50 protein-coding genes, 2 pseudogenes and 1 riboswitch are annotated in these 49,243 nt (G+C 70.9%); of the genes and pseudogenes, 28 read left to right on the top strand and 24 right to left on the bottom strand.

Going from position 1 to position 49,243, the window contains the following annotated elements; genetic code table 11:
* On the top strand, positions 1–229 hold a 229-nt coding region (locus M878_RS48510; RefSeq protein ID WP_031225494.1), incomplete at its 5' end, for a WYL domain-containing protein.
* Positions 230–291: 62 nt separating this feature from the next.
* A complete protein-coding gene (locus M878_RS72105; RefSeq protein ID WP_023549359.1) occupies positions 292–1,935 on the top strand; it encodes a DNA repair helicase XPB in 1,644 nt (547 codons plus the stop codon).
* 24 nt (positions 1,936–1,959) lie between these two features.
* Here M878_RS72105 and M878_RS72100 read toward each other — a convergent pair whose 3' ends face one another.
* Positions 1,960–2,142: a hypothetical protein gene (locus tag M878_RS72100; RefSeq protein WP_023549358.1), complete on the bottom strand. Its 183-nt coding sequence runs from the start codon at positions 2,140–2,142 to the stop codon at positions 1,960–1,962.
* Positions 2,143–2,298: 156 nt separating this feature from the next.
* On the opposite strand from M878_RS72100, the gene M878_RS72095 reads away from it, so the two are divergent.
* The 3 genes from M878_RS72095 to M878_RS98950 all read left to right on the top strand — a co-directional run bounded on the left by M878_RS72095 (position 2,299) and on the right by M878_RS98950 (position 5,639).
* On the top strand, positions 2,299–2,682 hold the full coding sequence (locus tag M878_RS72095; RefSeq protein WP_031225493.1) for a hypothetical protein: 384 nt from the start codon (positions 2,299–2,301) through the stop codon (positions 2,680–2,682).
* Positions 2,683–2,833: 151 nt separating this feature from the next.
* Positions 2,834–4,894 carry a HelD family protein gene (locus M878_RS72090; protein ID WP_023549356.1) on the top strand — a complete coding sequence of 687 codons (2,061 nt, stop codon included), beginning with the start codon at positions 2,834–2,836 and terminating at the stop codon, positions 4,892–4,894.
* A 49-nt stretch (positions 4,895–4,943) separates the two neighbouring features.
* Complete coding sequence (locus M878_RS98950) at positions 4,944–5,639, top strand: hypothetical protein (RefSeq protein WP_023549355.1); 696 nt, start codon at positions 4,944–4,946, stop codon at positions 5,637–5,639.
* Positions 5,640–5,740: 101 nt separating this feature from the next.
* Here M878_RS98950 and M878_RS72085 read toward each other — a convergent pair whose 3' ends face one another.
* Positions 5,741–6,433 (bottom strand): copper homeostasis protein CutC, encoded by a 693-nt coding sequence (locus tag M878_RS72085; RefSeq protein ID WP_023549354.1) that lies wholly within the window; start codon positions 6,431–6,433, stop codon positions 5,741–5,743.
* 224 nt (positions 6,434–6,657) lie between these two features.
* Here M878_RS72085 and M878_RS72080 point away from each other — a divergent pair, with 224 nt between their 5' ends.
* Positions 6,658–7,305, top strand: a complete 648-nt coding sequence (locus M878_RS72080) for an HD domain-containing protein (RefSeq protein WP_031225491.1) — start codon at positions 6,658–6,660, stop codon at positions 7,303–7,305.
* 52 nt (positions 7,306–7,357) lie between these two features.
* Positions 7,358–8,434 carry a GNAT family N-acetyltransferase gene (locus M878_RS72075; RefSeq protein ID WP_023549352.1) on the top strand — a complete coding sequence of 359 codons (1,077 nt, stop codon included), beginning with the start codon at positions 7,358–7,360 and terminating at the stop codon, positions 8,432–8,434.
* 26 nt (positions 8,435–8,460) lie between these two features.
* Here the strand turns inward: M878_RS72075 and M878_RS72070 are convergent, their stop codons facing one another.
* Together M878_RS72070 and M878_RS72065 are read right to left on the bottom strand one after the other, a co-directional pair.
* Positions 8,461–8,730 (bottom strand): DUF4031 domain-containing protein, encoded by a 270-nt coding sequence (locus M878_RS72070; RefSeq protein WP_023549351.1) that lies wholly within the window; start codon positions 8,728–8,730, stop codon positions 8,461–8,463.
* Positions 8,727–9,110: a hypothetical protein gene (locus M878_RS72065; protein ID WP_031225489.1), complete on the bottom strand. Its 384-nt coding sequence runs from the start codon at positions 9,108–9,110 to the stop codon at positions 8,727–8,729. Before M878_RS72065 ends, M878_RS72070 begins: the two co-directional genes overlap by 4 nt.
* Before the next feature lie 56 nt (positions 9,111–9,166).
* Between M878_RS72065 and M878_RS72060 the strand changes: the two genes are divergently transcribed.
* From M878_RS72060 to M878_RS72045, 4 genes are read left to right on the top strand one after another with little or no spacing between them, the layout of a single operon-like run.
* The gene (locus M878_RS72060) at positions 9,167–10,072 is read left to right on the top strand and encodes a MurR/RpiR family transcriptional regulator (RefSeq protein ID WP_023549349.1); all 906 of its coding nucleotides are present in this window, start codon (positions 9,167–9,169) and stop codon (positions 10,070–10,072) included.
* A 46-nt stretch (positions 10,073–10,118) separates the two neighbouring features.
* Positions 10,119–11,042, top strand: coding sequence for an N-acetylmuramic acid 6-phosphate etherase (gene murQ / locus M878_RS72055; RefSeq protein WP_023549348.1), 924 nt, complete (start codon positions 10,119–10,121; stop codon positions 11,040–11,042).
* Between the two features lie 16 nt (positions 11,043–11,058).
* On the top strand, positions 11,059–12,540 hold the full coding sequence (locus M878_RS72050) for a PTS transporter subunit EIIC (protein WP_051430282.1): 1,482 nt from the start codon (positions 11,059–11,061) through the stop codon (positions 12,538–12,540).
* Positions 12,541–12,570: 30 nt separating this feature from the next.
* Positions 12,571–12,801: a hypothetical protein gene (locus M878_RS72045; RefSeq protein ID WP_023549346.1), complete on the top strand. Its 231-nt coding sequence runs from the start codon at positions 12,571–12,573 to the stop codon at positions 12,799–12,801.
* Positions 12,802–12,819: 18 nt separating this feature from the next.
* Here the strand turns inward: M878_RS72045 and M878_RS72040 are convergent, their stop codons facing one another.
* Entirely contained in the window at positions 12,820–13,497 is a 678-nt protein-coding gene (locus M878_RS72040; protein WP_023549345.1) for a class I SAM-dependent methyltransferase, read from the bottom strand.
* A 105-nt stretch (positions 13,498–13,602) separates the two neighbouring features.
* On the opposite strand from M878_RS72040, the gene M878_RS72035 reads away from it, so the two are divergent.
* Positions 13,603–14,190, top strand: a complete 588-nt coding sequence (locus tag M878_RS72035; RefSeq protein WP_023549344.1) for a hypothetical protein — start codon at positions 13,603–13,605, stop codon at positions 14,188–14,190.
* A 42-nt stretch (positions 14,191–14,232) separates the two neighbouring features.
* On the opposite strand, the gene M878_RS72030 is transcribed toward M878_RS72035, so the two are convergent.
* The 3 genes from M878_RS72030 to M878_RS72020 form a co-directional block, all read right to left on the bottom strand.
* Complete coding sequence (locus M878_RS72030) at positions 14,233–15,789, bottom strand: carboxylesterase/lipase family protein (protein ID WP_023549343.1); 1,557 nt, start codon at positions 15,787–15,789, stop codon at positions 14,233–14,235.
* 101 nt (positions 15,790–15,890) lie between these two features.
* Positions 15,891–17,015 (bottom strand): NADH:flavin oxidoreductase, encoded by a 1,125-nt coding sequence (locus M878_RS72025; protein ID WP_023549342.1) that lies wholly within the window; start codon positions 17,013–17,015, stop codon positions 15,891–15,893.
* A 121-nt stretch (positions 17,016–17,136) separates the two neighbouring features.
* Complete coding sequence (locus M878_RS72020; protein WP_245238174.1) at positions 17,137–17,487, bottom strand: hypothetical protein; 351 nt, start codon at positions 17,485–17,487, stop codon at positions 17,137–17,139.
* A gap of 79 nt (positions 17,488–17,566) precedes the next feature.
* Here M878_RS72020 and M878_RS72015 point away from each other — a divergent pair, with 79 nt between their 5' ends.
* The 4 genes from M878_RS72015 (at position 17,567) to M878_RS72000 (ending at position 20,410) form a co-directional block, all read left to right on the top strand.
* Positions 17,567–18,406, top strand: a complete 840-nt coding sequence (locus M878_RS72015; RefSeq protein WP_023549340.1) for a helix-turn-helix domain-containing protein — start codon at positions 17,567–17,569, stop codon at positions 18,404–18,406.
* Positions 18,390–18,602 carry a DUF397 domain-containing protein gene (locus tag M878_RS72010; protein ID WP_023549339.1) on the top strand — a complete coding sequence of 71 codons (213 nt, stop codon included), beginning with the start codon at positions 18,390–18,392 and terminating at the stop codon, positions 18,600–18,602. The genes M878_RS72015 and M878_RS72010 overlap by 17 nt, the downstream gene beginning before the upstream one ends.
* Before the next feature lie 258 nt (positions 18,603–18,860).
* Positions 18,861–19,679 (top strand): hypothetical protein, encoded by an 819-nt coding sequence (locus tag M878_RS72005; protein ID WP_023549338.1) that lies wholly within the window; start codon positions 18,861–18,863, stop codon positions 19,677–19,679.
* A gap of 59 nt (positions 19,680–19,738) precedes the next feature.
* A complete protein-coding gene (locus tag M878_RS72000) occupies positions 19,739–20,410 on the top strand; it encodes a Uma2 family endonuclease (RefSeq protein ID WP_023549337.1) in 672 nt (223 codons plus the stop codon).
* A 91-nt stretch (positions 20,411–20,501) separates the two neighbouring features.
* Here the strand turns inward: M878_RS72000 and groL are convergent, their stop codons facing one another.
* From groL to thrC, 4 genes are all read right to left on the bottom strand, one after another.
* Complete coding sequence (groL, locus tag M878_RS71995) at positions 20,502–22,124, bottom strand: chaperonin GroEL (protein WP_023549336.1); 1,623 nt, start codon at positions 22,122–22,124, stop codon at positions 20,502–20,504.
* A gap of 360 nt (positions 22,125–22,484) precedes the next feature.
* Positions 22,485–22,691 carry a cold-shock protein gene (locus M878_RS71990; protein WP_023549335.1) on the bottom strand — a complete coding sequence of 69 codons (207 nt, stop codon included), beginning with the start codon at positions 22,689–22,691 and terminating at the stop codon, positions 22,485–22,487.
* A 432-nt stretch (positions 22,692–23,123) separates the two neighbouring features.
* Positions 23,124–23,399, bottom strand: coding sequence for a MoaD/ThiS family protein (locus tag M878_RS71985; protein WP_023549334.1), 276 nt, complete (start codon positions 23,397–23,399; stop codon positions 23,124–23,126).
* A gap of 109 nt (positions 23,400–23,508) precedes the next feature.
* Entirely contained in the window at positions 23,509–24,792 is a 1,284-nt protein-coding gene (gene thrC, locus M878_RS71980; protein ID WP_031225484.1) for a threonine synthase, read from the bottom strand.
* A gap of 17 nt (positions 24,793–24,809) precedes the next feature.
* Positions 24,810–24,974: riboswitch (SAM riboswitch) on the bottom strand.
* Between the two features lie 161 nt (positions 24,975–25,135).
* Between thrC and M878_RS71975 the strand changes: the two genes are divergently transcribed.
* Both M878_RS71975 and M878_RS71970 read left to right on the top strand, forming a co-directional pair.
* Positions 25,136–26,080, top strand: a complete 945-nt coding sequence (locus M878_RS71975; protein WP_031225483.1) for a glucosyl-3-phosphoglycerate synthase — start codon at positions 25,136–25,138, stop codon at positions 26,078–26,080.
* A 98-nt stretch (positions 26,081–26,178) separates the two neighbouring features.
* Positions 26,179–27,621, top strand: a complete 1,443-nt coding sequence (locus M878_RS71970; RefSeq protein ID WP_023549331.1) for an alpha,alpha-trehalose-phosphate synthase (UDP-forming) — start codon at positions 26,179–26,181, stop codon at positions 27,619–27,621.
* On the opposite strand, the gene otsB is transcribed toward M878_RS71970, so the two are convergent.
* The 3 genes from otsB to M878_RS71955 all read right to left on the bottom strand — a co-directional run bounded on the left by otsB (position 27,609) and on the right by M878_RS71955 (position 30,024).
* The gene (gene otsB / locus M878_RS71965; RefSeq protein WP_023549330.1) at positions 27,609–28,442 is read right to left on the bottom strand and encodes a trehalose-phosphatase; all 834 of its coding nucleotides are present in this window, start codon (positions 28,440–28,442) and stop codon (positions 27,609–27,611) included. The two genes, M878_RS71970 and otsB, sit on opposite strands and share 13 nt — an antisense overlap.
* 84 nt (positions 28,443–28,526) lie before the next feature.
* Positions 28,527–28,751 carry a DUF3263 domain-containing protein gene (locus M878_RS71960; RefSeq protein ID WP_023549329.1) on the bottom strand — a complete coding sequence of 75 codons (225 nt, stop codon included), beginning with the start codon at positions 28,749–28,751 and terminating at the stop codon, positions 28,527–28,529.
* 34 nt (positions 28,752–28,785) lie between these two features.
* A complete protein-coding gene (locus tag M878_RS71955; protein ID WP_209445651.1) occupies positions 28,786–30,024 on the bottom strand; it encodes an extracellular solute-binding protein in 1,239 nt (412 codons plus the stop codon).
* A 159-nt stretch (positions 30,025–30,183) separates the two neighbouring features.
* On the opposite strand from M878_RS71955, the gene M878_RS71950 reads away from it, so the two are divergent.
* The 3 genes from M878_RS71950 (at position 30,184) to M878_RS71940 (ending at position 33,465) form a co-directional block, all read left to right on the top strand.
* Complete coding sequence (locus M878_RS71950; RefSeq protein WP_209445650.1) at positions 30,184–31,140, top strand: ROK family protein; 957 nt, start codon at positions 30,184–30,186, stop codon at positions 31,138–31,140.
* Between the two features lie 82 nt (positions 31,141–31,222).
* Complete coding sequence (gene nagA / locus M878_RS71945) at positions 31,223–32,350, top strand: N-acetylglucosamine-6-phosphate deacetylase (protein WP_023549326.1); 1,128 nt, start codon at positions 31,223–31,225, stop codon at positions 32,348–32,350.
* Between the two features lie 185 nt (positions 32,351–32,535).
* Positions 32,536–33,465 (top strand): 1-phosphofructokinase family hexose kinase, encoded by a 930-nt coding sequence (locus M878_RS71940; protein WP_023549325.1) that lies wholly within the window; start codon positions 32,536–32,538, stop codon positions 33,463–33,465.
* 979 nt (positions 33,466–34,444) lie between these two features.
* Here the strand turns inward: M878_RS71940 and M878_RS71935 are convergent.
* Positions 34,445–35,368 carry a carbohydrate-binding protein gene (locus tag M878_RS71935; RefSeq protein WP_023549324.1) on the bottom strand — a complete coding sequence of 308 codons (924 nt, stop codon included), beginning with the start codon at positions 35,366–35,368 and terminating at the stop codon, positions 34,445–34,447.
* Positions 35,369–35,485: 117 nt separating this feature from the next.
* Positions 35,486–37,141: a diguanylate cyclase CdgB gene (cdgB, locus tag M878_RS71930; RefSeq protein ID WP_023549323.1), complete on the bottom strand. Its 1,656-nt coding sequence runs from the start codon at positions 37,139–37,141 to the stop codon at positions 35,486–35,488.
* Positions 37,142–37,477: 336 nt separating this feature from the next.
* On the opposite strand from cdgB, the gene M878_RS71925 reads away from it, so the two are divergent.
* Both M878_RS71925 and M878_RS000000100080 read left to right on the top strand, forming a co-directional pair.
* Positions 37,478–38,050, top strand: coding sequence for a flavin reductase family protein (locus tag M878_RS71925; RefSeq protein ID WP_031225482.1), 573 nt, complete (start codon positions 37,478–37,480; stop codon positions 38,048–38,050).
* 153 nt (positions 38,051–38,203) lie between these two features.
* A pseudogene (locus tag M878_RS000000100080) lies at positions 38,204–38,568 on the top strand (hypothetical protein); the annotation flags it as partial.
* Between the two features lie 155 nt (positions 38,569–38,723).
* On the opposite strand, the gene M878_RS71920 reads toward M878_RS000000100080, so the two are convergent.
* Complete coding sequence (locus tag M878_RS71920) at positions 38,724–39,608, bottom strand: sigma-70 family RNA polymerase sigma factor (RefSeq protein ID WP_023549321.1); 885 nt, start codon at positions 39,606–39,608, stop codon at positions 38,724–38,726.
* Between the two features lie 180 nt (positions 39,609–39,788).
* The gene (gene arfB / locus M878_RS71915; protein WP_063750625.1) at positions 39,789–40,226 is read right to left on the bottom strand and encodes an alternative ribosome rescue aminoacyl-tRNA hydrolase ArfB; all 438 of its coding nucleotides are present in this window, start codon (positions 40,224–40,226) and stop codon (positions 39,789–39,791) included.
* A 150-nt stretch (positions 40,227–40,376) separates the two neighbouring features.
* Here arfB and M878_RS71910 point away from each other — a divergent pair, with 150 nt between their 5' ends.
* Positions 40,377–40,952, top strand: coding sequence for a TerD family protein (locus M878_RS71910; protein ID WP_023549319.1), 576 nt, complete (start codon positions 40,377–40,379; stop codon positions 40,950–40,952).
* 141 nt (positions 40,953–41,093) lie between these two features.
* Here M878_RS71910 and M878_RS71905 read toward each other — a convergent pair whose 3' ends face one another.
* Positions 41,094–42,497, bottom strand: a complete 1,404-nt coding sequence (locus M878_RS71905) for a M1 family metallopeptidase (protein ID WP_023549318.1) — start codon at positions 42,495–42,497, stop codon at positions 41,094–41,096.
* A 53-nt stretch (positions 42,498–42,550) separates the two neighbouring features.
* Between M878_RS71905 and M878_RS71900 the strand changes: the two genes are divergently transcribed.
* On the top strand, positions 42,551–43,051 hold the full coding sequence (locus M878_RS71900) for a hypothetical protein (protein ID WP_031225480.1): 501 nt from the start codon (positions 42,551–42,553) through the stop codon (positions 43,049–43,051).
* Positions 43,052–43,242: 191 nt separating this feature from the next.
* On the opposite strand, the gene M878_RS71895 is transcribed toward M878_RS71900, so the two are convergent.
* Positions 43,243–43,935 carry a pentapeptide repeat-containing protein gene (locus M878_RS71895; protein WP_031225479.1) on the bottom strand — a complete coding sequence of 231 codons (693 nt, stop codon included), beginning with the start codon at positions 43,933–43,935 and terminating at the stop codon, positions 43,243–43,245.
* A gap of 178 nt (positions 43,936–44,113) precedes the next feature.
* On the opposite strand from M878_RS71895, the gene M878_RS71890 reads away from it, so the two are divergent.
* Together M878_RS71890 and M878_RS71885 are read left to right on the top strand one after the other, a co-directional pair.
* Positions 44,114–45,274 (top strand): NAD(P)-binding protein, encoded by a 1,161-nt coding sequence (locus tag M878_RS71890; protein WP_023549315.1) that lies wholly within the window; start codon positions 44,114–44,116, stop codon positions 45,272–45,274.
* Between the two features lie 49 nt (positions 45,275–45,323).
* Positions 45,324–45,488: pseudogene (locus M878_RS71885) on the top strand (oxidoreductase); the annotation flags it as partial.
* Between the two features lie 79 nt (positions 45,489–45,567).
* On the opposite strand, the gene M878_RS71880 reads toward M878_RS71885, so the two are convergent.
* The 3 genes from M878_RS71880 to M878_RS71870 are packed head-to-tail and all read right to left on the bottom strand — an operon-like array spanning position 45,568 to position 48,174.
* Positions 45,568–46,047 carry a GNAT family N-acetyltransferase gene (locus M878_RS71880; RefSeq protein WP_023549313.1) on the bottom strand — a complete coding sequence of 160 codons (480 nt, stop codon included), beginning with the start codon at positions 46,045–46,047 and terminating at the stop codon, positions 45,568–45,570.
* Positions 46,048–46,103: 56 nt separating this feature from the next.
* Positions 46,104–47,510 carry an NAD(P)/FAD-dependent oxidoreductase gene (locus tag M878_RS71875; RefSeq protein WP_023549312.1) on the bottom strand — a complete coding sequence of 469 codons (1,407 nt, stop codon included), beginning with the start codon at positions 47,508–47,510 and terminating at the stop codon, positions 46,104–46,106.
* A gap of 10 nt (positions 47,511–47,520) precedes the next feature.
* On the bottom strand, positions 47,521–48,174 hold the full coding sequence (locus tag M878_RS71870) for a rhomboid-like protein (RefSeq protein WP_209445649.1): 654 nt from the start codon (positions 48,172–48,174) through the stop codon (positions 47,521–47,523).
* On the opposite strand from M878_RS71870, the gene M878_RS71865 reads away from it, so the two are divergent.
* Positions 48,173–49,084, top strand: a complete 912-nt coding sequence (locus M878_RS71865) for an aminoglycoside phosphotransferase family protein (RefSeq protein WP_031225478.1) — start codon at positions 48,173–48,175, stop codon at positions 49,082–49,084. The genes M878_RS71870 and M878_RS71865 overlap by 2 nt on opposite strands.
* Positions 49,085–49,243 lie beyond the last annotated feature (159 nt).

The following is a 49,243-nucleotide window of genomic DNA, read 5'->3' as shown; positions in this document are numbered from 1 at the left end:
GCCCCGCACCTCCTCCGCCGAGACCCTGGCCACCATGCAGGCTGCCGTCCTGACCGGCGAGTCCCTCTGGATCGGCTACGTCAACGCCGAGGGCACCGCCAGCCAGCGCGTCATCGCCCCGGTCCGCGTCGAGGGCGGCTTCGTCACGGCCTACGACCACACGGCGGACGAGGTCCGCACCTATCCCCTGCACCGGATCACGGGGGTGGCGGAGCTGGCGGAGGACTGACCCTGATCATCGGCCAATAGGGCACACTGGACGTTTGGCCGTATGGAAAGGGTGTACCGCGCGTGAATGGTCCACTGATCGTCCAGTCCGACAAGACCCTGCTCCTGGAAGTCGACCACGAGCGGGCCGACGACTGTCGTCGGGCCATCGCGCCGTTCGCCGAGCTGGAGCGGGCGCCCGAGCACATTCACACCTACCGGGTCACGCCGCTCGGGCTGTGGAACGCGCGCGCCGCCGGGCATGACGCCGAGCAGGTGGTGGACGCGCTGGTGCAGTACAGCCGGTATCCGGTGCCGCACGCGCTGCTGGTCGACATCGCCGAGACCATGGACCGCTACGGCCGCCTGACCCTGTCCAAGCACCCCGCGCACGGGCTCGTGCTCACCACCACGGACCGGCCGGTGCTGGAGGAGGTGCTGAAGTCCAAGCGGATCGCCCCGCTGGTGGGGGCGCGGATCGACCCGGACTCGGTCGTCGTGCATCCGTCCGAGCGCGGGCAGATCAAGCAGGTGCTGCTGAAACTGGGCTGGCCGGCCGAGGATCTCGCCGGGTACGTCGACGGTGAGGCGCATCCGATCGAGCTGCTGGAGGAGGGCTGGGCGCTCAGGCCGTACCAGAAGCAGGCCGTGGAGAACTTCTGGCACGGCGGCAGCGGGGTGGTAGTGCTCCCGTGCGGCGCCGGGAAGACGCTGGTCGGCGCCGGTTCGATGGCCCAGGCGAAGTCCACCACCCTCATCCTCGTCACCAACACCGTCTCCGCCCGGCAGTGGAAGCACGAGCTGGTGAAGCGGACCTCGCTGACCGAGGACGAGATCGGTGAGTACAGCGGGACGAAGAAGGAGATCCGCCCGGTCACCATCGCCACCTACCAGGTGCTGACGACCAAGCGGAAGGGTGTCTACCCGCACCTGGAGCTGTTCGACTCCCGGGACTGGGGGCTGATCCTCTACGACGAGGTGCATCTGCTGCCGGCTCCCGTCTTCAAGTTCACCGCCGATCTGCAGGCACGGCGCAGGCTCGGTCTGACAGCCACCCTCGTCCGTGAGGACGGCCGCGAGTCGGACGTGTTCTCCCTCATCGGGCCGAAGCGGTTCGACGCGCCGTGGAAGGAGATCGAGGCGCAGGGGTACATCGCGCCGGCGGACTGTGTCGAGGTCCGGGTGAACCTCACCGACTCCGAGCGGCTGGCGTACGCGACCGCCGAGACGGAGGAGAAGTACCGCTTCTGTGCGACGACGGACACGAAGCGGAAGGTGACGGAGGCGATCGTGCGCCGGTTCGCCGGGCAGCAGATCCTCGTCATCGGCCAGTACATCGACCAACTCGACGAACTGGGCGAGCACTTGAACGCCCCCGTCATCAAGGGCGAGACGTCCAACGCCCAGCGCGAGAAGCTCTTCGACGCCTTCAGGGAAGGCGAGATCAGTGTGCTCGTCGTCTCCAAGGTCGCCAACTTCTCCATCGATCTGCCGGAGGCCACCGTCGCCATCCAGGTGTCCGGAACCTTCGGCTCCCGCCAGGAGGAGGCCCAGCGGCTCGGCCGGGTCCTGCGTCCGAAGGCCGACGGCCACCAGGCGCACTTCTACTCGGTCGTCGCCCGCGACACCATCGACCAGGACTTCGCCGCCCACCGCCAGCGCTTCCTGGCCGAACAGGGCTACGCCTACCGGATCGTGGACGCCGACGAGATCCTTGCGGAGAGCTGAGCCGACGGCCGGCCGAGGGAGCGGTCACCGACGGCGTATGCCCGCTTCCTCGCCGTACTCGCCGAGGATGATCACGTTGAACGCGGCCTCCGCGAACACCTTGATCGCGCGCAGGGCGTTGCCGAGCGGGTGATGGTGGGGCCCGTCGGCCGCCGTGGCACCGGACGGGGGTCGGGCGGGGGCCGGAGAGATGGTTGCTGCGCTCATGTCTCCATGGTGGATCGCCGGGCATGAGACCCGCATCGGTCTCCGGAGCCACTTCAGGACGCCTCGGACTAGGCCTCCGGGTCGACCCCGGCCCCTACTTCGGGGGGTCTGTGTCCCCTAGGGGCCAGGGCGCGGTGATCGTTCTAGAGTGCCGCCATGGGGAGCAGGCGCAGGGTCCGTCGCGTGGTGCTGGGCGGCACGGTGTACGGCTGGTGCTTCTGGCACCGGCACGATCGGGTGCGAGGCTACCCCGGGTGCAGCAGCACGGTGACGCTGTGGCGTCCCGGAAGCCGGGCCCGGCTGCGTCTGGTGTTCCGGCCGGCGTCCGACCGGATCATCGCCGACGGCTGCCACGACGAGGGCGCGGCGATACGTCTGCCGGACCGGGAGTACCTGAATCTCCACGAGCCGGGCAGCGTGCGGGCGTTGCTGGACGAGGCCCTGGCCCGTGGGCTGTTTCCGGCAGCGGGGCCGGTGGAGGCGGAGGTGGACGGCTGGCCCCTGTTCGACGCGGTCAGACCGCAGGGCACCGGGAGCTGAGACGCCGGGCGGGAAATTCATTGGCGCCGCCTGTGCGCCCTGACTAAAATCCTCTCTCTTGCCCGCCTCCCCCCTAGCGGAGTGCCGTCGCCCGGTCGGAAACCGTGCGGCATCGTCGTAGCCACCCAGCAGGCCCACCGGAGGCACCCCCTTGTCCGCGCCCGCCCACGAACCCCTCGAAGGCCCTGCCGACCCCCTCTCCCGAGAGCGTTCCCACCTCGCCTCCTCCCGTGCCGCGCTGCGTGCCATGCGTGAGGACGTGGAGTCGCTGGACATCCGGTACGCCACCGCGAACTGGGTCGACGCCCAGGTGCTGTCCCGCCAGATCGACGAGCGGATCAAGGCGCTGGCCGACCTCAGCGACACCCCGCTGTTCTTCGGCCGGCTGGATTACCTGCACGCACCGGGTGCGGATCAGGCCGAGGGTGCGGACGGCGAGCAGTTCTACATCGGGCGGCGGCATGTGCACGACGCCGGCGGCGACCCCATGGTCATCGACTGGCGTGCCCCGGTCTCGCAGCCGTTCTACCGGGCGTCCAAGAAGGACCCGATGGACATCGGGCTGCGCCGCCGCTTCGGCTACACCGGCGGCGATCTCACGGCCTACGAGGACGAGTATCTGTCCGACCCGGAGGAGACCGCGAAGGCCAGCAAGCTGCTCCAGCAGGAGATCGAGCGGCCGCGCGTCGGCCCCATGCGGGACATCGTCGCCACCATCCAGCCCGAGCAGGACGACATCGTCCGCAGCGGGCTGGACGGGACCGTGTGCGTACAGGGAGGCCCGGGGACCGGGAAGACCGCAGTCGGCCTGCACCGGGTCGCCTATCTCCTCTACGCCCACCGGGAGCGGCTCGCCCGCACCGGCACGCTCGTCATCGGACCGAACCGCTCCTTCCTGCACTACATCGAGCAAGTCCTGCCGGCCCTGGGCGAGTTGGCCGTGCAGCAGGCCACCGTGGACGACCTGGTGGCGCACGTGGAGGTGCGCGGCGCGGACGACGCGGCCGCGGCCGTGATCAAGGGTGACGCCCGGATGGCCGAGGTGCTGCGGCGGGCCCTGTACTCCCATGTGACCCTGCCGACGGAGGCGGTCGTGGTGGTGCGCGGCTCGCGCCGCTGGCGGGTGCCGTCGTACGAACTGGAGGAGATCGTCCGGGAGTTGCTGCAGCGGGACATCCGTTACGGCGCCGCCCGCGAGGCCCTGCCGCAGCGGATCGCGCACGCGGTGCTGGTGCAGATGGAGCGGGCCGGGGAGGCCCCGGACGACCGGGTGCAGGACGCCGTCGCCCGCAACAGCGCGGTGAAGGCGGTCGTGAAGGAGAGCTGGCCGGTGGTGGACCCGGCGAAGCTGGTCCTGCGGCTGCTGACGGACGCCGGCTTCCTCGCCGAGCACGCCGCGGGGGTCCTGGACGAGGACGAGCAGCGGACGATCCTGTGGGCCAAGCCGGTGCGCGGCGTGAAGTCGGCCAAGTGGTCGCCCGCGGACGCGGTGCTGATCGACGAGGCGGCGGATCTGATCCAGCGCACGCACTCGCTGGGCCATGTCGTCCTCGACGAGGCGCAGGACCTCTCCCCCATGCAGTACCGGGCCGTGGGGCGCCGCTGCACCACCGGCAGCGCGACCGTCCTCGGCGACCTGGCGCAGGGTACGACGCCCTGGGCGACCCGCAGCTGGGGCGAGGCGCTGGCCCATCTCGGCAAGCGCGAGGGCGTGATCGAGGAGCTGACGGCCGGTTTCCGCGTCCCCGCGGACGTCATCACGTACGCCTCCCGGCTCCTCCCGCACATCGCGCCCGGCCTCACACCGGTGGCCTCCGTCCGTGAGAACCCCGGTTTCTTCGAGGTCCGTACGACCGCGGGGACCGCCGAAGTCGTCGCCGCGTGCGAGGAGTTGCTGGCCAACGAGGGCTCGACGGGGCTGATCGCCGCCGACGCCCGTATCCCGGCCCTGTCCGAGGCCCTGACGGCGGCGGGGATCACCTGTCTCGCCCCCGGCGAGGAGACCACCCGTGAGACCCGCCTCACCCTGGTCCCGGCGTCGCTCGCCAAGGGTCTGGAGTACGACTACGTGGTCCTGGACGAGCCGCAGGCGGTGGTGGACGGCGAGCCGGACGAACGGACGGGTCTGCGGCGGCTGTATGTAGCGCTGACGCGTGCAGTGTCGGGGCTGATCGTGACGCACTCGGCCCCGGTACCGGCCCAGTTGGCCTGACGGCCTAGGGTGCTCTCCGGCTTGTCACGTCCCCATGGAAAGGCTCCCGTTGAGCACTCCCCCGCCTCCGCACCCCACGCACCACCAGTACCCCGGGCACCACCAGCAGGCGTCCGCCGGCTACGGCCAGGCTCCCTACGAGCCGGCGCCGGGCGGCTACGGTCAGGCTCCGTACCCGCAGACCCCCGGCGGCTACGAGCAGGCTCCCCACCCGCAGGCGCCGGCAGGCTACGGTCAGGCTCCGTACCCGCAGGCGCCCGCAGGCTACGGACAGGCTCCCCACCCGCAGATGCCCAGCGGCTACGGGCAGGCCGCGTACCAGCAGGCCCCCGGCGGGTACCCGGCCGCTCCCGCCATCGGGTGCGAGGTGTGCGGCGGGGTGCCCGCGGCGCCGGTGACGATCCGCGGCCACCAGGGCTTTCTGGTGATCATGCGGTTCCTGCGGCGAGAGGGCACCTTCTGCCGCTCCTGCGCTCTCGCCGTCTTCCGGAAGATGCAGGCGGACACCCTGGCGATGGGGTGGTGGGGTCCGATGTCGATGCTCATCACGCCCATCACGCTGCTGATCAACCTCTTCACCCTGTCCAGGATCCGCAAGCTCCCCGCAGCGGCCGCCGCCCAGCGCCCCGGGCTGGACCCGGGCCGCCCTGTGTTCGGGCGCCCGACCGGACTGGTGGGCATCGCCCCGCTCACCGCCTTCGCACTGCTGGTGCTCCTCGTACTCGTCGGGCTGGCGGCCGGCTGACGACGCCGACGGGGGCAGCTCCCCAAGGGACGCGGGGCCGCATTCGACATGCGGCTCCGCAAACGGCCCGCACCCGGCACGCGATCCGCATCCCGACGGCGCTACTCCGCGTCCAACGCCCTCCGCCACTCCCGCACAGCCCCCTCGGAAACCGCCCCCGCCCAACCCGCGGAGCGCGCCGCGCCGCCGATGTGGAACGCGTCGATCCCGGCGCTGCGCAGCGGCCGTACGTGTTCCAGGCGCAGGCCGCCGCCGACGAGGAGCGTCTGGTCGTAGCCCGGCTCCCCGCGCCGTCCCGCCTCGGCGACCAGCGTCGGCAGACCCTCGTCCACGCCGTCGGCGGCGCCCGCGGTCAGGTAGGTGTCCAGCCCCGGCAGGTCGGCGAGCTGCTTGCGCAGGGCGTCGCGGTCGGCGGCCCGGTCGATCGCCCGGTGGAAGGTCCACGCGCAGCCGTCCAGCGCGCCGACCACCCGCTCCACCGCCGGCAGGTCCACCCCGCCGTGCGCGTCGAGGAACCCGAGCACGAACTGGTCGGCGCCGGCCGCCCGCAGCTCCGCGGCCACTCCCACGAGCCGCTCCACGTCACCGGCCGCGAACCCGTCCGTGAGGCGGAGCATCACGCGCAGGTCGATGTCGACGGCGGCCCGGATCCCGGCGAAGACGGCCACCGACGGGGTCAGCCCGTCGGCCGCCATGTCGGTGACCAGTTCCAGGCGGTCCGCGCCTCCGGCCTGGGCGGCGACCGCGTCCTCGACGTCGAGAGCGATCACCTCCAGGACTGCACGCTTGCTCATGGCACCCCATTCCTCGGCATTCCTCGGCGCATACCGCCGACGGCTACAGGTCTAGTCCAATTCCAAGACTACGCCTGTACGGGAGCGCCCTCACCCGAAGATGCCCCCATCCGAAGATGCCGAGCTCCACCTCCCTGCACGCCGGCCGGCTCGTATCCGCCCGCGGGCGACCACCCCAGGGCCTGTCCCAGGTGCATCGGGTCGCCCGGCGGGAGAATGGCGGCATGGCCGACCTCGACGACCTGCGTTCCCGCTGGCTGCGCGCCCTGCTCGCGGTACGGGACGACGACTCCCGCGCCCCGGACCCGTACCGGTACGCCGACGCCCTGCTGCGCCGCTGGCAGGAGCCGCAGCGGCGGTACCACACCGTGGAGCACCTGGCGGCGGTCCTCGACCGTGTCGACGTACTGGAGGAGTACGCCGCCGATCCGGACGTCGTACGGCTGGCCGCCTGGTTCCACGATGCCGTGTATCTGCCCGAGCGGTCGGCGAACGAGGAGCGGTCCGCCCGGCTCGCCGAGCGTGCGCTGCCCGAGGCCGGGGTCTCACGGGACAGGACCGCCGAGGTGGCCCGGCTGGTGCGGCTCACCGTCACGCACGACCCGGCCGACGACGACCGCGACGGCCAGGTGCTGTGCGACGCCGACCTGGCGATCCTGGCCGCGTCCCCGTCGGCGTACGCCGCCTACACCGCCGAGGTGCGCGAGGAGTACCACTTCGTGCCGAACGACGCCTTCCGGCAGGGGCGTTCGGCGATTCTGCGTCAACTCCTCGACCTGCCACGGCTGTTCCGCACCCCGTACGGGCAGGAGCACTGGGAGGCCACCGCCCGCTACAACCTCTCGGCCGAGCTGGAAATGCTGTCGACCTGAGGGAAGGGGCCCCCTTAGGGTTCGCCCCATGCGAGCGACAAACGGGGATGACGTGATCGAGGCCGTGGCAGGCTGCACCGCGATGCTGCGCACGGCGGTGGACCGGGACTGGACGGCCGTCCCGGCCGGGCGGCTGGAGTGGGACTGCCACACCACCGCGGTCCATGTCGCCGACGACCTCGTCGCCTACGCCGCCAACCTGGCCGGACGCGCACAGGACGCCTACGTCCCCTTCGAGCTGACCCTCGACGAGGGCACCGACAACGCGGGCCTGCTGCACGTCATCGAGACGACCGGCGCCCTGCTCGCCGCCACCGTCCGCACCACCCCGCCCGGCGTCCGCGCCTTCCACCCCTACCCCTTCCGCAGCGCCGACCGGGTGGGCTTCGCCGCGATGGGCGTCGCCGAGGTGCTGCTCCACAGCCACGACATGGCGGAGGGCCTGGGCATCCCCTACGAGCCGCCGGCCGACCTCGCCGAGTCCGTCCTGACCTGCCTCTTCCCGCACGTCCAGCCCGGCCCCGCCCCTTGGCCGACCCTGCTGTGGGCCACCGGCCGCGGCGAGCTGCCAGGCCGCGCCCCGGTCACCGAGTGGCGCTGGCACAACAACCTCGTCATCCCCGCCGAGCGCCTCACCCTCACCGGCCTCCGCCCGGCCGCCGCCCGCGATCTGTCCCTGGGCGGTGACGGCGGCTTCGACTGGCTCAATGGCGAGCCGTACGAGGGCACCCGACAGGCCGCCTCCTTCCTGGTGAAGGCGTACGAAACCGGCGTGCACCGGCCGGAGTTCGGGGTCTTCGCACTCGTCCGGCACGAGGACGGCCGGGCGATCGGCGGCATCGGCTTCCACACCGCCCCGAACGAACAGGGCCGGGTGGAGATCGGCTACGACCTGGTCGAGGGTGCCCGGGGCCAGGGGTACGCCACCGAGGCGGTGCGCACCCTGACGGAGCAGGCGCTGGCCAGGGACGACGTCTCGATGGTCTTCGCGACGATCGAGCACGCCAACGTCCCCTCGCAGCGCGTGGTGTCCCGGGCCGGGTTCACCCGGGCGACCGTGGAGGAGGAGCGGGTCGCCCACGAGGAACACGGCATGGACACCGGGCTCCAGCTCTACATCCGCCGGTGAGGCAGAAGGCCGGTTCAGTCCCGCCCCTACGCGGCCGGCCGGCCCTTCGGGCGCCGCAGTCCGGCCTGGGTGAGCCGGCGGACCAGCTCCTTGGAGCCGACCCGCACCGCCCCGGCCGCCACCGCGTCCGCGTACCGGTGCGCCGGAAGGTCGTAGTGATCGCGCTCGAAGGCGCGCCTCGGCACGCCCAACCGCTCGGCGAACGCGTGCAGTTCGTCGTACGACACATCGCTCACCAGGTGCGACCACATGCGGCCGTGGCCGGGCCAGGCGGGCGGGTCGATGTACAGCGTCACGACGAGGTCATCCCGCCGGTGGCCGAGCCCAGCGAGCCCACCGCCGCGACCTTCACGCCCGCCTTGTGGCACACCCAGTGCGGGTCGGGACCCAGCTCGGGCTCCACGTCCAGCGCGTGCGGGTCGCCGGTGCGGCACACCGGGCACAGCGGCCAGCGGCCGTACCGGTCCAGCAGCGCGTCCTGAACGTCCTGGGCGATCAGCCCGGCGACAAAGGCGGCGCCTTCCGGCCACTGCTCGACCCACCAGCGCCGCTCCATGACGGAGTCCTCGACCAGCGAGACCACGTCCGCCTCCGCGACCTCGCCCGCGACCAGATCGGCGAGCACGAGGGCCCGCGCGGCATGCAAGGCCTGCTCAAGGGGACTGAGGGGATCCATGGAACCCATTGTGCGCACTCTTGACCACAACACCGAACCGAAAATATCTTTCACTCGTGACCCAGGACGTGAAGGAAATTTTCGGCAGTCCGGGCGGCTCGCTCTCCGCCAAGGTGCGCACCCTCGCCCCTTCCATGACCCGGTCCATGCAGCGCGTCGCCGAGGCCGTGGCGAACGACCCGGCCGGCTGCGCCGCCCTCACGGTCACCGGCCTCGCCGAGCTCACCGGCACCAGCGAGGCCACCGTCGTCCGCACCGCCCGGCTCCTCGGCTACCCCGGCTACCGAGATCTGCGGCTCGCCCTCGCCGGGCTCGCCGCACAGCAACAGTCGGGCCGCGCGCCCGCGATCACGACCGACATCGCGGTGGACGACCCCATCGCCGACGTCGTCACCAAGCTGGCCTACGAGGAACAGCAGACCCTCGCCGACACGGCCGCCGGACTCGACACCGTCCAGCTCGGCGCCGCCGTGGGCGCGCTGGCCGGGGCCCGCCGCACCGACGTGTACGGCATCGGCGCGTCCGGGCTCGTCGCCCAGGACCTCACACAGAAGCTGCTGCGGATAGGGCTCATAGCCCACGCCCACAGCGATCCGCACCTCGCGGTGACCAACGCGGTGCAGCTCCGCTCCGGTGACGTGGCGATCGCCATCACCCACTCCGGCTCGACGGGGGACGTCATCGAGCCGTTGCGGGTCGCTTTCGAACACGGGGCCACGACCGTGGCCATCACCGGCCGGCCCGACTCGCCGGTCACCCAGTACGCCGACCACGTACTGACCACGTCCACCTCACGGGAGAGCGAGCTGCGACCGGCCGCGATGTCCTCGCGGACGAGTCAACTGCTCGTGGTGGACTGCCTGTTCGTGGGAGTGGCGCAGCGGACGTACGAGACGGCGGCGCCCGCGCTGGCCGCGTCGTACGAGGCGCTGGCTCACCGGCATCGCACCAACCCCAGGTGAGCACCAGCACGCACAACGGCACCCAGACCTGAGAGAGCCACCCCCCATGACCTCCCATGAGCTGCGCAGCCAGCTGGCTTCCCTGACCACCGAAGCCTTCCGTCCCGAGCTCGCCGACATCGACCGTCTGCCCACCCTCGACATCGCCCGCCTGATGAACGGCGAGGACGCCGCCGTGCCCACCGCCGTGTCGACGCAGTTGCCCCGCATCGCCGCCGCCATCGACGCCATGGCCGAGCGCATGGCGAACGGCGGTCGGCTGATCTACGCCGGTGCCGGTACCGCCGGGCGGCTGGGCGTGCTGGACGCCTCCGAGTGCCCGCCCACCTTCAACACCGAACCCGGGCAGGTCGTCGGCCTGATCGCGGGCGGACCCGCGGCCATGGTCACCTCGGTGGAGGGCGCCGAGGACTCCGGGGAGCTGGCCCGGCAGGACCTGGACGCGCTGAAACTCGCCCCCGCCGACACCGTTGTCGGCATCTCCGCCTCCGGCCGCACCCCTTACGCGATCAGCGCCGTCGAGCACGCCCGCGCCCTGGGCGCCCTGACCGTCGGCCTGTCCTGCAACGCGGACAGCGCGCTCGCGGCCGCCGCCGAGCACGGCATCGAGGTCGTCGTGGGGCCCGAGCTGATCACCGGGTCCACCCGGCTGAAGGCCGGTACGGCCCAGAAGCTGGTCCTCAACATGCTCTCGACGATCACGATGATCCGGCTCGGCAAGACCTACGGGAATCTGATGGTCGACGTACGGGTGTCGAACGACAAGCTCCGGGCCCGCTCCCGCCGGATCGTGTCCCTGGCCACGGGCGCCTCGGACGCGGAGATCGAGAAGGCCCTCACCGAGTCCGGCGGGGAGGTGAAGAACGCCATCCTCGCCCTCCTCGCCGGCGTCGACGGCCCGACGGCCGCCCGCCTTCTGGAGGAGTCCGGCGGGCATCTGCGTGCCGCGCTGGCGCACGCGCCCCGCTGACCCGCACGCTCGGGGCGTGCGCAACGACCACCCCGCCTCCCCTGATCACCCCGCCTCCCCTGGCCCCGCCGCCACCGCGGCCGCCGTCCTCGACCGGGTCGGCGGCCCGGCCAACGTCACCTCCGTGGCCCACTGCATGACCCGTCTCCGGCTGTCCCTCGCCGATCCGGCGGCAGCGGACGAGGCGGCGCTGCGAGCCCTGCCCGGTGTGGTGGGGGTGGTGGCCGACGGGCCCGCCTGGCAGATCGTGCTCGGCCCCGGGGTGGTCGACAAGGTCACGGCGGAGGTGACAGCACGGATCACGGCGGGGCAACCGGGCGCCAACGGCACCGAGCCGGGCGACGGCACCGGCCTGCCGAAGGCCACCGAGCTGCGCGACGGCACCGACGTACGAGAAGTCCTGCGGCGCCGTAACGCCACCCCGCTCAAGACCGCCCTGCGCCGCGTCGCGAACGTCTTCGTACCGCTCATCCCCGCACTGATCGGCTGCGGCATCCTGTCCGGCGTCAACGGGCTGCTGCTGAACACCGGTTGGCTGCCCGGCCTCACCCCGGCCCTGTCGGCCATCGCGTCGGCCTTCCTGGCCCTGATCGCGGCGTTCGTCGGCGTCAACGCGGCGAAGGAGTTCGGCGGCACCCCCGTACTGGGCGGCGCGGCCGCGGCCGTCGTCGTCTACCCGGGCGTCGCGAAGGTGACGGTGTCCGGGACGCACCTCGCGCCCGGACAGGGCGGGGTGCTCGGCGCGCTGGCCGCGGCGCTGCTCGCGACCCGGGTGGAGAAGTGGGTACGGGGCCGGGTGCCGGGCGCGCTGGACGTCCTGCTCACGCCCACGCTCACCGTCCTCGTGTCCGGCCTGGTCACGCTGTACGGCCTGATGTACGCGGCCGGTGCGGTGGCCGCCGCGATCGGCACGGCTGCCGACTGGCTGCTGGCCACCGCCGGGGCGGCCGCCGGACTGCTCCTCGGCGGTCTCTTCCTGCCCCTGGTCATGCTGGGCCTGCACCAGGCCCTCATCCCCATCCACACCACCCTCATCGAGCAGCAGGGCTACACCGTGCTGCTCCCCCTGCTGGCCATGGCGGGCGCGGGCCAGGTGGGCGCGGCGCTCGCGGTGTACGTCCGGCTGCGCCACGACGTCTCCCACGACTCCCTGCGTACGACGATCCGCTCGGCCCTCCCGGCCGGCCTGCTCGGCGTCGGCGAACCGCTGATCTACGGCGTCTCGCTGCCCCTCGGCCGGCCGTTCCTGACCGCCTGCGCGGGCGGGGCGGCGGGCGGGGGCTTCGTCGGTTTCTTCGCGATGCTCGGCACCAAGGTGGGCGCGACGGCGATCGGCCCGTCGGGCTGGGCGCTGTTCCCGCTGCTGACCGGGAACCGGGGCCCGGCGGTGGCGTTGGCGGTCTACGCGGGCGGGCTGCTCACCGGGTACGCGGTCGGCTTCACGGCGACCTACCTCTTCGGCTTCCCGCGCCGTCCCCGTGTGGCCGCACCCGCGTGACATCCCGCCCGGCCAGTCGTTCCCCCGGGCATGATGAAGAAGCTCCTGGCCACAGCCGTCCTGGCCCTGTCCGTCGCGGCCCTGACCGCCCCCGCCCACGCCGGCGACCGCGAGTTGGACAACGATGCCGTGACCTGTGCCGGCAACCTCAACGTACTTCCCGTTCTCCAGCCCACCTCACCGCTGGCGCTGGCGGCCGGTGCCATCGCGGCCGTCCCCGTGTGCGGGGCGGGCAGCACCCTCAGCCAGCTCCACGGCTGACGACCCGGCGCCGGTTGTTCAGCGGCCTCGCGGAGCGGCAGGGGCACGCCAGACGAGGGTGTAACGCCAGAACAGCCGGCGTCGTAGCCGGGCACCGGGAAGCAGCCGGGCCGCCTCGCGGCCGATCTCGTCGAGGGTCAGCTCCGGGTCACGCGTGAGCGCGGTCATGGAGAGCGGCCGGTGCGCCGTGGCCCGCCCCCGGTTCTTCGCCCACCCGATCAGCGCGTTGAGCGGTACGGCCGCCAGCCCGATCGCGTGGTCGAGGGCGCCCTGGGGCCGGGCGCAGCCGACGACCACCAGGGTGCCGCCGGGGGCGAGTTCGCGCCGGAAGCGGGCGAGGCTGTCGGCACAGGGGAGGTGGTGCAGTACGGCGACACAGGTGATGACGTCGTAGGGGCCGGAGGGGAGGCCGTGCGGGGCGGCGGCGCGGGTGTAGGTGACCGGGGCCGACGCGTCCGTCAGCTCCCGTGCCCTGTCCAGAATCCGGGGGTCCGCGTCCACGCCGACGACCGACTCCGCGTGCCCGGCCAGCCGCCGCACCAGGTCCCCGCTGCCGCATCCCACGTCCAGGGCGCTGCCGAACCGGCGCGGCAACTGCCGCAGCAGCCAAGGGTGATAGTGCGCGTTGTGGTCCCAGGGGTGGGCGGCGTTGAAGCGGTGGAGGGCCTGCACCAGTCGGCTCGGCAGTATCGTCACGCGGCCAGTCCACCACGAGCGGGAACCGCGCCACCACGGTCGCCGGACACCGGGGAAGCGATCTCCGCTGGACACCGGGGCAGGAAAGGTGTACGCAGGCTGACCATGAACCACGCCCAGCTCGCCGCCCTCGGAAGGGCGCTCCGGCTCCTCGGGGAGCACGGGGAGGCCCTCACCGCCGACACCCCGGACACCCGGCTGCACGAGATCAAGGCGGATCTTCGCCGGGCGCTCGACCTGGTGGAGGAGAGCGCCGGGAGCAGCGCGCCCGCCACCCGGTGTGCCGAGCATCCGCAGGGGCCCGTGGACGAGAGCGCGCCCGATCTGTGCCTGCTCTGCGAGACCAGGCGCCGGGCCGCCCGCCGCTCTGAGTTCCAGGGCGGGCGGGCCGAGCCCACGCCCGTCGCCACCGCGCCCTCCCGGTACGGCGTCCGCGCCGACCGGCCCCAGCCGCAGCAGCGCTGGCTGCCGGAGGCGTGGAGCGGGCAGGAGTGGCAGCTGTGCGGCACGCCCCGGCGGGACCGGCGGGAGGCCGAGGCGTATCTCGCCGCCCAGCGGCGCTCGTCCCGGCCCGCGATGGCCTACCGGCTCGTGCACGAGTTCACCGACTACGAGGTGCTGCGGGTGTGGGGCACGCCGGTGCACGTCGACATCGAGCCCATGGGGAACATGGGGAACATGGGGAACCTGTAGCGCCCCCACCGCCCTCTCCCCCTGCCGCCCCTCTCCCCGCCGTCAGCCCAGCAGGGGCAAGGGCGGGAAGTCGTACCCCTCCCACAGGAGCCTGCTCTTCTCCTCCGGGTACGGCGCCACCTCCGGCTCCGCGTCCAGGACCTGGACCAGGCGGGAGTGCGGGTCGTAGGCCGGCCAGCCGGGGTCGCCGGTCCGGGCGAACGCCGTCCAGGCACGGTGGAAGAAGGACGTGAGCCGCTCCGCCTCCGGTGTGGGTCTGCCGCCGGGGAAGAGAAGAGCGCCGAGGTCCGCGCCGTACGTGCCGAAGAGCAGCGGGATGTCCAGGGCGTGGCAGGCGCCGAGCTCGCCGCCGGTGTCGGGGGCCGGCCAGGTCAGTTCGTAGACATGCGCGCGGCCGCCGCCCGTGTGCTGGGCCTCCGCGAGGCGCAGGGTCGGCAGCGCGAACAGCCAGTCGGTCTGGACGCGAGCGAAGAGCTGCTCGGCGGAGGCATCCGGGAAGGCGGCGCGGTAGGCCTTCTCGCCCGTCTCGCCGCCCGGCGCGTACATCCGCAGGGCCGTCGTCGCCAGGTCGTCCGTGACCTTGCCGGACAGGCCCGCCATGACCAGGAACAGTCGGTACTCGTCGCGGTTGTGGCCGACGAGGAGGTCGATGTCGCGGGCCGCGCCGGAGGCGAGGGCCTGCCAGGGGGTGCCGGGGAGGATCTCGCCGTCGACGACCGGGCCGAAGGGGACGGTGGTCGGGGCCACCTGGCCCCAACGGGCGGTGTACTGGCCCATCTTGGTGCCCAGCGCCGCGCCCGCCTCGGTGAGCCGCTGCGGCGCCACCGTCGCCAGGTCGGCCGCCGTGGGCTCGCGGTCCGCCTCGGCCGCCAGTGCCACCGCTATGTCGCGGGCCAGGTCGGCGGAGAAGAACGTGCCGGGCGCGCTCTGGGTCACCGCGCGCCGGAACAGCCCCCGCGCTCTGGGCATCGCCAGCAGGGCGGCGACGGAACCCGCGCCCGCCGACTCGCCGAACACCGTGACCTGGGCGGGGTCGCCGCCGAACGCGGCGATGTTCTCCTGGACCCATTCCAGGGCCGCCACCTGGTCCAGCAGCCCACGGTTGGCCGGGGCGCCGGCCCAGAGGGCGAAACCCTCCATGCCCACACGGTAGTTGAGGGTGACGACCACGACGTCACCAGCGCGAGCGAGATGCTGGGCGTCATAACCCGGCTGGCCGGAGTGGCCCAGTTTGAACGCGCCGCCGTGGATCCACACCATCACCGGGCGGGCGGCGGAAGGGTCCGGATCCGGGGTCCAGACGTTGACCGTCAGCCAGTCGTCGCTCTGCGGGGGCGGGAGCGGGACCAGGCGTCCGACGAAGCCCGTCTCCTGCGGGGGCGGCGGCCCGAAGGCGTACGCCTCCCGGACACCGTCCCAGGGCTGGGGCGGCCGCGGGGCCTGAAAGCGGGCCGGACCGACGGGAGGTGCGGCGAAGGGTATGCCCCGGAACACCGACAGACCCCGCTCACGCAGGCCACGCACCGCGCCGGAGGCGGTGCGCACCACGCGACTGGTGCCGTCGGTGTCCGGGGTCGCCTCGGACTCACTCGTCGTCATCTCGCTCCTCGCTCCCTCACTGCGTCAGCGCTCATCAAGGGAACGCACGACCACGATCACAAGTGCCCGCCCGGAGACGCCGGCTGAGAGTTTTCAGGACCTCAGCTGAGGGTCTTCACAGCGGCTGCGTCGTACGGCTTCAGCTCGTCCGAACGGTCCGCGAGCACCTTGGCCGCCCACTCCGGGTCCTGGAGCAGCGCGCGGCCGACGGCGACCATGTCGAACTCCTCGGCCTCCAGCCGGTCGAGGAGGTTGTCGATGCCCTGGGTCGGGGAGCCCTCGCCCTGGAAGGCGTTGAGGAAGTCGCCGTCGAGGCCGACCGAGCCGACCGTGATGACCTGCTTGCCGGTGAGCTTCTTCGTCCAGCCGGCCAGGTTCAGGTCCGAGCCGTCGAACTCCGGCAGCCAGTAGCGGCGGGTGGAGGCGTGGAAGACATCGACGCCGGCCGCGGCGAGCGGGGTCAGGATGGCTTCCAGCTCCTCGGGGGTCTCGGCGAGCCGGGCGGTGTAGTCCTGCTGCTTCCACTGCGAGTAGCGGAAGATGACCGGGAACTCGGGCGAGACGGCCGCACGGACCGCCGCGACGATCTCCGCGGAGAACTTCGTACGGGCCACCGGGTCGCCGCCGTAGGCGTCGGTACGGCGGTTGGTGCCCTCCCACAGGAACTGGTCGAGGAGGTAGCCGTGGGCGCCGTGCAGCTCCACGCCGTCGAAACCGATGCGCTCGGCGTCGGCGGCGGCCGCGGCGAACGCGCCGATGACGGCGTCCAGGTCGGCCTGCGTCATCGCTTTGCCGGTAGCCTCGGCGCCCGCCGTGACCAGGCCGGACGGGCCCATCGCGGGGGCGTCCGGGTAGGGGGCGTCACCGTCCTTGCGGACCATGCCGATGTGCCAGAGCTGCGGGACGATGGTGCCGCCCGCCGCGTGCACGTCCTCGGCGACCTTCGCCCAGCCCGCGAGCTGCTCCTCCCCGTGGAACCTCGGCACCCGGTCGCTCTGCCCGGCCGACTCGTGGCCGACGTACGTCCCCTCGGTGACGATCAGCCCGACACCGGCGGCGGCACGTCGGGCGTAGTACGACCGCACGTCCTCGCCCGGGATGCCGCCCGGGGAGAACATCCGCGTCATCGGCGCCATCACGATCCGGTTGGGGACGGTGAGGCCGTTGAGCGCGATCGGACGGGAGAGTATCTGGGCCGCGCGGGAGGCGGGGGTCGTGACGGTCACGTGGGGGCTCCTCGTGAGGGGGGTGCCGGGTGTTAACCGGTCGGTATGTGAATACGCATTGTTGCAGCTCCTTAAGTAATCGCCTATGCGCTGCCCCACATTCCGAACCCGGCGAAGGCCTTCACGTGACGCCCCTCACACTCTCCCGGTTCAGTCGCCGCACCCGCTCCCGCAGCGCCTCGTCCGTCGGCGTCTCGGCCGAATCCGGCGGACAGCCCTTCGCCCGGAGGACCGCCGCCAGCTTCGAGGCGACGCCGATGTTGCAGCGGCCCAGATCGACCAGGGCGTACGGGTGCCCGTGGGCGCCGGTCACCGGGTCGATCCGGAGCGACGGAAGAACGATCCCGACGTCATACAGGGCCGCGCGCACCCGCTCCACCGCTTCCTCGGCAGAACGGGCGGGCCGCTCATCCACCGTCATTTCCTTCATCTCCATTGCGCCAATCCCTCCACGCTGAGTGTTCACGTACACCACACAGAGTGGCCGTCAGCGCTCTACCCTGGCCAGAGAGGGCGCCCCAACAAACTCTGCTGTCAGACCGGGAGTTGCCATGGCAGGACCGAAGGATCTCGACCCGTCGTCATCACCCAGGGCCCTGCTGGGCGCGGAGCTTCGGCACGCGAGGGAGAGAGCGGGGCTCAGCCAGGAGGAGCTGGGCGCGAAGCTGTTCGTCAGCGGGTCGTTCATCGGCCAACTGGAGGCTGGAACACGGCGGATGCAGCCGGAGATCGCGGCAATGCTGGACGAAGCCCTGAATACAGGGGGCTTCTTCAAGCGGAACTGCAAGGCGGCGGCCAAGTCGAAGTATCCGGAGCACTTTGGGGAGGCAGCGGAGGCGGAAGCGCAGGCCGCGGTGATCAGACAGTACGCACCGCTCCTGATTCCCGGCCTGCTCCAGACACCCGCTTACGCACGAGCCGTGAACCGCGCGTACGACCCGACGGCACCGGAGGAGACCATCGAGGAGTGGACGGAAGGCCGGATGGTGCGGACCCGTCTACTTGACCACCCAACAAAGCCGGTGTTGTGGACCGTGCTTGACGAGGCGGCGTTACGCCGGGAGACCGGTGGCCGAGAGGTGATGGCGGAGGCCCTGCGCCACATCGCGAGCCTGATCCGCCGGAGCCGGGTCATCGTGCAGGTGCTGCCCCTCAGCGCGGGAGCGCACGCAGCAATGCAGGGTGCCCTGAAGCTGATGGAGTTCGAGGACGCCCCTCCGCTTGTCTATTACGAGGGGGTGCGCACCGGGCGACTGGAGGACGACCCGGCCACGGTCACCCAACTGAGGTTCACGTTCGATCTCCTCGTGGCCTCCGCACTCTCGCGGGAGAAGTCCCTAGCCCTCGTCGAGACGTTGGCGCAGGATTGCGCCCATGAGGAACATCCCTGATTACGACCTGAGCGCGGCCACCTGGTACAAGTCGAGCTACAGCGGAGGCGGCGGCGACGACTGCCTGGAAGTCACCCGCGACTTCCCAGCCCTCGTCCCCGTCCGCGACTCCAAAACCCCCCAAGGACCGAAGCTCGTGTTCCGGCCGGAGGCCTGGTCGGCGTTCGTCGAAAACCTCAGGAACGTCGGCGCTTGAGCTCCGGGCGCCGAGCTTCGAGACCTCTTTCTGCGGAATGGGTGGTGGGCTCAACCCACCCTCCCACCCTGCGAGTTGACTTGCCGCGACCGACTTGCCACGGACAGTCACAAACCTCTAACGTCCCGCATACGAACAACCCCCGCCAGGTGCGGCAAACACCTGCGGGGGTCTGACCAACGAGATCGGAGAAGCGATCCCGTGGCTGAAGCCCAGCTTAGTCCTGCCTCCCTGCCCGCGCATGCGACCCCGCACCCGATGGCCAATCCGGGTTACGGCAAGCGCTCCGCCCCTGACCAACTCCCCCGCACCAACCACGACTTCGCGCACCTCCCGCCCCGCGAAGCCGCCATCGCCGCGTACATCGACCGCCTACCCGAAGGTGCCGACGTCTCGGTGAAAACGCTGGCCAAGCAGCTCCCGTACGGCCAGTGCGCCCTGCGAACGGCTCTCAACAACCTCCAGCGGGCGGGCCACTTACGCAGGGGCCGGGAACACCTGACCGGCTCCGGCGGCGCGCGCTGGATCACCCGAACGTGGTTCTCCCGTACCACCCGTGACGACACCTGGTGGGCGGCGTTCACACGCGGCGACGTACCGGCGAAGGACGAGCCGCCGGACCGGCCCCGCCCCACCCGCTCCCGAGCCCACATCCTGCTCGCCGCCCTGGGTCGTACGGCCCCGCTCCTGTCCCTCTCCGCCGCCGACTGCGCCGCGCTCGCCCCGCTGGTGGAGGGGTGGTTCGCTCGTGGGGCCACCGACGAGGCCGTACTCCGCGCGCTGACCGAGGGCCTGCCCACGCCGGTCCATCACCCGGCCGCCTTGGTCCGCTGCCGCCTGATCGACAAACTCCCGCCGGAACCGGTCCGCCGCCCACCTCGCCGAGTCCTGGAGTGCGCGGAGTGCGGGGTCCCGGGGCAGCCGGAGGCACTGCCGGGGGGCGTGTGCGGCGGCTGCCGGGGCGAACGCGCTCCCGAGCGCCCCCGTACACCCCTGCCCGCCCCCGCAGTCCACGCCCGCGCGGGCGAGATCCGGGCTGCGATGTCCCTGAAGCGACGAGAGAGGACACCCGTATGACCGCTCCTACGGTCCGACGACACCACCCCGGGGCACGATGGAGGGGAGGAGGCGACGCCATGACCCCCAGCACCGCTGAACGCCCGCAGATGCCCATCGAGGACTTCGAGGAACTCGCCAGTGTGGCCCCGGAGGGCGTGCGGCTCGAATTCATCGACGGGCGCGTCCGTACCAAGGATCCGCTCAGCGTCGAGGACTTCGAGGAACTCGCACGCCGGGCGCCGGAGACCGTCCGGCTTGAGTACAGCAACGGAAAGCTAGAGGTCAAGGCAATGCCGGACGGCAACCACTGCGAGATCTTCATGTGGCTGCTCCGTCAGTGCATGCAGCAGCGCCCCGAACTGAACCTCGTGCCCGAACGAGGTGTCAAGACCGAGGCATACCGCAAGGGCCGCGCCATCACGGACGGCTTCCTCACGCCTAGGGGCCACTTGAGGGGACACGGCAACTGGTCCCCGGCCGACGGCGCCCTCATGGCCGTAGAGATCACCTCTCACGACCGCGACACCAACCAGCGCGACCGTATCGACAAGCCGGTCGGCTATGGAGCGGTCGACATCCCTGTCTACCTCCTCATCGACCGCGACAACAACACCGTCGTCGTCTACAGCGACCCCAAAGACGGCCGCTACCAGCAGTCCCCGTCCTATCCCTGGGGCGCCACCGTCGAACTCCCACCGCCGGTGAGCATCACCCTGGACACTGAGGAACTCAAGGACTACGCCGACTGAGGCACGTGAAACGCCCGAGAGCGGCACCCCCAGCCAGAAGCTGGAAGCACCGCCCTCGGTCCGAAGGACAGGCGATCAACCGTCAGGTCGATCAGAAGTCCATGTCACCGCCCGGCATGCCGCCGCCGGCCGGCGCGGCGGCCTTCTCCGGCTTGTCGGCGATGACGGCCTCGGTGGTGAGGAACAGCGCGGCGATGGAGGCGGCGTTCTGCAGGGCGGAACGGGTCACCTTCGCCGGGTCGATGATGCCCTCGGCGATCATGTCGACGTATTCGCCCGTGGCGGCGTTCAGACCGTGGCCGACGGCCAGGTTGCGCACCTTCTCCACGACGACGCCACCCTCAAGACCACCGTTGACGGCGATCTGCTTCAGCGGGGCCTCCAGGGCGAGCTTCACGGCGTTGGCGCCGGTCGCCTCGTCACCCTCCAGGTCCAGCTTCTCGAAGACCGAGGAGGCCTGCAGCAGGGCCACGCCACCACCGGCGACGATGCCCTCCTCGACGGCCGCCTTGGCGTTGCGCACGGCGTCCTCGATGCGGTGCTTGCGCTCCTTGAGCTCCACCTCGGTGGCGGCACCGGCCTTGATGACCGCGACACCGCCGGCGAGCTTCGCCAGGCGCTCCTGCAGCTTCTCGCGGTCGTAGTCCGAGTCGCTGTTCTCGATCTCGGCGCGGATCTGGTTGACCCGGCCGCCCACCTGCTCCGAGGAGCCGGCGCCGTCGACGATGGTGGTCTCGTCCTTGGTGATGACGACCTTGCGGGCGCGGCCCAGGAGGTCCAGGGTCGCGTTCTCCAGCTTGAGGCCGACCTCCTCGGAGATGACCTCGCCGCCCGTGAGGATGGCGATGTCGCCGAGCATGGCCTTGCGGCGGTCGCCGAAGCCCGGGGCCTTGACGGCGACGGACTTGAAGGTGCCGCGGATCTTGTTGACGACCAGGGTCGACAGGGCCTCGCCCTCGACGTCCTCGGCGATGATCAGCAGCGGCTTGCCCGACTGCATGACCTTCTCCAGCAGCGGGAGCAGGTCCTTGACCGAGGAGATCTTGGAGTTGGCGATGAGGATGTACGGGTCCTCCAGCGCCGCCTCCATGCGCTCCATGTCGGTCGCGAAGTAGGCGGAGATGTAGCCCTTGTCGAAGCGCATGCCCTCGGTGAGCTCAAGCTCCAGACCGAAGGTGTTGCTCTCCTCGACGGTGATGACGCCTTCCTTGCCGACCTTGTCCATGGCCTCGGCGATCAGCTCGCCGATCTGGGTGTCGGCGGCGGAGATGGACGCGGTGGAGGCGATCTGCTCCTTGGTCTCGACGTCCTTCGCCTGCTCCAGCAGGGCGGCGGAGACGGCCTCCACGGCCTTCTCGATACCGCGCTTGAGGGCCATCGGGTTGGCGCCGGCGGCGACGTTGCGCAGGCCTTCCTTGACCAGGGCCTGGGCCAGGACGGTCGCGGTCGTCGTGCCGTCACCGGCTACGTCGTCGGTCTTCTTCGCGACTTCCTTGACCAGCTCGGCGCCGATCTTCTCGTACGGGTCCTCGAGCTCGATCTCCTTGGCGATGGAGACACCATCGTTGGTGATCGTGGGGGCGCCCCACTTCTTCTCGAGGACGACGTTGCGACCCTTGGGGCCGAGCGTCACCTTGACGGCGTCCGCGAGCTGGTTCATGCCGCGCTCGAGGCCGCGCCGCGCCTCCTCGTCGAACGCGATGATCTTGGCCATGTGAAGTGGTCCCTCCAGGACTGGGGGTGATTCCTTCGGACCGCGCCCGCGCCCGCGACGGACGGTTCGCCGGCCTGTGGTTCCCTGCCCCACGTGGCCCGCGGACCTCACCGACCCGGTCCTTCTTTGTCACTCTCACCTTCAGAGTGCTAACGCCAATGATTAGCACTCGGCATGCCCGAGTGCAAGCGCCTCGCGCCTGCCGGGGGCCTCGCTCAGCCGCGCGCGAACGGGGGGCGCCGGGCATGAACGCCGGGCATGAACAGGGGGCGCGCCGGGCATGACGAAGGGCCCGCACCCCAGGAGGTACGGGCCCTTCGAAGATGAGCAGAAGAACGTCGCTGTCAGCCGACGCGTGCTTCAGCTGGTCGCCAGCTTGACCATGTCCGCCTGCGGGCCCTTCTGACCCTGCGAGATCTCGAAGTCGACCCGCTGTCCCTCTTCCAGGGTGCGGTAACCGTCCATCTGGATCGCACTGTAGTGGACGAAAACATCCGCACCACCGTCGACCGCGATGAAGCCGTACCCCTTCTCCGCGTTGAACCACTTGACGGTGCCCTGAGCCATGCCTAACTCCCCTATTACTGGCCCTTGCACAGATCCACACTTCGCGGACCCGGGTCAGACCTCACCCCCCAAATCGGTCGGGGGCGTGCGCCGGAACGCGTCGACCGCGGCTGAATGTATCTGTCCAACTGCCGTCTGCAACAGGTCAATCGGACGAGAATTCTGGACGGGAACGGTCCGGAATGTGGTGAGAATTCGCCCGACTTCGGGGCAAGTCGGGCCACACAAAGGCCACAAAAGCCGCATAAAACCCGCGTACTTTGGCTGCTTCTTGTCGGGCGTGCGGCACGAATCCAGGGCTCGCGACCCGAAGGCCGCGACCAGGTTCCCCAACTGTACCGCGCTCAATCACGCAGAATCGCCCCCTCCGCTTCTCTCACGGAGGAGGCAATTCAATGAACAATGGGTAACTGAAGTTACCCAAGGTAACGATCAGCCGCCGGCGACCGCCGGGATGATGGAGACACCCGCGCCGTCCGGGGTGGCGGTCTGAAGGCCCTGCTCGAAGCGGACGTCGTCGTCGTTGACGTAGACGTTCACGAAACGGCGCAGCTTGCCCTGGTCGTCCAGGACGCGGGCGGCGATCCCGGTGTGGTTCTTCTCCAGGTCCTCGATGACCTCGGCGAGGGTGGCGCCTTCGGCGGCCACTTCGGCCTGCCCACCGGTGTAGGTGCGCAGGATGGTCGGGATGCGAACGGTCACGCTCACGATGAAACCTCCGGTCAGGGTGACGCCCCAGGGGCGCGGGGCTGTATTTGATGTACGGCTACCGCCGCGTGGGCACGACCAGCCCCCACCGGCCCGCAGACGAACTCAGTTACGCGAGGCCGGCCTCGCGGAACGAATCAAGGCTGGGACGAATGGTCGCGGTCAGCCCTGTACCAGCCACCGCGTCCAGCGTCTTCAGCCCGTCACCGGTGTTGAGAACCACCGTGGTCTTCGTCGGGTCCAGGACGCCGTCCTTGATCAGCTTGCGGGTGACGCCCACGGTCACACCGCCCGCCGTCTCCGCGAAGATGCCCTCGGTGCGGGCCAGCAGTTTGATGGCGTCGACGACTTCCTCGTCCGTCACGTCCTCCACGGCACCGCCGGTGCGGCGCGCGATGTCGAGGACGTAGGGGCCGTCGGCCGGGTTGCCGATGGCGAGGGACTTGGCGATGGTGTTCGGCTTCTGGGGGCGGACCACGTCATGGCCGGCCTTGAAGGCCGTCGACACCGGCGAGCAGCCCTCGGCCTGCGCGCCGAAGACCTTGTACGGCTTGTCCTCGACCAGACCCAGCTCGATCAGCTCCTTCAGACCCTTGTCGATCTTCGTGAGCTGGGAGCCGGAGGCGATCGGGATCACGATCTGGTCGGGCAGCCGCCAGCCGAGCTGCTCGCAGATCTCGTACGCGAGGGTCTTGGAGCCCTCCGCGTAGTACGGCCGCAGATTGACGTTGACGAAGCCCCAGCCCTCGCCGGCCGGGTCGCCGATCAGCTCCGAGCAGAAGCGGTTCACATCGTCGTAGTTGCCCTCGATGCCGACCAGTTCGCCGCCGTAGACCGCGGCCATGACGACCTTGCCCTGCTCCAGGTCATGCGGGATGAACACGCAGGAGCGGAAGCCGGCGCGGGCCGCGGCGGCGCCGACGGCACCGGCCAGGTTGCCGGTCGAGGAGCAGGAGAGCGTGGTGAAGCCGAAGGCGCGGGCGGCCTCCAGGGCCTGGGCGACGACGCGGTCCTTGAAGGAGTGCGTCGGATTGCCGGAGTCGTCCTTCACATACAGGCCGCCGGTGACGCCCAGCTCGTGGGCGAGGTTGTCGGCCTTGACCAGCTTGGTCCAGCCCGGGTTCAGGTTGGGCTTTTCGGCCACGTCCGCCGGGACGGGCAGCAGCGGGGCGTACCGCCAGATGTTCGCCGGGCCGGCCTCGATACGGCGGCGCAGCTCTTCGGTGTCGTAGCCGGAGAAGTCGTAGGCGATCTCCAGCGGGCCGAAACACTCCTCGCAGGCGAAGACCGGGCCGAGCGGGACACGATGCCCGCACTCGCGACAGCTCAGGGCCGCGGCGGGACCGAGGTCGACGGTGGATTCGCTGGTGCTTGCAACTGTCTGCACAGCCATGGAGGCGAGGCCCTTTCTCCTCATCTTCCTCATGACGCATCTCGCCATGAGACGGATTTGGCACCTTCCCTAGCCGGGAGCCTCGCGGAGCGATCAGACCTGATCAGGTTGATCTACGAGTATCGGCTGGAGGGTTGCCGGGGCTTCATCGGGCCGTGTCCCTCTGCCCCTCTGGATGAGCGGTATTCGGTTGTGAACGCGCGTGACCCTCCGACATGCGATGGTCATCGGCGTTGTTCAAGACTGTAACCGAAGGCCAGGACAGTTGAGATAGTCGTCCGAACCGCGAGATGGATCACACGGTTCGCCCCCTGTGATCACGAACAGAGAGGAGCCGCAGACCGTGCTGGAAGAAGTCGAGCACTGGCTGGCCACCCGCTCCTGGTCCGTGACCGATCGCCCTCTCCACCGCGTCCTGTCCGCCAAGCAGCGCACGGGTCAGACGATCAGCGTCGTACTGCCCGCGCTCAACGAGGAGGAGACGGTCGGCGACATCGTCGCGGTCGTCCGCCATGACCTGGTGGAGCAGGTTCCGCTGGTCGACGAGATCGTGGTCGTCGACTCCGGCTCCACCGACCGTACCTCCGAGGTCGCCGCGGCCGCGGGCGCGCGGGTCGTTCACCGCGACGAGATCCTCCCGCGCATTCCCGCCGTCCCCGGAAAGGGTGAAGTGCTGTGGCGCTCCCTGCTGGTGACCGGTGGGGACATCGTCTGTTTCGTCGACGCCGACCTCAGGGAGTTCTCCTCCGACTTCGTCTCCGGGATCGTCGGCCCGCTGCTCACCGAGCCGGGAGTCGACCTGGTCAAGGCCATGTACGACCGTCCGCTGGCCGGGGCGGCGGGGCAGGGCGGCCGGGTCACCGAGCTGATGGCCCGCCCGCTGCTGAACCTGCACTGGCCGCGGCTGGCCGGTTTCGTGCAGCCGCTGGGCGGCGAGTACGCGGCCCGCCGCAGCCTGCTGGAACAGCTCCCTTTCCCCGTCGGCTACGGCGTGGAGCTGGGCATGCTGGTGGACGCGCTGCACCTGGTGGGGCTCGACGCGCTCGCGCAGGTGGACGTGGGCGTGCGCAGACACCGCCACCAGGACGGACAGGCGCTGGGCCGGATGGCCGCGGAGATCTACCGCACGGCCCAGCTCCGGCTGGCCCGCGGCCACCTGGTCCGTCCGGCGCTGACCCAGTTCGAACGCGGCACGGACGGCTTCGAGCCGCACACGTACTCGGTGGACACCGAGGAGCGGCCACCGATGGCGGAGATCGCCGAGTACGCCGACCGCAAGGTGGCGTGAACCGGTCGTAGCGGTCGGCGCGCACCGGTCGTATACGTCCGCGCGCCGGACCCCAACCGCACGTTTGAGCGTTTCCGGGCCGGGCTAGGTTGAGGACCATGGCTTCCACGCAGGGTGCTGCCGAGAAGGCTCGGGTGCTGGTCGCGTCCAATCGCGGCCCGGTTTCGTACGCGAGGGAGGAGGACGGCTCGCTGCGCGCCAGGCGGGGCGGCGGCGGGCTGGTCTCGGGGCTGTCGGCCATCGGGGCGGAAGCGGACTCGGTGTGGGTGTGCGCGGCGCTCGGCGACGGCGACCGGGAGGCCGTACGGCGGGCGGCCGGAGGGCTGCTGCCGGCCGAGGACACCGGCGGGCAGCGGGTGCGGATGCTCGACATCGACGCCGAGGTGCACTCCGACGCCTACAACGGCATCGCCAACTCGGTGCTCTGGTTCGTCCACCACATGCTGTACCAGACCCCGGTGGAGCCGGTCTTCGACACGGAGTTCCGGCGGCAGTGGGCGTCGTACGAGGCCTGCAACCGGGCGTTCGCCGAGGCGCTGGCGGAGGAGGCGGCCGACGGGGCGGCGGTGCTGGTGCAGGACTACCACCTGTGCCTGGTGCCCGGCATGCTCCGCGAGCTGCGCCCGGACCTGCTCATCGGCCACTTCTCGCACACCCCGTGGGCGCCGCCGGACTACTTCCGGCTGCTGCCCGACGACATCGCGGCCGCGCTGCTGAACGGCATCCTGGGCGCGGACCGGGCGGCCTTCCTGACCGCCCGCTGGGCGGACGCGTTCGCGTCCTGCTGTGCCGCGGTACTGGGTCCCGACAGCCTCACGGGTACGGCGATCGGGGTGCACGGGCTCGGCGCGGACGCGGACTTCCTGCGGGAGCGGGCCCATGCGCCGGACGTCGAGGAGCGGATGACGGTCCTGCGGGCGGAGATCGGCGAGGGCCGCAAGGCCGTGGTCCGCGTCGACCGCACCGAGCTGTCGAAGAACATCGTGCGCGGCCTGCTGGCGTACCGGCGGCTGCTGGACACGCACCCCGAGTGGCGGGAGCAGGTGGTGCAGCTCGCGTTCGCGTATCCGTCGCGGCAGGACCTCGCCGTGTACCGCGACTACACGGCCGCGGTGCAGCGGGTGGCCGAAGAGATCAACTCGGCCTACGGCACGCCCGGTTGGACCCCGGTCGTACTGCACGTCAAGGACGACTTCGCGCGCTCGCTGGCCGCCTACCGGCTCGCCGACGTGGCCCTGGTCAACCCCATCCGGGACGGCATGAACCTGGTCGCCAAGGAGGTCCCGGTCGTCTCCGACCAGGGCTGTGCGCTGGTGCTGTCGCGGGAGGCGGGGGCGTACGAGGAGCTGGGCGCCGACGCGATCGTGGTGAACCCGTACGACATCGAGGGGACGGCGCAGGCGTTGCACACGGCGCTGAGCATGCCCGCGGGTGAGCGGGCGGAGCGGACGAAGCGGCTGGCCGCCGCGGCCACCGCGCTGCCGCCCGCCCGGTGGTTCCTTGATCAGCTGCGGGCGCTGGAGGAGCTTCAGTCCAGCTGAGCCGCCAGCGTCCGCAGCAGGTGTACGACGCCGGCCGGGCCGTCCACCACCATGTCCGCGCGTTCCGCCAGTTCCGTGACCTCCGTGCTGCCGCTGCAGACCAGCAGGCCGAAGACACCGTCGGAGCGGAGTTCGTCGACGGCGTCGAAGGCGGGGAGGTCGCCGAGGTCGTCGCCGGCGTAGAGGACCGACTCGGCGCCCGTTTTGCGGACGTGCTCGCTGAGCGCCACGCCCTTGTCCATGCCCGGCGGGCGCAGTTCCAGGACCAAGCGGCCGGGCTCGACGATCAGGCCGTGGCGGGTGGCGAGGGCGGTGAGGGGGCCGCGCAGGGCGTCGAAGGCGGCCTGCGGGTCGTCGGCTCGGCGGGTGTGGACCGCGACCGCACGGCCTTTCTCCTCGATCCAGGTGCCGTGCCAGGCGCCGGCGCGGTCCAGGACGCCGGGCAGCTCGGCGCGGGCCGCCGCGACGCCGGGGTGCGGGGCGGGGGCGGTGATGGTGCCGGTGGCCGCGTCCCAGCGTTCGGCGCCGTAATGGCCGAGGACGGTGAGGTGCTCCAGGCCGGGGACGCCGGCGAAGCCGCCGTAGCGGACCGCGACTCCGGCGGGGCGGCCGGTGATCACGGCGACAGAGGCGACCTTCGGGGCGAGGGCGGCGAGGGCGGGTACGGCCTCGGGGTGGGCGCGGGCCTGTTCGGGGTCGGCGACGATGGGGGCGAGGGTGCCGTCGAAATCCAGGCCGACGATCGCCGCGGTCGGCTTCGCCAGGAGTGCGGCGAGTCCGTCCCGGCCGGGCTGGGTCTGCGGGGTCGGCAGAGGGTCCATACCTGCGACACTATCCAGCGCGGGTCGCCCTCACGCCTGGGGCTCCGCCTCGCCCACCCACGCGGAACTGCGGTGCCGTCGGCTTCAGCGTTCCGAGCGGCGGGCGTCCCGTACTCTCCGCAAGCGGTTCACCGTCACCGGATCGTGCGCCAGCGCTCTCTCGTCGTCCAGCAACGCGTTCAGCAGCTGGTAGTAGCGGACCGGAGCCAGGCCCAGTTCCTCGCGTATCGCTCGTTCCTTTGCGCCGGGGCCGGGGAAACCCCGGCGCTCCAGGGCGAGGATGGATTGTTCGCGGGGGCCCAGTTCCATGCAGCCACCGTAGCGCCGGGGACTGACAACCCGGTCAGCTCTTGCTGCTGCTGTCCGCCGCGGTCGCCGTCGCCTGGAGGCGGGAGAGGACGGCGGCGGGGCTGCCGTCGGGGGCGACGGCCTTGCCGATGTTCTGCTTGACGGCCGCGCTGACCGCCGCCCAGGAGGTCTTGCCGACCGGATACAGCTCGGACGTGGGCAGCTGTTCGAGGAAGGGGTGCAGGGCCTTGTCGGGGGCGGAGTCCGACTCGCTCATGGCGTTGGAGGCGGAGCCGGTGACCGGCAGCAGGCCGTACTGGCGGGAGAAGTCGAGGACGTTCTTCTCGGTGTAGACGAAGTTGAGGAAGTCGCCTATCTGCGCGGCGTGCCCGTTCTGTTTGAAGGCCATCATCCAGTCGGCGACCCCCATGGAGGCCCTGGCCTTGCCGGTGCGGCCCGGCATCGGCACCATGCCGAACTGCACGCCCTTCTTGTCGGCCTGCTGGATCAGCGTGGGATGCCCGTTGAGCATGCCGACCTGGCCGTCGGCGAACGCGGCGAACGCGTCCGCGCGGTTGAGCTTGCCGGGCGCGACCGGCCCGGTCAGACCCTTGCCGACCAGGTCGTCCTTGAGCCAGGTGAAGGTGTCGACGTTCTGCGCGGAGTCGATGGTGTAGGTGCCGATGTCGTCGGTGTAGCCGGTGCCGCCGCTCGCGCCGCTCAGCATCCACTGCATGGTCTCGGCCTGGGCCTCCTCGGGGCCGAGGGGCAGCCCCATGGGGTACTTCACGCCCTTGTCCTTGAGCGCCTTGGCGTCGGCGGCCAGCTCGTCCCAGGTGGTGGGCGGGCTGGTGATGCCGGCCTTGGCGAACAGGGTCTTGTTGTAGAAGAGCACGCGCGTGGAGCCCCCGAAGGGGATGCCGTACTGCGTGTGGTTCCACTGGCCCGCGTCGGAGAGCTGGGAGAGGAAGTCGGCCTGGGTGCGGATGGAGAGCAGGTCGGAGGCCGGATAGAGCTTGCCGGCGGCCGCGTAGTCGGCGTAGGCGCCGATCTGAGCCAGGTCGGGCGCGTGGCCCGCGGCGACCATGTCCTTGACCTTGGCGTCGACGTCGTTCCAGGAGTACACGCTGACGTCGATCTTCACACCGGCGTGCTTGGACTCGTACTCCTTGACCAGGGCGTCCCAGTACTTCTTGGAGCTGTTGGCGGCCGAGTCGCCGTAGTCGGCGGCGACCAGTCTCAGGGTCGTGTCCGAGGAGCCGGTGCTTCCGCAGCCTCCCAGGACCGCCGTCATGCCCAGTGCGGACACCACCGCGATCGTTCCTGCCGTACCCCGACGCACCGTCAAAGCCCCAACCCTGCTGTCTGACCGTTCAATATATGGACAGATAAGGTCTACACCACGTGAGTGGACTAGACCTCTCGCGGGTGGCAGGTCACACTAGGTGCCGTGGTGAGACATGTCATCGCCCTGGACGTGGGCGGTACCGGGATGAAGGCCGCCCTCGTCGGCGACGACGGCGAACTGCTCCACCGTGCCCGCCGCGCCACCGGACGCGAGCGGGGACCGGACGCGGTGGTCGCGACGATCCTCGACTTCGCCGCCGAGCTGCGCGCCCACGGCGCCGAGCACCTCGGCGCACCGGCCGTCGCCGCCGGTATCGCGGTCCCCGGCATCGTCGACGAGGAACAGGGCGTCGCGGCCTACGCGGCCAACCTCGGCTGGCGGGACGTACCGCTGCGCGCGCTGCTCACCGAACGGCTCGGCATTCCCGTCGCCCTCGGCCACGACGTGCGCACCGGCGGCCTCGCCGAGGGCCGGATCGGCGCGGGCAAGGGCGCCGACCGGTTCCTGTTCGTGCCGCTCGGCACCGGGATCGCGGGCGCCATCGGCATAGACGGCCGGGTCGAGGCGGGCGCGCACGGCTTCGCGGGCGAGATCGGCCACATCGTCGTACGGCCGTCCGGCACCCCCTGCCCCTGCGGGCAGCGCGGCTGTCTGGAGCGGTACGCCTCCGCGTCCGCCGTGACCGAGGCCTGGGCGGCGGCCTGCGGGGACCCGGACGCGGACGCCGCCGACTGCGCCAAGGCCGTCGCGTCCGGTGACCCGAACGCCGTCCGGGTCTGGCAGGAGGCGGTGGACGCGCTCGCCGACGGCCTGGTCACCGCGCTCACCCTGCTGGACCCGCGCACCCTGATCATCGGTGGCGGTCTCGCCGAGGCCGGGGAAGTGTTGTTCCAGCCACTGCGGGACGCCGTCCGGCACCGGGTCACCTTCCAGAAACTGCCGGCCATCGTCCCCGCCGCCCTCGGCGACACCGCGGGCTGCCTCGGCGCGGGCCTGCTCGCGCAGGACCTGCTGACGACCACCATCCCTACGACTCCGGAGGAAGCACCTGATGGCCACTGAGCGGGACAGTCGAACCCCGGGTGCGGGCAGCGCCGCGAAAGGGGCGCGGGGAACTGCGCGACCAGCCACGACGAACCCGCAGGTGCTCACCGGCGCAAACGTGGTGCTTCCCACCGGCACGGTAAAGAACGGCCAAGTGGTCGTCGACGGCAAGCGCATCACCGGCACGGTCCCAGCCAACGCCCAGGTGATCGACGTCACCGGCCACTGGCTAGTGCCCGGCTTCGTGGACATCCACAACCACGGCGGCGGCGGAGCCTCCTTCTCCGGCACCCCGGACGACATCTTGAAGGCCATCCGCACGCACCGCGCGCACGGCACCACCACCCTCGTCGCCTCCACCGTCACCGACGAGATGGACCTGCTCGCGCGGCAGGCCGGGCTGCTGAGCGAGCTGGCCGAGCAGGGCGACATCGCGGGCATCCACTTCGAGGGGCCGTTCATCTCGCCGTGCCGCAAGGGCGCGCACTCCGAGGAACTGCTGCGCGACCCGGAGCCCGCCGAGGTCCGCAAGCTGATCGACGCGGCGCGCGGCCAGGCGAAGATGGTCACCCTCGCCACCGAGCTGCCGGGCGGCCTCGACTCCGTACGGCTGCTCGCCGAGCACGGCGTCATCGCGGCGATCGGGCACACGGACGCGACCTACGAGCAGACGGTCCAGGCCATCGACGCGGGCGCCACGGTCGCAACCCACCTCTTCAACGCGATGCCCCCGCTCGGCCACCGCACGCCCGGCCCGATCGCCGCCCTGCTGGAGGACGAACGGGTCACGGTCGAGCTGATCAACGACGGCACGCACCTCCACCCGGCCGCGCTGGAGCTGGCCTTCCACCACGCGGGGGCGGACCGGGTCGCGTTCATCACGGACGCGATGGACGCGGCCGGCATCGGCGACGGCCGCTACATGCTCGGCCCGCTGGAGGTCGAGGTCAGCGAGGGCGTGGCCCGGCTGGTGGAGGGCGGCTCGATCGCGGGCTCCACCCTCACCCTGGACCGCGCGTTCCAGCGGGCGGTGACGATCGACAACCTCTCGGTCGAGGACGCGGTGACGGCCCTGTCCGCCAACCCGGCCCGCCTCCTCGGCCTCTCTGACCGCATCGGCTCCCTGGAACCGGGCAAGGACGCCGACCTGCTCCTGCTGGACGCGGCCTTCGACCTCAAGGGCGTGATGCGGCAGGGCGAGTGGGTGGTCCCGCCCCAACTGGCCTGATCTGCCCCTCTTTTCCCGGACGGCGGCCGACCCGTGACTGGGCCGGCCGCCGTCTCTTTGGCATGATCGGGCCCCAGAAAACATCGTGCCCCGGAAAACGAGCCCCGGAAAACGATGACAGCGCGATGGCAGACGCGATGACGGGCGCGATGGCAGGCGCAGGAACTTCGAGGGAGGTCGCCCGGGTGATCCTCACGGTCACGCTGAACACCGCTCTCGACCTCACCTATCGCGTGCGGTCGCTACGGCCGCACGCCTCGCACCGGGTCTCGGAGGTCGTCGAGCGGCCCGGCGGCAAAGGCGTGAACGTGGCCCGGGTGCTGGCCGCGCTCGGGCACGAGACGACGGTCACGGGGTTCGCGGGCGGCGCGACCGGGCGGGCGATGCGCGATCAGCTCGGCGACACCCCCGGTCTGACGGACGCGCTGGTGCCGGTCGCCGGGGCGACCCGGCGCACGATCGCCGTGGTGGACGAACTCTCGGGTGACACCACCCAGCTGAACGAGCCGGGCCCGCAGATCGAGCCGACCGAGTGGGGCGCGTTCCTGGACCGCTACGACGAACTGCTGCCGTCCGCCTCGGCAGTGGCCCTGTGCGGCAGCCTGCCGCCAGGCGTCCCGGTCGGCGCATACGCGAACCTTGTGCGCGCAGCCCGCGCCGCGGGCGTCCCGGTCCTGCTGGACACCAGCGGCGAACCGCTGCGCCGCGGGGTCGCCGCCCGCCCGGACCTGATCAAACCGAACGCCGACGAACTGGCCGAACTGACCGGCTCCCACGAGCCGTTGCGCGCCACGCAGGACGCCCGCCGGCGCGGCGCCCACGCGGTCGTCGCCTCGCTGGGCGCGGAGGGCCTCCTGGCCGTCACCCCGGAGGGCAGCTGGCGCGCGACCCCACCGGCCCGGATGCGGGGCAACCCGACGGGCGCGGGCGACTCGGCGGTCGCGGGCCTCCTGTCGGGCCTGGTGGAGAAGCTCCCCTGGCCGGACCGCCTCACCCGCGCGGTCGCCCTGTCAGCGGCGACCGTACGGGCCCCGGCCGCCGGCGAGTTCGACCCGAGGACGTTCGAGGAGTTGCTGGGCCGGATTTCGGTGACCGGGAAACCCAGCGCCGCGTGATCCCTTTTACGTTCCGCTTCAGGCTCTGCTGGGAGCAACGCGATTGAAGAGTTCACCGGTGATGGTGTCGAGGAGACCTTCTTCCGGTTCCACTTCCTCAGCGGCAGGCTTCTTGGCCCCACCGTGTGCACTGTCAGCGTGCGTACTGTCAGCCCTCTTTGCCTCGCCGTCCTCGCTGCTGGCGGGAGTCTCAGGGCGAGCGGGAGGCTCAGGGCGGGCGATTGACCCACCGATGGTGGACTTTTGCGAAGTGGCCGCGGCTGCGCCAGTCATTCCGATCGCGGCGAGCAGCACAGGGGTGGCGATCGCGATGGCCAAGGCTCTACGTACAAGCATGGATTCCGCCTCGTCTAGGACAACGTCACGGCCAAGCTTCCTCGACGACCATTCCGAAAAACCGCTGACCGAACTAACCACTCGTACGGCCGAGCGCCTTCTGTACTATCCCTCCGCGAGATGGTCGAACTCGCCGGCCTTGACTCCCTCGATCATGGCGGCTATCTCCGAAGGCGGCGAACTCGACGCAGCCGCCGTCGCCGGTCGGAGATGGATGACCTCTACCATGCGAGGGTCAGCATGGAGGCGTTCGGGACCATGCGCAGCGACATGTCTACTTATCCGTTGCGCTAATTATTGAGATGTCGCTCGATTAGTCTCAGCGATTCGACCCTTCGGAGGGACGCCGACATCATAAGCCAGTCGAACAGCCTTCTGTACGCCTGACTCCCCCGGCACCCAGCGCGCGGCCATCGCTTCTGGTCCGCCGATGGCATGCTGGAGCGCCGACTCCGAGATAACTCCCCGAAAAATCAGAGGGTTTGGGCGGCCAAAATTGCCACCATGACCGACCCTAACGTCACCGCGCCGGTCGCCGCTCTCGGCAGCGACCGAACGAGCGCCTCCGACAGGCGAGTTGGACCGGGGCGGCGTACGAGGAGCTTGCGGAGCGGGTCGCGGCGACCAGCACAGTCACCGCGGCTTAGCCCCGCCCGACCTTGCCCTTCTTCAGCGAGAGCTGATCCAGGAGCACGTTGCACTTGTCGCCGGGCTGGCAGGAGAGCGAGATCGTGTTGGAGCCCTTGTTCAGCGTGGGGAACGCATAGCTCTCGGTCCACGCCTGCGTCGGGTCGGACTGGTGCGTGAAGTTGGCGAAGTTGAAACCGCCGCCGAACTTCTGGCCGTTGACGGTGAGGGTCATCCTCTGGTCCTCACCGGCGTTGTCGTACCGCGCGAGCAGGGTATAGGTGCCTTCCTCGGGGATGTTGTCCACGGTCCACGTCACCGAGGCGCCCACCGCACTCAGGCCACCCACATACTTTCCGCCCGCACCCTGGGCACCCTTGATGTCCGACGCCACGGCGGCGCCTCCCGCCAGCTGTACGGAGCTGTCCGCGGCGTTGACCTTCGGCAACTCGCCGCTCGCCGCCGAGCTGCTCCCCGACGGGCTCGGGGCCTGGCTCTGGGACTGGCTGGGGGTGTTGCCCGCCTGGTTGCCCGTCTTCTTGTCGTCGTTGCCGTTGAGCATCGCCACGCTGATGCCTATGACGACCGCCGCGACCACCGCGATCGCGCCGATCAGCAGGCCCTTGGTGTTCGGGCCGCGGCGGCCGGGAGCGGGCTGCGCGGACCGGGGGCCGCTCGGCGGGGCACCGCCGGGCAGGGTCTCCGGGGCCTGGTAGTGGGCGTTCGGCTGGCCGTAGGCACCCTGCTGCGGGATGGTCGACTGGCCGTACTGCTGCTGGCCGTACTGCCGCTCGCCGACCGCACGCACCCTGCTGACCGAGTTCGGGTAGCCGTAACCGCCGGACGGCGGCTGGGCCCCTCTGGCCTGGCCGTCTGCGTACAGATAGCCGAACGGGTCGTCGTCCTCGGGCGTGCTCGGGCTGTTTTCGCCGGGCGTCATCCCTTGGTCTCCTCAGCAGGTGCGGGTGGATGCGATACAGGTCTGGAAGAGCGAGCCTACCCGCTCCGACTGAGCCAAACGGGTGACTCGGATCGCATCAAGTCTCTGACCTGCGGATCACCCGGCGCGTCGGTGTTGTTTGGGACGAGATCGTTTCTCTACGTACATACGCTCGTCGGCTGACTTCAACACTTCGTCCGCAGTCATGCCGCAGTGTGCCCACCCGATCCCGAAGCTCGCACCCACCCGGACGGCCCGTCCCTCGGCGCGGATCGGCTGGATGATCTCGTTGCGCAGCCGTACGGCGAGGTCCTGGGCGTCGGCCCGGCCGAGGCCGTCGGCGAGGATCACGAACTCGTCGCCGCCGAGCCGGGCGACCGTGTCGCCGTCGCGGACACCGCGGGACAACCGCCTCGCCACCTCGATGAGGACCGCGTCGCCCGCGTTGTGCCCGAAGCGGTCGTTGATCGACTTGAAGCCGTCCAGGTCGCAGAAGAGCACCGCGAGGCCCTTGGTGCCGTCGTCCTGGTCACCCTCGGGGGCCACGGTGTGCACATGGTGGTCGTAGCCGTCGTATCCCTCCGTGCCCGGCCGGAAGTCGAAGCCGTGACCGGCGGGGGCGTCGAAGGCGGGGTGGCCGTAGGCCGCGTCCAGGGACTCCAGCTCGCCGGCGTGGGCCGGGCGCCGGCACAGCCGGGACGACAGGCGCGAGCGCAGCTCGGCGGAGTTCGGCAGGCCGGTGAGGGAGTCGTGGGAGGCGCGGTGGGCGAGCTGCAGCTCGCGGCGCTTGCGCTCCTCTATGTCCTCGACGTGGGTGAGGAGGAAGCGGGGGCCGTCGGCGGCGTCCGCGACGACCGAGTTGCGCAACGACACCCAGACGTACGTGCCGTCGCGGCGGCCGAGGCGGAGTTCCGCGCGGCCGCCCTCGGCCGAGGTCCGCAGCAGCGTGCCGATGTCCTCGGGGTGGACGAGGTCGGAGAAGGAGTAGCGGCGCATCGCGGAGGCGGGGCGGCCCAGCAGGCGGCACAGGGCGTCGTTGGTGCGCAGGATGCGGCCGTGCTGGTCGCCGCCCATCTCGGCGATCGCCATGCCGGAGGGGGCGTACTCGAAGGCCTGCCTGAAGCTTTCCTCACTGGCCCGCAGCGCCTGCTGCTCGCGCTCCAGGCGGACCAGTGCCCGCTGCATATTCGCGCGTAGACGCGCGTTGCTGATCGCGATGGCGGCCTGGAAGGCGTACATCTGCAGGGCCTCGCGGCCCCAGGCGCCGGGACGGCGGCCGTTGCGCGGCCGGTCGACCGAGATGACCCCGAGCAGCTCGCCGGAGGAGCCGCCCTGCACGCCCGGCGTGAACATCGGGGCGAAGAGGCGGTCGGAGGGGTGCCACTCGTCCTCGAAGCGCGGCGCGGGCCCGTCCGTGTACCACTGGGGTACGTCGTCATCGTCGAGCACCCAGCCCTCGGTGTGCGGGATGAAGACCAGGTCCCCCCAGTTCTCGCCCATGTGCAGCCGCCGCTCCCAGGACTCGCGGGAGCCGACCCGGCCGGTGATCAGGGCCTCGGCGGCGGAGTTCCCGGAGAACGCGGCGACGACGAGATCGCCGTCGGGGCGTACGAGGTTCACGCACGCCATCTCGAATCCGAGGGCGTTCACGGCACCGTCGGCGACGGTCTGCAGCGTGTCCGCCAGACTGCGTGCCGTGTTCATGTCGGCCATGACCTGGTGCAGCTGCCGCAGGGACGCAAGACGGACATACGGCTCCGACTCGGTCTCCATGCTCGCCCTCCCCCCGAGACCTCGCAGCGAATCAAGGGTTGTCTTCGGCGCTTCTCTGAGGTGCCTCTTACCGTGCTGTCTGAGTTTCCCCGCCACTGAATCACAGCGCGCTGCCCACTCGGTACACAGGGTCAACAATTCCTGCCCCTTGTGACTCAAGTCACAGGAGAACGTGAACAATTGAGTGGAGTTTCCGCGTTTTCCACGTGCGTTTACTGAACGGAAGCTTTGTATGTCTGTTCACATGGTGCACACAGGGTCGGCCGTTGGTCCTAGGACCCGGCTCGGCCCGAGGCCCGATGCGGCTCGCGCGGAGCGGAGACTAGCGTTTCCGGCGTGCTGAAGACGCCCTCACCCACCGCCACCGCCGCTTCCGGGCATGCTGAGGGGGTGAGCAACGACGAGTTCCGGGCCGCGATGTCCCGACTGGCCGCCGGGGTGGTCCTGGTGACCGCCCAGGAGCCGCCGCTGGACCCGGACGACCCGGGCGCGCCCGGCATGGAGGACGTCGGCATGACCGCCACCGCCTTCCTGTCGGTCTCCCTCGACCCGCCGCTGGTCCTGGTCAGCCTGCGCGAGGGCTCCCGCATGGACGACCTGCTCGACGAACAGCCCCTGTGGGCGGTGTCGGTGCTCGCCGAGAGCCAGCGGCACATCGCGGGCCGGTTCGCGATGAAGGGCCGGATCAGCGACCGGCTGCTCTTCGAGGACATCCCCTACGTCCGTGGCGAGGCCACCGGCGCCGCGCTCGTCGGCGGTGCGCTGGCCACGCTGGAGTGCCGCACCGAGCAGCGGGTGACGGCGGGCGACCACACCCTCGTCATCGGCCGCGTCCTGACCGCACACGTCCCGAGCGCGGAAGGCGGCCCGCTGCTGTATTTCCGGGGCCGGTACCGCCAGTTGGGCTGAGCCACGAAGTTCTCGATCCCCGCGGCGTAAATCCAGTACCCGGGTCTCACGCCCGCCCTCCCCGTCACCGTCCTCACGGATGATCTTCGCATCCGGAAACGCCTCCAGGGCTTTTCATGCGCCCAACGGCACGGCATTTCCGAGGAGTTGACAATGGCGAACGACCGTCCGCACCTAACCGAACCGGCCATGGAACTGGAACGGATGGCCACGGCGGACCATGAACGGGCCGCCCGTGCCCACAGCGACGACCCGCCCGAACAGCTCGCCTGGCGCCGGCCGACCACGCGGCACGCGGACCGGCTCAGTTCGGCTCAGCTCGGCTCGGCTCAGCTCAGTTCGGCTCGGCTCGGCTCGGCGAGATCATGGACGAGCACGGCTTGCCCACCGCCGACCTGGTCGGCCCGGAGGCCGCCCGCGCGGCCTGGCTGATCGCCCGGCACACGGACCTCCGGCTCGCCATCCAGCGCCGCGCGCCACGACCGCTGGAGCAGGCGGTAGCGGGTGTGGCAGGGCCGACGCGCAGCACCCGTGAGAGGGGCCGTCGATGCCTCGCCGTTGCACGTGCGACCGTCCGCCGGCTGCGGGTCCGTCGGGCTGATCGCTCTCCCAGCTCACGGCTTCGCTCGAACCGGCCCCCTGCCAAGCCGACGCTCTCCGCCGACCGCCAGGTCTACACCGGCTCGATCGTCAGCGTGGACAGGTCCGTCGGGTTCGTGACGACGTCAATGGACGTGATCCGGTCGGCGACGAAGGTGAACGTCAGGACGCGCTCGACGCGACCCTCGGCGTACACGACCAGCCCCGTCGCACCGTCCACCAGCACCGGCTGAGCCACCTTCGCGAGATGCCCGAAGCTCCTCGCCCCGGAGGCCACCCCGACTGCTCCCACCGTCGCACCGGCCTCGCTCCGCGCCACCACATCCGGATCGAGCACCGCCAGCAGCCCGTCGAAGTCACCACCCCGCGCGGCCGCCAGAAACGCGTCGACGACCTCCCGCTGCCGCACCAGGTCGGCCTCCGGCGCATCCGCCCCCCGCACCCGCCGCCGCGCCCGGCTGGCCAGCTGCCGCGCCGCGGCCGGGCTGCGCCCGAGGACCCCGCCGACCTCCTCGAACGGCACCCCGAACAGATCGTGCAGCACGAACGCCAGCCGCTCGGCCGGCGAGAGCGTGTCGAGGACGACGAGCAGGGCGACCCCGACCGAGTCCGCGAGCACGGCGTCCTGCGCCGGATCCGGCTCGGCGGAGGGCCCCGGGTGCCAGGTGTCCAGCGGCTGCTCGCCCCGGGAGCGGCGGGAGCGGAGCATGTCGAGACAGACCCGGCCCACCACGGTCGTCAGCCATCCGCCGAGGTTGCCCACCTCACGGGCGTCGGACCGGCTCAGCCGGAACCACGCCTCCTGCACCGCGTCCTCGGCCTCCGCGGCCGAGCCCAGCATCCGGTAGGCGACGGCCCGCAGATGCCCCCGGTACGCCTCGAACCGCTCGGCGAGAAGGTCGTTGTCGCGGTGCTGCTCGTTGTCGCTCATCGGGGTCTTCGGCCTCTCCGTCGCCATCGCTGGTCCTCTACCTCACTGACGATCGACGGGCCGGATATGTGACGGGCTCACCGGCTGGACGGGGGCATGGACATGCCGAGCGGCAGCCGTCGTACGCCCAAGGGCAGACCTCGTATGCCCAGGGACAGACCTCATATGCCTAGGGGCGGACCGCATATGCCGAGGTCAGGCGTCCGCTCACGACCAGTCGCGGCCGGAGCGGCCCCGCTTGGTGTCCGAGCGCTGTTTCTTCTCCCGCAGCCGGCGTTCGTTGATGCCGCGCGGGATCCGGGTCGGCCGTCGCGGCTTCGGCGGGGGCGCGCTGGCCTCCGCGAGGAGGGCGGCGAGGCGTACGGCGGCGGTCTCGCGGTTGCGCCACTGGGAGCGGTGCTCGGAGGCCCGTACGACGACGACACCGTCGACCAGCCGCCCGGCCAGCCGCTGCAGCGCCCGCTCCTTCCACACCGGGGGGAACGCCTCGGTGTGCGCGAGGTCGAAGCGCAGCTCCACCTGCGAGTCGCTGGTGTTGACGTGCTGTCCGCCGGGCCCGGACGACCTGGAGAAACGCCACGTCAGCTCGGCCTCGGGCAGCGAGACCGAACCACGGATGATGTAAGGCCCGGACATGCGTCCCATGATCCCGGCCCGGCCCGCCTCGCGTCACCCCGTTTTCGCCCTCGGTAAAAAAGGTAAAGGCATCCGGAACCACCGGGACCCCCCTCGGCGTTCTTCGGGGTGACGGCTAGCTTCGTCGGCACAGAAACCTCAAGGGAAGGACTCCCAATCATGGCTGTAAGCCTGTCCAAGGGTGGCAACGTCTCGCTCACCAAGGAGGCTCCGGGCCTGACCGCCGTCACCGTGGGCCTCGGCTGGGACGTCCGCACCACGACCGGCACGGACTTCGACCTGGACGCCTCCGCGATCGCGGTCAACGGCCAGGGCAAGGTCTACTCGGACGCGCACTTCGTCTTCTTCAACAACAAGCAGACCCCGGACAACTCCATCGTCCACACCGGCGACAACCGCACGGGCCAGGGCGAGGGCGACGACGAGGCGATCAACGTCAACCTGGCCGCGCTCCCGGCCGACATCGACAAGGTCGTCTTCCCGGTCTCCATCTACGACGCCGAGAACCGCGGCCAGAACTTCGGCCAGGTCCGCAACGCCTACATCCGCATCGTCAACCAGGCCGGCGGCTCCGAGATCGCCCGCTACGACCTCTCCGAGGACGCCGCCACCGAGACGGCCATGGTCTTCGGCGAGCTGTACCGCAACGGCGCGGAGTGGAAGTTCCGCGCGGTGGGCCAGGGTTACGCCTCGGGCCTGGTCGGCATCGCCCAGGACTTCGGCGTGAACGTCTGACAGACGCTGCGCCGAGCTTCGGCGGTGTCTCGCTGCGCTACGGCAGTGCCTCGCGCCCGCCCCGGGAACCGCGAGGCACTGCACCGGGCGGAAACCTGCGGTGAGGCGGGCGGACGGTCATGAGCGGGGTCATGGGTGGGGTCACGGGTGAGCCGGCTTGCCGTCGCCGTACAGCCAGTCCTTCCAGATCTCGCTGAAGTCGTGGCCCGGTGCCTTCTTCTGCACGTACGCGGTGAAGTCGGCTGTGTCCGCGTTGCCGTAGCGGTGGGCGGCGGCCCAGCCCTGGATGATGTCGTAGAAGGTGTCGTCGCCGACCTTCTGCCGGATCTTCTGCAGGACCATCGCGCCGCGCTGGTAGACGGGGCTGTCGGAGATATGGGCGGCGCTCGACGGTTTCGCCGGCGGGTAGGCCCAGATGGTGTCGTTGTCGCCGTTGTAGTAGTCCATGAAGGTCTCCTGGGCGCTCTTGCCGCCGTGGTCCTCCCAGTACAGCCACTCCGCATAGGTGGCGAAGGCCTCGTTGAGCCACATGTCCTGCCAGGACTTGGGGGTGACCGAGTTCCCGTACCACTGGTGGGCGAGTTCGTGCACGAGCGTATCGGTGTCGAACAGGTCGGCGGGGAGGACGGGCCGGTTCTGGGTCTCCAGGGCGTAGCCGGCGTCGCCCGGGCCGGCGACGATCGCGCCGGTGGAGGAGAAGGGGTACGGGCCGAAGTTGATCTCCTCCCAGTGGACGATGTCGGGGAGCTTCGCCAGCACGTCCTTGGTGTCCTTCACCTGGGAGGTGTCGACGGCGGTGAGGATCGGCAGGCCGTGCGGTCCCGTGGTGCGGGCTATGTCGTAGTGACCGACGGCGACCGTGGCGAGATAGCTCGCCATGGGCTGGGCGGTGTGCCAGTGGAAGGTCGTACGGCCGCCCTTGGTGGACTGATCCGCCAACTCGCCGTTGGAGACAGCCTGGAGACCCTGGGGGACGGTGACCGTGATGTCGTACGTCGCCTTGTCGGAGGGATGGTGATTGCCGGGGAACCAGGCCATGGAGCCGACCGGTTCGCCGAGGCCGAGAGCGCCGTCGGCGCTGGGCAGCCAGCCTTCCTTCGAGCCGTCGGGGTCGGTGAGGGTGCGCGGGGTGCCCGAGTAGCGGACGGTGGTGCGGAACGTCTCGCCCTTGCTCAGGTCGTCGTGCGGGCGGACGGTGAGCTCCTGGCCGGCCCGGGCGAAGAGGGCCTTCTTGCCCTCCACGGTGACCGAGTCCACGTCCAGCCCGACGAGGTCGAGATTGAAAGCGGACAGGTCCTGGGTGGCGCGGGCGGTGATCACCGCCGTGCCGGTGAGATGACGGCCGGCGGGGGTGTAGTCGAGGGCCAGGTCGTAGTGCCCGACGTCGTAGCCGCCGTTGCCGGCCTTCGGGAAATAGGGGTCGCGTACGCCGGAGCCGCCCGGGGTGCCGTGGACACCGCCGACACCGCCGCCGCATGCGGTGGTGGTGAGAGCCAGGGCAAGCAGGGCCGCGGCGGCCGGGACAAGGCGCACGGATCTGGACATGTCAGCGATCTTATGTGCCGGGGTGTGTGTCGAAGCGTGTCACCATCTCTTCCGTGCTCGACATCGGCTACGCCCTCTCCAACCGGTTCCCGGACCCACCGCAGACCGACTACCGCCACGCGGACGTCCATGCGCTGCGTCACGACCTGTTCTGCGGTGACGTGTATCTCGCGGACACCAAGACCGACCGGGAGCTGTCCACAGCCTGGGGATGGGTGCCGGTGCTCGACTTCGCGTGGGCGCTGTGCGACATCGCGGAGCGGCTGGACCGGGATCCGATGGGCTCCCGCGCCGCCCGGCCGCAGCGGGCGGAACTGGACTTCACCGAGTCCACCGACCGGATGCTCTTCGAGCGCCGCTTCGGCTGGGTCGACATCACCGCCGACTGGGCGCCGGCCGAGGAGTCCCCGCTCTCCTTCTCCCACACCGAACTGCGCCGCGAGGCCCGCGACTTCCTGCACGACCTGATCGCGGACCTCACCGACCTCCATGAGGACCTCGCGGAGAACCCGGCCATCTGGACCCTGCAGGCCCGCTTCCCCCGAGTGCCGTAGAGCCTGTCCGGCGGATCAGGTCGCGGGAACGCGGCGGCACCTCATCAGCGCAGGTGAGCGGGGGCGGGCGCGTCCGGCTGCAAGGCGGAGGAGGGAGCCGACGCGGGGCGTCGGGGACCGACGACAACGCCACGGATGGGCGTGCCGGACCCCGCGTCCGCGACACGTTCCGCCGGACAGGCCCTGAGGACCTACTCCACCCGGATCCCCAGCTCCGCCGCCAGAACCGGTGCCAGATCCAGCAGTTGCCCGGTGCTGATCACGGCCCCCGACAGCCGGTCCAGTCCCCGCACGATCTCCAGCGGAGCGGCCCCGCGCAGGTCCACGTCCTTCAGCGTCGCGCTGCCGAAGTCGGCCTCTCTCAGCGCACAGTCGACGAACTCCACCCGCTCCAGACTCGCACCCGCGAAGTCCGGCTCGACCAGGACGCAGGACTCGAACACGACATCCTTGAGGCGGGCCTCGCGCAGGTTCAGACAGTCGATCTTGCCGCCGCGCACCACGACCCGCTCCAGGACGGCGCCGTGCAACTGCGTGCCGCCAAGCCGGGCGTCGACCAGCTCGACGTCCCGGAACGTGGACTCGGCGAGATGCGTCCCCACTCCGCGCAGCCCCGTCAGGACCGAGTCCAGCACTCTGGCCCGCCCCAGCGCCGTACCGTCCACCACACAGCCCGTCAGCGCACAGTCCATGAACCGGGCGCCCACGCCGTCCTGCCCCGTCAGGTCCGCGTCCCTGAACTCCAGCCCGTCATAGTCCCCGTCGGGCTCCAGCTCCCCCATCTGCCACGGCTCCAGAGGCGGCGGCCGCAGCTCCGGCCGTCGCGCACCCTTCACCCCGGCCCGGCCCGCCGCACCGCCGCCGCCCGTCGCTCTCCTCGCCATGCCCCCATGCTGCACCCCACCACTGACAATCGGCCTGACCTGGAAAAACGCGGACCGTGTCACATTCCGGCGCCCCCTCGCCGTCGTAGTCACGACCGGTCGTACCAACAGCCGTACGGCCGTACGGACCAGCCGTATGCGCGAACCAGCCGAACCGACCCGAGGGAGAACCCGCTCCATGCCCCACATCACCGTCATCGGAGGCGGCTTCGCCGGACTCATCGCCGCGATCACCGCCGCCGAGGCAGGCGCCGAGGTCACCCTGTACGAGGCCCACCACACCCTGGGCGGCCGCGCCCGCACCGCCGAAGGGCCCTACCGCACCAACGAAGGCCCGCACGCCCTCTACAACGGCGGCCCGCACTGGACCTGGCTCAAACAGCGCGACCTCATCGGCCCGCTCGCCCCGATCCCGCCCCTGGACGCCGCCCGGCTGCGGCTGCGTCACCACGGCGCCCTGCGCCGCACCCCGCCCTTCGGAATGCTGAAGCTGCTGCGCCCCGGAGTCCGGCAGGCCCCCGCCGACGCCGACTTCCTCAGCTGGGCGACCGGCATCGCCGGCGAGGAGGGCGCCCGCGCCGCCGCCCACTACGCGGCCGTCGCCCTCTTCCACCACGACCCGGGCGCCCTGTCCGCCGCGTTCGTGCAGGAACGCCTGCGCCGGGCCACCAAGCTGCCGCCGGAGGCGCACTACCCGGCCGGCGGCTGGGGTCCGCTGATCGGCCGGATGGCCGCACGGGCCGGGAACCTGGGCGTGCGGGTCGAGACAATGTCCCGCGTCGACGAACTGCCCACCGGCACGCCCGTCGTCGTCGCCACCTCGCTGCCCGCCGCCCGGCGGCTGCTCGGCGATGACTCGCTGACCTGGCCGAGCGGCCGTACCGTCCTGCTCGACCTCGCCCTGCGAGCCCGGCGCGGCGACCCCTTCATCCTCTCCGACCTCGACGCGACCGGCTGGTTCGAGCGCTGTACCGCGCCGGACCAGACCCTCGCACCGGCCGGGGAACAGCTGATCCAGGCACACCTTCCGATCGGGCCGGACGAGACCCGCGCCGACGGGCTGGCCCGCGCCGAGGAACTGCTCGACCTGGGCTTCCGGGACTGGCGCCGACGGCTGACCTGGCGGCGGGAGGCCCTGGCGGACGGCCGTACCGGGGCCGTGGACCTGCCGGGCAGCACCTGGCGGGACCGGCCCGCCGTCGACCAGGGCGACAGCGTGTACCTCGCGGGCGACTCGGTGGCCGCGCCGGGCGTGCTGTCGGAGGTGTCCTTCAACAGCGCGGTCACGGCGGTCTCCCTGATCCTCGGCCGGCCCGCGGTCGGCCTCAAGCGCGCTTGAAGCCGGCGGGCGGGCCGGGAAGAGCCAGTCGTCCACCTGGGGGAACGCCATGCACGCCATCCGCCTCTACGCCTTCGGCCCCGCCGAGACCCTCACCCACGAGCCGGCCGAGGACCCGCTGCCCGCTCCCGGCCAGGTACGGATCGCGGTCGCCGCGGCCGGGGTGCGCCTGCTCGACGCGGCCCTGCGTGCCGGACGCCAGGGCCCGCCGCCCCTCGCAAAGGCCGCCGCCGCACACCGCGCGCTCGAAAACCGCGGCACGATCGGAGAGGTGGTGCTGCAACCATGACGGATCAGTGACCCGAACCCAGCGCCGTCAGCGCCCCGTCCGTGAGCCGGTACACCGTCCACTCGTCCTGCGGACGCGCGCCGAGCGCCTCGTAGAAACCGATCGCCGGCCGGTTCCAGTCCAGCACCGACCACTCCAGACGCTCGTACCCCCGCTCCACACAGATCCGCGCCAGCTCCGTCAGCAGCGCCCGCCCGTGCCCGCCACCCCGCGCGCTGGGCCGGACGTACAGATCCTCCAGGTAGATCCCGTGCGCCCCGCGCCACGTCGAGAAGTTCAAGAACCACAGCGCGAACCCGACCGGCTCACCGCTCTCGTCGTCGACCGCCATGTGTGCGAAGGCAGCCGGCCGCTCCCCGAACAACGCCTCCCGCAACTGCTCCTCACTCGCCCGCGCCTCCTCGGGCGCCTTCTCGTACTCGGCCAGCTCACGGACGAGGGCGTGGATGACGGGGATGTCGACAGGGATCGCGGTACGAATCATGAGGGGAGGCTAACCGGACCCACCGTGCCAGGGCACTCCCCCTCGGTGCCGGCCTCTCAGTGCCGCCCCGCCACCCGGTCCGCCACCTTCGCCAGCCGGGAGGTCTCCGTCCTCGGCCGGAGCCGTTCGCGCTGGTCGGCTGTGCGGTAGGTGGCGTACATGCCGTGGACGCCGAGCCAGCGGAAAGGTTCCGGCTCCCATTTGCGGACCTTGTGGTTGACCCAGGGCAGGTCGGTCAGTTCGGTGCGGCCGCCCTGGCCGGAGTCCTGCTGGACCAGGTCGCGCAGGGCGCGGCCGGCGAGGTTGGTGGTGGCGACGCCGGAGCCGACGTAGCCGCCGGCCCAGCCCAGGCCGGTGGAGCGGTCGAGGGTCACCGTGGCGCACCAGTCGCGCGGCACGCCGAGGACGCCCGACCAGGCGTACTCCACCCGCAGGCCCGCGAGGGACGGGAAGAAGCGGGTGAGGATCTCCCGGAGGGCGTCGAGGGTCGCCTCCTGGGTGCGGCCGTCGTTGTCCGTCCGCGAACCGAAGCGGTACGGCACTCCGCGGCCGCCGAGGGCGATGCGGCCGTCGGCGGTGCGCTGGGCGTACATGTAGGCGTGGGCCATGTCGCCGAGGGTTTCGCGGCCGTTCCAGCCGATCGCGGACCACTGTTCCTCGGTCAGTGGCTCGGTGGCGATCATGGAGGAGTTCATGGGGAGCCAGGTGCGTTTCTGGCCCTTCAGGGATGCCGTGAAGCCCTCGGTGCAGCGCAGGATGTAGGGGGCGCGCACAGTGCCGTACGGGGTGACGGCGTGCTTGGGGCGGATCTCCGTCACCGGGGTCGACTCGTGGATCACCACGCCGAGGGCCTCCACCGTGGCCGCGAGGCCCTTGACGAGTTTCACGGGGTGCAGCCGGGCGCCGTGCGGGGTCCAGGTGGAGCCGACGGCGTCGGCTATCCGGATCCGCTCGGCGGTCTCTCGGGCGCCGTACAGTTCACGGTCCTTCTCGCCGTACGACAGCTCGTGCTGGTGGAAGGCCTTGAGCCGGGCCAACTGGGCGGGCGTGGTGGCCACTTCGAGGACGCCGCCCTTGTGTATGCCGGCGTCGATGCCCTCGGTTTCCGCGACCGTGATCACCTCGGCGACGGTGTCGTTCATGGCCTGCTGCAGCCGTACGGCGGGCTCGTGGCCGTGCAGTGCGGCGTACCGGTCGCGGCCGGCGATGCCGTTGTAGAGCCAGCCGCCGTTGCGGCCGGAGGCGCCGTAGCCGCAGAACTTCTGTTCCAGGACGGTGATGCGGAGGTAGGGGGCGGCCTTCTTCAGGTAGTAGGCCGTCCACAGGCCGGTGTAGCCGCCGCCGACGATGACGACGTCGGCGGATGCGTCGCCGGGCAGGGGTTCCCGTACGGCCGGGAGGCCGTCGTCCGCGTACCAGTAGGAGATTCCGCCGTTGACGACACCGTTTGCCGAGCTGTTCATGGCCGGGACGTTAACCCCTGAGAGTGGCCAGTGTCTCCTTCGGATTCCATGCTTTTCCGCGGCTTCTGGTCAGCGGATAGCAGGCCAGCCCGATGAGAACGGAGAGAAAGTGGCCGAGTTCGGTGAACGTCGGTCCTTGGGCCAAGGGCCGCCCGAAGAAGATCAGTACGACGAGGAGGTAGGCGTATCGCCAGGGCGGTGCGATCCGGTAGGTGAGGACGCCGATGACGCCGGCCAGTGCGTAACTCACGCCGATGTCCAGGGTGTTGACGGCGGAGCGGTGGGCCACGCCGTCCTGGATCGCGACCAGGAGTGCCCCCTCGCTGATCAGTGAGGCCAGGACGTGGGCGAGTGCGCACACCGCGAGCCAGCGGGGTGTGCCGAGCCAGCGTTCGGCCTGTGCGTGGAAGACGCTGTACAGCACGACGTACGGGAGCCAGTGGCCGCTGTCGATCCACATCGCGCTGGCGACGAGGACGCGTACCGGGTTGTGTGACAGCTCGTGGATGTTGGTCGATCGCTGCCGCAGGAAGTGCTGTTCGAAATCCGGCGACATCTGGTGCAGCGCGACGGTGGTGACGAAGAGGACGGCCAGCCAGACATACGTGCCGGGGGCGCTGCGGATGTACGCCCACACTCCGCCGAGGCCCCGGTTAATTCGCATGAGCCGATTCACGCACGTCAGTATCGTCCGGTCCGTGATTGACATTCCGGGTGATCTCGCGGAAGCGCAGGAGATGTACAACGGTGCGGCGGGCCGGGCCTTCATCGCCGGGCTGCCGGATCTGGCGGCGGGTTTCCTGGAGCGCTGGCGGTTGCGGCTCGACGGTCCTTCCATGAACGGGGTCAGCGCGCTGGTCCTGCCGGTGGTCCGTTCCGATGGCGGCCGGGCCGTTCTCAAGCTGCAGCTGCCGGACGAGGAGAGCGAGGGGGAGCCGGTCGCGCTGCGGGTGTGGGACGGCGACGGGGCCGTACGGCTGCTGGACCACGATCCGGAGACGGGCGCCATGCTGCTGGAGCGGCTGGACGAGTCCCGGATGCTTTCCGCGGAGGCGGACGGCCGTACGGCCGTCCTGGTCATCGCCCGGTTGCTGGCCCGCCTCACCTCCTTCCCGGCGCCGCCCGGGATGCGGCGGCTCGGGGACATCGCCGAGGCGATGCTGCAGCGGACTCCTTGGGCGCTGGAGCGCATCCCGGACCCGGGGGTCCGCCGTCTGGTCGCGGACTGTGCGGCCGCCGTGCGCGAGGTCGTCGCCGAGCCCGGCGACCGGCTGCTGCACTGGGACCTGCATGACGAGAACGTCCTCGCCGCCGAGCGCGCCGACTGGCTGGCCATCGATCCCAAGCCGCTGGCCGGTGATCCCGGTTTCGAGTTGTGGCCCGCGCTGGACAACCGTTTCGAGGCCGCCGAGGTGCGGTGGCGCTTCGACGCGCTGACGGACGTCCTCGGCCTGGACCGGGAGCGGGCCCGCGCCTGGACGCTGGGCCGGCTGCTGCAGAACGCGCTGTGGGACGTGGAGGACGGCCAGCCGGTGGAAGACCGCCAACTGGAGATCGCCCGCAGACTCCGCTGAGCCCGCCGCCAGCTCCGCTGAGCCCCGTCGGCTTCGCCCAGCCCCCACCGACCTCGCCAAGCCCCATCGACTCCGCCCAGCCCCCACCAACTCCGCCAAGCCCTCGCCGACCTCGCCAAGCCCCGTCGGCTTCGCCCAGCCCCCACCGACCTCGCCAAG

Source organism: Streptomyces roseochromogenus subsp. oscitans DS 12.976, assembly GCF_000497445.1.
GTDB lineage: Bacteria > Actinomycetota > Actinomycetes > Streptomycetales > Streptomycetaceae > Streptomyces > Streptomyces oscitans.
This window is presented reverse-complemented; position numbering and strand designations above follow the sequence as displayed.

What these genes read in the sequence shown, in the direction of transcription:
- M878_RS72100 (WP_023549358.1), bottom strand. Translation starts at nt 2,142, where the DNA reads ATGAGCGCAGCAACCATCTCTCCGGCCCCCGCCCGACCCCCGTCCGGT.
- M878_RS72095 (WP_031225493.1), top strand. Translation starts at nt 2,299, where the DNA reads ATGGGGAGCAGGCGCAGGGTCCGTCGCGTGGTGCTGGGCGGCACGGTG.
- M878_RS72085 (WP_023549354.1), bottom strand. Translation starts at nt 6,433, where the DNA reads ATGAGCAAGCGTGCAGTCCTGGAGGTGATCGCTCTCGACGTCGAGGAC.
- M878_RS72080 (WP_031225491.1), top strand. Translation starts at nt 6,658, where the DNA reads ATGGCCGACCTCGACGACCTGCGTTCCCGCTGGCTGCGCGCCCTGCTC.
- M878_RS72065 (WP_031225489.1), bottom strand. Translation starts at nt 9,110, where the DNA reads ATGGATCCCCTCAGTCCCCTTGAGCAGGCCTTGCATGCCGCGCGGGCC.
- murQ (WP_023549348.1), top strand. Translation starts at nt 10,119, where the DNA reads ATGACCTCCCATGAGCTGCGCAGCCAGCTGGCTTCCCTGACCACCGAA.
- M878_RS72045 (WP_023549346.1), top strand. Translation starts at nt 12,571, where the DNA reads ATGATGAAGAAGCTCCTGGCCACAGCCGTCCTGGCCCTGTCCGTCGCG.
- M878_RS72035 (WP_023549344.1), top strand. Translation starts at nt 13,603, where the DNA reads ATGAACCACGCCCAGCTCGCCGCCCTCGGAAGGGCGCTCCGGCTCCTC.
- M878_RS72030 (WP_023549343.1), bottom strand. Translation starts at nt 15,789, where the DNA reads ATGACGACGAGTGAGTCCGAGGCGACCCCGGACACCGACGGCACCAGT.
- M878_RS72015 (WP_023549340.1), top strand. Translation starts at nt 17,567, where the DNA reads ATGGCAGGACCGAAGGATCTCGACCCGTCGTCATCACCCAGGGCCCTG.
- M878_RS72010 (WP_023549339.1), top strand. Translation starts at nt 18,390, where the DNA reads ATGAGGAACATCCCTGATTACGACCTGAGCGCGGCCACCTGGTACAAG.
- M878_RS72005 (WP_023549338.1), top strand. Translation starts at nt 18,861, where the DNA reads ATGGCCAATCCGGGTTACGGCAAGCGCTCCGCCCCTGACCAACTCCCC.
- M878_RS72000 (WP_023549337.1), top strand. Translation starts at nt 19,739, where the DNA reads ATGACCCCCAGCACCGCTGAACGCCCGCAGATGCCCATCGAGGACTTC.
- groL (WP_023549336.1), bottom strand. Translation starts at nt 22,124, where the DNA reads ATGGCCAAGATCATCGCGTTCGACGAGGAGGCGCGGCGCGGCCTCGAG.
- M878_RS71990 (WP_023549335.1), bottom strand. Translation starts at nt 22,691, where the DNA reads ATGGCTCAGGGCACCGTCAAGTGGTTCAACGCGGAGAAGGGGTACGGC.
- thrC (WP_031225484.1), bottom strand. Translation starts at nt 24,792, where the DNA reads ATGGCTGTGCAGACAGTTGCAAGCACCAGCGAATCCACCGTCGACCTC.
- M878_RS71970 (WP_023549331.1), top strand. Translation starts at nt 26,179, where the DNA reads ATGGCTTCCACGCAGGGTGCTGCCGAGAAGGCTCGGGTGCTGGTCGCG.
- otsB (WP_023549330.1), bottom strand. Translation starts at nt 28,442, where the DNA reads ATGGACCCTCTGCCGACCCCGCAGACCCAGCCCGGCCGGGACGGACTC.
- M878_RS71960 (WP_023549329.1), bottom strand. Translation starts at nt 28,751, where the DNA reads ATGGAACTGGGCCCCCGCGAACAATCCATCCTCGCCCTGGAGCGCCGG.
- M878_RS71955 (WP_209445651.1), bottom strand. Translation starts at nt 30,024, where the DNA reads ATGACGGCGGTCCTGGGAGGCTGCGGAAGCACCGGCTCCTCGGACACG.
- M878_RS71935 (WP_023549324.1), bottom strand. Translation starts at nt 35,368, where the DNA reads ATGACGCCCGGCGAAAACAGCCCGAGCACGCCCGAGGACGACGACCCG.
- cdgB (WP_023549323.1), bottom strand. Translation starts at nt 37,141, where the DNA reads ATGGAGACCGAGTCGGAGCCGTATGTCCGTCTTGCGTCCCTGCGGCAG.
- M878_RS71920 (WP_023549321.1), bottom strand. Translation starts at nt 39,608, where the DNA reads ATGGCGACGGAGAGGCCGAAGACCCCGATGAGCGACAACGAGCAGCAC.
- arfB (WP_063750625.1), bottom strand. Translation starts at nt 40,226, where the DNA reads ATGGGACGCATGTCCGGGCCTTACATCATCCGTGGTTCGGTCTCGCTG.
- M878_RS71910 (WP_023549319.1), top strand. Translation starts at nt 40,377, where the DNA reads ATGGCTGTAAGCCTGTCCAAGGGTGGCAACGTCTCGCTCACCAAGGAG.
- M878_RS71905 (WP_023549318.1), bottom strand. Translation starts at nt 42,497, where the DNA reads ATGTCCAGATCCGTGCGCCTTGTCCCGGCCGCCGCGGCCCTGCTTGCC.
- M878_RS71895 (WP_031225479.1), bottom strand. Translation starts at nt 43,935, where the DNA reads ATGGCGAGGAGAGCGACGGGCGGCGGCGGTGCGGCGGGCCGGGCCGGG.
- M878_RS71890 (WP_023549315.1), top strand. Translation starts at nt 44,114, where the DNA reads ATGCCCCACATCACCGTCATCGGAGGCGGCTTCGCCGGACTCATCGCC.
- M878_RS71880 (WP_023549313.1), bottom strand. Translation starts at nt 46,047, where the DNA reads ATGATTCGTACCGCGATCCCTGTCGACATCCCCGTCATCCACGCCCTC.
- M878_RS71875 (WP_023549312.1), bottom strand. Translation starts at nt 47,510, where the DNA reads ATGAACAGCTCGGCAAACGGTGTCGTCAACGGCGGAATCTCCTACTGG.
- M878_RS71865 (WP_031225478.1), top strand. Translation starts at nt 48,173, where the DNA reads ATGAGCCGATTCACGCACGTCAGTATCGTCCGGTCCGTGATTGACATT.
- M878_RS71870 (WP_209445649.1), bottom strand. Translation starts at nt 48,174, where the DNA reads ATGCGAATTAACCGGGGCCTCGGCGGAGTGTGGGCGTACATCCGCAGC.